Source organism: Kineococcus deserti (assembly GCF_050871945.1).
Classification (GTDB): Bacteria; Actinomycetota; Actinomycetes; order Actinomycetales; family Kineococcaceae; genus Kineococcus.
This window is the reverse complement of sequence record NZ_JBJLSI010000008.1, coordinates 109,938-165,899: the sequence shown is the minus strand read 5'-3', so window position 1 is coordinate 165,899 and position 55,962 is coordinate 109,938. Positions and strand designations below refer to the sequence as shown.

The following is a 55,962-nucleotide window of genomic DNA, read 5'->3' as shown; positions in this document are numbered from 1 at the left end:
GGGTGCGGCCGACGGCGGAGGTCCCGTGCCGGTAGCGGAACTGGTAGAAGTACTCGCGGTCGGGGCGCAGCCCGTGGACCTCCACGTGGACCGAGTGCGCCAGTTCGGGCGCCGCGAGTTCCCGGCCGCAGGCGACCTCGTGCCGCATGGACTCGTCGGTGCAGACGCGCCAGTCGACCCTGACCGCGGCCGACCCCATCCCGCCGTCGGCGGCGAACGGTTCGGGAGCCAGCCGTGTCCAGAGCACGAACCCGTCGGGGGCCGGGTCGCCGGAGGCGATGCCGAGGGTGAACGGGTCGTCCTCGCGCCGCACCGAGCTCGACGCCGCGGCGGGTGTCACGCCCAGGCTGGTGGCGGCGGCGAGGCCGGCCACGGCCCCGGTCGCGGCGAGGAACGTGCGTCGGTCGGTCGGGGTCACCCGGATGGTCATGGACCGGAGTTGTACCGGCGCTGTGCGCCACCTGAGTGACCCCGGGGGAAACTCCCGACGAACGCCCGCCGTGGGTCGGGCGGTGGGTCGGGCGGTGGCTCAGGCGGTGAGGAACTGGGCGTAGAACTCGCGCGGGTCCTTCGCCAGCGACGCCTTGACCATGGCGCTCCACTCGTCGACGACGACCTCGAGGTCGCCGGCGTCGACGCCGTCGAGGACCCGTGCCGCCACGACCGCCGGATCCGTCTTCGGCATGTCGACGCCGGCGGCCATGTCCGTGTCGGCCAGGCCGAGGTGGACCGACGTCACCTGCGTGCCCTGGCCGACGAGTTCCAGGCGCAGCGCGTTGCTCATGTTCCAGTTCGCGGCCTTAGACACGGCGTAGGAACCGGTGCCGGGGAAGGCGAACCACGACAGCGCCGAGGAGACGTTGACGACCGCGCCGCCGCCGTTGCGGGCCAGGACGGGGGCGAACGCCCGGACCGTCGACAGGGTCCCCCAGAAGTTCACGTCCAAGTCGGCCCGGATGCCGTCGAGGTCGCCGAGGAGCGGGGTTCCGGTGGAGATCCCGGCGTTGTTGATCAGCAGGTCGACGTCGCCGGCCAGTTCGGCGGCCGCGGCGACGGCGGCCGGGTCGGTGATGTCGAGGGTGATCTTCTCGACCCCCTCGAGGTCGACGGTGTCGGGCCGGCGGGCGGCGGCGTAGACCGTCGCGCCCCGCTCGACGAGCAGGGCGGCGAAGGCGCGGCCGATGCCGCGGTTGGCTCCGGTGACGAGTGCAGTGGTCATGCGGCGTACGCTAGAACCTGACGTCGACGTCAGAGGCAAGTCCAGTCGTCCGGGAGGGTGGATGCGCATCGGTGAGGTCGCGAAGCGGGCGGGCGTCAGCGTCCGCGCGCTGCGCTACTACGAGGAGCAGGGCCTGCTGACGTCCGAACGCAGCCACAGCGGGCAGCGGCAGTACCCCGACTCCGCCGTCGACCGGGTGAGGTTCATCCAGAACCTCTACGCGGCCGGGCTGGGCAGCAAGGCGGTCCTGCGGATCCTGCCGTGCATGGAGCACGGCGTCCTGACCGACGAGATGCACGCCCGGCTGCTGGCCGAGCGCGAGCGCGTCCAGGCGCAGCTCGAGGAGCTGACGGCCACGCGCGACAAGCTCGACGCGGTCATCCGGCACGGCGAGACCTACCGGGCCGACCCGGCCAGTTGTGCGAGGGCGTCGTGAGCGACGTGAGCGACGTGAGCGACGTGAGCGACGTGAGCGACGAGGAGTTCGCGCGGTTGCGCACCCTGGCCGAGCGCAAGGGCTGGACGCTGGAGGCGCCGACGGCACGGCACCCCGGCTACCTGCTGACCAGCGGGAAACCCGGCGGGAAGGACGCGCGCATCGCGTTCGGCGCGAACGGCCCCGTGCTCACCCTCGCCGAGGTCCAGCAGTGGCTGGAGGACCTGCCCGAGGGGTGAGTCCCCCGCGCCGTGCTGGCACGGGTCAGCGCCGGTGGGCGGTGGCGGTGCGGGTGACGTGCGCCGAGGTGCCCTCGTCGTCGACGACGACCTCGAGGTCGCTGACCTGGTCCAGCACGAGCCCGCGGGCGGCGGCCTCGGTGCGCAGCTGCACCTCGAGCCCCGCCGCGGCGTCCAGCTGCTGGGCCCGCCACTGCCGGCCCCGGAGGACCCTGGTGCCGACGAGGTCGAGAGGAGTCTGCTCGCTCACGGGCGAACCCTTCCTGTGTGTCGCCGTCCGACTGACGTGGTCGGACGGCCTCATCGCCGGGCGGCTGCAGCGTGACAGGACCATCGTGCCGGGGGTTCGCCCGGCGCGCGACCTGAGCCCGGCGGCCGTCCCTGCGGGGCCCGGGCTCGTATCCTGCGGCGGTGAGTGACCCAGAGCGCGCCGAGTCCCAGGCGGCGGCTCTGCCCCGCGTCGTGCACGACCACCCCGCCGCGGTGCTGCTCGTCGACACCGAGGCCGACCTCGTCGTCCACGTCAACGACCTCGCCCGCCAGCTGGCCCCCGGGGTGCAGCTGCCGGTCGGGGTCGAGGAGTGGTCCCGCGCGGCGGGGCTGGAGGTCGCCTCCGGCGTCGACCTGGGCCGCAGCGACACCCCGCTGTCCCGGCTGGCCGCCGGGCACCCCGGCTCCGGCCGGCAGGTCAGCGCGGCCCTGCGCTCCCAGGCCACGCAGGCGCGGGAGGCGTTGTGGGCGATCGGGCTGCCCCTGCAGGGGGCGCCGGCGCCACTGCGGGCCCACGCGCTGCTCGTGCTGATGCCGCTGCGCTTCCCCGACGCGGTCGCCGACGTGCGCGCGGTCGCCGCGGCCGGCCGGGCCCACCGGTCGGTGCTGGCCAGCGGGCTGTCCATCGCGATCAGCGACCCGACGGCGCCGGACGACCCGCTGGTCTGGGTCTCCCCGGGGTTCGAGCAGCTCACCGGGTACACCTCCGCCGAGATCGTGGGGCGCAACTGCCGGTTCCTGCAGGGGCCCGACACCGAGTCCACGGTCGTGGACCGACTGCGCGAGGGGCTCGCGGCGGACCGGACGGTCAGCGCGACCCTGCTGAACTACCGCCACGACGGCTCGGCGTTCTACAACCACCTCGTCGTCTCACCGGTCTTCGACGCCGCCGGCGCCCTGACCCACCGCGTCGGCATCCAGACCGACGTCACCGGTCAGTTCCTGGCCAGCCGGGAACGGGACGCCGCCCAGGCCGAGGTCGACCGGGCTCAGCGGGCCCAGGCCGACGCCGAGTCCGCGGACCGCTACGGGCAGCTGCTGCTCGTCATGAGCGAGGCGCTGGCCGCGACCGTGAGCGTCGAGGACGTCGCCACGACCGTCGTGCAGGTGCTGGCCCCGGAACTGGGAGCCGCCGGTGGAGGCCTGCTGCTGGCCGACCCCGCGCACACCCACCTGGAGCTGGTGACGACGCCGGCCGCGCCCGCGGACACGGCCTGGCCGCGCATCCCCTGGACCGCGGACGTGCCCGTGGCGGCGGCGGTCCGCACCCGGCAGGCCGTCTTCCACGCCGATGCCGCGTCGGTGCTCGCCGCGCACCCGTCCCTGCCCGAGCGCGCCGCCGTGCCGGCGGCGGGCGCCAGCGCCTGCCTCCCGCTCGTCACCGGCGGCAGCACGGGCCAGGTCGTGGGCGCGGTCTTCCTGCACTGGGACGAACCCCGGCAGCTGTCGCTGCAGCAGCGGTCGGCGCTGGAGGCGCTGACCCGGTACACGGCCCAGGCCGTCCAGCGGGCGACCCTGATCTCCGAGCGGCGCAGCGCGGCCCTGGTGCTGCAGCAGTCGCTGCTGACTCAGCTGCCCGAGCCCGACCACCTGGAACTGCGGGCCCGCTACGTCCCGGCGGCCACGGAGGAGTACGTCGGCGGGGACTGGTACGACGCGGTCGTCCTGCCCGACGGGGCGACCGCCGTGGTCATCGGCGACGTCACCGGGCACGACATGGCGGCGGCCGGGCACATGGGCCAGCTGCGCGGACTGCTGCGGGCGTTCGCCTTCGACCGGCAGGAGCCGCCCAGCGAGATCGTCGACCGGCTGGACCGGGCGCTGGCCGGGCTGCGCATCGACGGTCTGGCCACCCTGGTGCTGGCACGCATCGAGCAGGACCCGCAGGACGCGGCCGCGGGGCTGCGGCGGCTGCGCTGGACGAACGCCGGGCACCCACCGCCGGTGCTGCTGCTGGCCGACGGCACCACCCGGGTGCTGCAGAGCCGTCCGGAACTGCTGGCGGGTCTGCTGCCCGGGACGACGCGCACCGACCACACCGCGGTCCTGCCGCCGGCCAGCACGTTGCTGCTGTTCACCGACGGGTTGATCGAGCACCGCGGCCGCAGCATCAGCGAGGGCGTGGAGGACCTGCGCCGGGTCCTGTCCGCGCACGCCGGGGAAACCCTCGAGGCGCTCCTGGACCACCTCGTGGCCGAGCTGGTCGGCCCCGCTCCCGAGGACGACTGCGCCATCCTGGCGGTCCGCGCCCATCCCGAGGACCGGCCACGTCCCGCCGAGGCAGGACCGTCCCACCTCCCCTGACCGTCAGCCCGGCGAGGGCCGGCGCAGGAACTCCTCGTTGGCGGTGATGTTCCGCCGCACCATCGCCTCCCACGCGGCCGGGCTGCGCCGCAGCACCGCCCGCGCCCCCCGGGCCACCGCAGCGACCACGGGTACCGCGTGCTCGAGCGGTGTCGGTGCGATCCCGAGGGCGTCGGCCAGTTCCGGTCCCTGCATCCTGCGTCCCACCGCGCGCGCCAGCTGCAGCCCGACGCCGTGGGGGATCCCCGTGAGGTCGGCCAGGCCGCCGGCCAGGGCCTGCAGGCCGGCGCGCGTCAGGTCCCGGGAGTCCTCGCTCGGTGGCCCGGTCAGCGCGTCGATCCGGCGGTGCAGTTCCGCGGCGCCGGACCGGTCGACGACCCCGGCGATCAGCTCCGGTTCCACCCCGAGCAGCGCCCCGAGCAGGCGCCAGTGCTCCAGGAACTGCGCGTACTCGGCGTCGGTGACCTCGTGGCCCAGGCGGTGCGCCGACCGCGGCGCGACGAAGGTGAAGTCGAGCCAGGTGCGCACGGAGTCGAACTGGCTGATCGGCAGGGTTCCGTCCGCGGGACGCGCGGCCACGCGACGGACGACCGCGTGCCCCACCCGCACCCAGGCGGTCGAGCGCCACCCCTGCGCGCCCCGGCGCAACCCGCCCGGCAACGACGCCGCGGACAGCCACCGCGCCGTGGAGTCCAGCCGGACGTGCGCGCCGTGCACCAGCCGCCCGGTGCCCGTGAGCACCGCGGCCGGCCCCGGCGGCCGGTAGGAACTGAGCAGCGCTCCCGCACCGACGTCGAACACGTGCACGGCCAGCGGGGTCGTGAACGTCGCCCGCGCCCCGGTCCGCAGGAGTTCCTCGTCCGCCGCGTCGGCCAGCTCCTCCAGCTCGGCGACGAACGCCGCGACGGCCGGGTGCCCGGCCACCGCGCTGCCGTTCCGCAGGGCGTCCTCGAGCTGCTCGCGGACACCGGGATCCGCTGCGAGCGCCTCGGCCACGGCGTCGGCCGGTGGGTCACCGCGGTGCTGCGCGGCACGCAGCGTCGAGTCGTCGGGAACCGGTCGGGAGGTCATTCGCGTCCCCGCAACCTCTCCATGTCCCGGCGGTCCCGCTTCGTCGGGCGGCCGGTCCCGCGGTCGCGGGTGCCGAACGCGCCGAAGAACTCGTCCCGGGGCGGCGGAGGTGGCGAGTTGTCGATGTACGCGGCCTGCGCGATCGGCGCGCCGACGCGCTTCTCGAGCAGCTGCACGACCTCGAACACCTTCTCGTACCCCTCGGCGCGCACCCGCACCTCGTCCCCGACGTGCACGCTCGTGGAGGGTTTCGCCCGCTCACCGTTGAGGCGCACGTGTCCCGCCTTCACCGCGGCGGTCGCGACGGAGCGGCTCTTGTAGAGCCGCACCGCCCACGTCCACTGGTCGATCCGCGTCACGAGCCCGACAGCACCCCGTCGACGAGTTCCTGCGCCTCGGCCTGCACGTGCCGCAGGTGGTCGCCACCGCGGAACGACTCGGCGTAGATCTTGTAGACGTCCTCGGTGCCCGAGGGCCGGGCCGCGAACCACGCGGACTCGGTGACGACCTTCAGGCCGCCGATCTTCGCGCCGTTGCCGGGTGCCTCGGTGAGCTTGGCGACGATCCTCTCGCCCGCCAGCTCGGTCGCGGTGACCTGGTCGGCCGACAACTTCGACAGCGTGGCCTTCTGCTCGCGGGTCGCCGCGGCGTCGCTGCGGTTGTACTGCGGCCGGCCGAACTTCGCGATGAGCTCGCCGTAGTGCTCGCTCGGCGTCTTCCCGGTCACGGCAGTGATCTCCGAGGCCAGCAGCGCCAGCAGGATGCCGTCCTTGTCGGTGCTCCAGACCGTGCCGTCCTTGCGCAGGAACGAGGCGCCGGCGCTCTCCTCGCCACCGAAACCGACCGAGGAATCCAGCAGCCCGGGCACGAACCACTTGAACCCGACGGGCACCTCCAGCAGCGTGCGGCCCAGCGATTCGGCGACCCGGTCGATCATCGAGCTGGACACCAGCGTCTTGCCGATCGCCGCACCCTGCGGCCAGCCCTGCCGGGACCCGAACAGGTACTGGATCGCGACGGCGAGGTAGTGGTTGGGGTTCATCAGCCCCGCGTCGGGCGTGACGATGCCGTGCCGGTCGGAGTCGGCGTCGTTGCCGGTGGCGATCTGGAACTCCGAACGCCGGTCGATGAGGGAGTGCATGGCCGACGGGGAGGAGCAGTCCATCCGGATCTTGCCGTCCCAGTCCAGCGTCATGAACCGCCAGGTCGGGTCCACCAGCGGGTTGACGACGGTCAGGTCCAGGCGGTGCCGGTCGGCGACGGCCTGCCAGAACTCCACGCTCGCTCCACCGAGGGGGTCGGCGCCGATGCGGATGCCGGCCTCGCGGATCGCGTCGAGGTCCAGGACGTTGGGCAGGTCGTCGACGTAGGTGCCGAGGAAGTCGTAGCCCTGGGCGGCCGCGCGGGCCTTGGCGAACGGGACCCGCCGCACGCCGGACAGGCCCGCCTCGAGGTAGGCGTTGGCCTTGTCCGCGATCCAGCTCGTGGCGTCGGTGTCGGCCGGGCCGCCGTTGGGCGGGTTGTACTTGAAACCGCCGTCGCGCGGCGGGTTGTGCGAGGGGGTGACGACGATGCCGTCGGCCAGGCCCGAGCCGGTGGTGCGGATCGAGCGGCCCTCGCGGTTGGCGGCCAGGATCGCGTGCGAGACCGCCGGGGTGGGGGTCCAGGAGTCGCGGTCGTCGACCAGCACGGTGACGTCGTTGGCGCCCAGCACCTCCAGCGCCGACACCCACGCCGGTTCGGACAGGGCGTGGGTGTCGCGGCCGAGGAACAGCGGGCCGTCGTAGCCCTGCTCGCGGCGGTAGTCCACGATCGCCTGCGTCGTGGCGAGGATGTGGTGCTCGTTGAAGGCCGCGTCGAGGCTGGACCCGCGGTGCCCGGAGGTGCCGAAGGAGACGCGCTGCCCGACGTCGGAGGGGTCCGGCTGGGTCGCGTAGTAGGCGGTGACGACGTGGGGGACGTCGATGAGGTCCGCGGGTTCGGCGTGCTGTCCTGCGCGCGGGTTCGTCATGGTCCTCATCACTCCTGCTGGTCAGGCGGCGGCTCGGTCGTGCCCGATGATGCTGCACCCCCCGGGCGGGCGCCGCCACCGCCCACCCCCCGCGCGTCCGCCACCCGCCCCTCTCCCCCCGGCGATCAAGGATTCGACTCCGACGATCAAGGACTCGGGGCCGAGGTCCCGCCTTCGAGTCCTTGATCGTCGGGGTCGAATCCTTGATCGCGGGGAGGGGAGGGAAGGCGGGTCAGCGGGTGGCGTGGGCGCGCCAGTGGCCCAGGAGGGCGGCGACGACCGTGATGACGGCGGCCAGGGCGAGCCCGGCGCCGATGTGCCAGCGCAGCAGCGCCGCACCCGCCGCGGCTCCGGCCAGGATCAGGACGACCGCGCCGAGCCGGCGACGCCAGCCCTCACCCTTGCCGCCGGCCAGTCGGGAGTCGGCGGCCAGGCCGGTCAGCGTGGACGTCACGACGACCGTGGTGACGTCCTTGACCGCCAGCCGGCGCGCCGCCGCGGCCTGACCGCCCATGGCCACGCCCAGCGCGGTCGTCACGACGACGGCGGAGGCGGGCGGGGTCGTGCCCACCTCGACGGGCACCCCGGACAGCAGCGAGGTGACGACGGCCAGCGCGCCGAGCACGACACCCACGAGGACGAGGACGACCGTCGAGGCGGTCGTCCAGCCCGCCGCCGCGCGGCGCAGGACCCGCCCGACCACGGCCGCGCCCACGAGGAAGCCGACCAGCGCGAGCACCGGCCCGAGGATCGGCAGGTCCTCCGCGCCGGTCAGCGCCATCCCGAGGATGACGACGTTGCCGGTCATGTTCGCGGTGAAGACGCGGTCCAGGCCCAGGTAGCCGACGGCGTCGACGATGCCCGTCGAGAAGGTCAGCACGAGCATCAGCGCGAGGTGCCAGGCCTTCGGGTCGCGGGTCTTCGCGGGTGCGTTCGCGACGTCGTTCGCAGGGGGCATCGGGGACCTCCGTGTTCGGGGGGCGGAACTCCCGCGCGCCGAAACACGGGGGAAACACAGGAAGAGTACGGTGCACGAATTGTATACGTTCGGCTGCTGAGAACGATCTGCGAAAGGTCCGCGATGACCGCCCGACCAGCACTGCTCACGACCGTCGGCGCCACCCTGCTCGTGCTGTCCGCCTGCGTGCCCGTCCAGCCCGTCGGCCAGGCCCCCGACCGCGAGGACGTCACCGGCGTCGCCCTCGGCGGACGGACCGCGCGCGAGGGCGGCGACCTCGTCATGGCGTTGTCGGCCGAACCCGACCGGCTCGACCCGACGACCTCCTCCTCGCTGTACACGCGGTACGTCATGAACGCGATCTGCGAGAAGCTCTACGACATCGACGCCGAGGGGAACCTCGTCCCGCAGCTCGCCGCCGAGCTGCCGACGACGTCCCCCGACGGCCTGACCGTCACGATCCCCGTGCGTTCCGGGATCCGGTTCGCCGACGGCACCCCGCTCGACGCGGCGGCCGTCGTCACGACGCTCCAGCGCAACCTGACCCTCGAGACGAGCAGCCGCAAGAGCGAACTCGGCCCGATCGCCGAGGTCGAGGCGAGCGACGAGTCCACCGTCGTCGTCCACTACCAGCGGCCGTTCGCCCCGCTCGCCGCGTCGCTGGCCGACCGGGCCGGGATGATCATGTCGCCCACGGCGCTGGCCGAACTCGGGACCGACTTCGGCGACCACCCCACCTGCGTCGGGGCGTTCAGGTTCGTCGACCGGGTGCCGCAGACGTCGATCACCGTCGAACGCGACCCGAACTACTACGCGGCCGACGAGGTCCACCTCGACACCATCACCTACCGCATCATGACCGACGCGAACATCCGCGCCGCGAACCTGCGTTCCGGCGACGTCCAGGTCGCCGACACCCTGTCCCCGCAGGACGTCGACGCCCTGGCCCAGGAGGACGGGATCGGCCTGCTGCAGACCGGGTCCTTCGGCTACCAGGGCGTCACGTTCAACCTGGGCAACACCGAGGGCGTGGGCAACCCGCCCGGCGTCATCGACACCCCGCTGGCCACCGATCCGCGCATCCGCGAGGCGTTCTCGCTCGCGGTGGACCGGCAGGCGCTGGTGAACTCCGTGTTCAACGACTGGTACGAACCGGCCTGCTCGTTCATCTCCCCGGCCAGCACCTACGCGACGCAGGCCAGCGACGCCTGCCCGCCGCACGACCCCGAGCGGGCGAAGCAGCTGCTGGCCGAGGCCGGGGTGGAACTGCCCTACCGCATCAGGGTCTCGGCCTCGAACACCGCCGACACCCTGCGGTTCTCCCAGGCCCTGCAGGCCAGCGTCCTCGAAGCCGGGTTCGCGCTGGAGATCGAGCCCGTGGAGTACTCCACGCTGCTCGACCAGCAGTCCGGCGGTGGTTTCGAGGCCGTCCAGCTCGGCTGGTCCGGCCGCGTCGACCCGCACGGGAACGCGGCCGGCTTCCTGACCACCGCGGCCGGCAACAACTACTCGGGCTACTCGAACCCCGAGGTCGACGCGCTGCTGCAGCGGGCCGCCCAGACGACCGACCCCGCCGCGCGCGCGGACCTCTACGGACAGGTCGTCACGATCGTGCAGCGGGACAACCCGATCGTCTACCTGTACCGGGTGCGCAGCATCACCGGGTACGTCTCCTCGGGCGAGAAGTCCGTCGCGGGGATCGAGACCTACGCCGACGGTGTCGTCCGCCTCGGGCGGGCCACCTTCCTCGAGGAGGACTGAGATGGGACGTTTCCTGCTGTCGCGGTTGTGGCAGAGCGTCGTGACGCTCGTGCTGGCCTCGATGGTCGTGTTCGCCGGGGTGCGGGCACTGCCCGGCGACCCGGCGCTGGCCGTCGCCGGTGAGGAGGCCAGCCCGGAGACGCTGGCCGCGGTCCGCGCCGACCTCGGCCTGGACCAGCCGATCTGGGTGCAGTACTGGAAGTTCGTGACGAACGCGGTGACCGGTGACCTCGGCACCTCCGTCCGCACCGGAACCCCGGTCACCGAACTCATCGGCGCGACCCTGCCGGTCACGGTCTGGCTGTCGGTCTACGCGATGCTGTTCGCGGTCGTGTTCGGTCTGGCCATGGGCGTGGTCGGCGCCGTCCGCCGCGGCACCTGGGCCGAGGCGGGCGTCAACGGGTTGTCGCTGCTGGGTCTGTCGGTGCCGAGCTTCTGGCTCGGGCTGATCGCCATCCTCTACCTGGCCGTGGGCCTGGGCTGGTTCCCCGCCTCCGGGTACGTCCCGCCGGGTGAGGACCCGCTGCGGGCGCTGCACCACCTGACGCTGCCGGCCGTCATCCTCGGCGCCGGGATCGCCGCGGTGGTGATGCGGCAGACGCGCGCGTCGATGCTGCAGAACCTGTCCGCCGACTACGTCCGGACCGCCCGGGCCAAGGGCGCCTCGCGGTCGGCCGTCGTCCTGCGGTTCGCGCTGCGCAACTCCCTCGTCGTGGTCGTGACGCTGGTCGGCCTGCAACTGGGCGGGCTGATCTCCGGCGCCGTCGTCACCGAGCGGATCTTCGGCCTGCCCGGGTTCGGCAAGCTCACGCTGGACTCGGTGTTCAGCCGCGACTACCCGGTCATCGAAGGTGTCGTGCTCGTCGTCACGCTGGCCTACGTCGTCATCAACCTGGCCGTCGACCTCCTGTACACCGTCCTCGACCCCCGCATCCGCGTCACCGGAGGAACCCGATGACCCAGCTCACCGAAACTCCCGGACGGCTCGAGGTCGACCTCGGTTCCAGCCGGGGCCTGGTCCTGAAGCGGCTCGTGCGCGACCGGTCCGGCCTGGTCGGCCTGGTGCTGGTGGCGGTCGTGGTGCTGGCCGCGGTGCTGGCCCCGGTCCTCGCGCCGTACCCGCCGACGCAGGTCCACTTCGAGACCCCGTTCCAGGTCCCGCGCACGGTCGGGTTCTGGCTCGGCACCGACGACCTGGGCCGCGACGTGCTGTCCCGCATCCTGTTCGGCCTGCGCGCCTCGCTGCAGGTGGGCGTCCTCGCGGTCGTGCTCTCGATCGTCGTGGGAACCCCGCTGGGACTGGCGGCCGGGTACTGGCGCGGCCTGGACGCCGTCGTGTCCCGCGTCACCGACGTCGTGCTGGCCTTCCCGTTCCTCGTCCTGGCCGTCGGTCTGGCCGCGATCCGCGGTGCGAGCCTGGGCAACGCCGCGATCGCCCTGGGCATCGCGCACGTGCCGCAGGTCATCCGCGTCGTGCGGGCCGAGACCATGCGGCTGCGGGGGACGGAGTACGTGCTGGCGGCCAAGACCATGGACGCCTCCGGGGCCAGGATCCTGGCCACCCACGTGCTGCCCAACGCGGTCCCCTCGATCGTCGTGCAGGCCACGGTGATCATGCCGGCCGTCATCATCGGCGAGGCGCTGCTGTCGTTCCTCGGCCTGGGGATCCAGCCGCCGACGCCGAGCCTGGGCATCATGCTGTCCGACGCCCAGCAGTACATCTTCCGCGCGCCGACGGCGGCGCTGTTCCCGGGTCTGGCGATCGTGCTGGTCTGCCTGGCCTTCAACCTGTTCGGTGACGCGCTGCGCGACGCCGTGGACCACGGAGGAAACCGATGAGCAGCAGTTTCGTGACGCCCCCCGGGCAGACCACCCGTCCCACGCTGCGCGGGACCTTCGGCATGACGGCCTCGACGCACTGGCTGGCCTCGGCCACCGGGCAGTCGGTGCTGGAACGCGGCGGGAACGCCTTCGACGCGGCGGTCGCGGCGGCGTTCGTCCTGCACGTCGTCGAACCGCACCTCAACGGCCCCGGCGGGGACATGACGGGCGTGTTCGCCACGGCCACCGACCCCTCCACCCCGGTCGTCCTCAACGGCCAGGGCCCGGCGCCCGCGGCCGCGACCATCGAGCACTACCGGGCCGAGGGCTTGGACATGGTGCCCGGCGCCGGTGGCCTGGCCGCGGCCGTTCCGGGTGCGGTCGACGCCTGGATGGTCCTGCTGCGCGACCACGGCACCTGGGAGCCGGCCGACGTGCTGGCCCCGGCCATCGGCTACGCCCGGGACGGTCACCCCGTCGTCGGCCGGGTCGGCACGACGATCGCCTCGGTCGCGGACCTGTTCCGCGAGCACTGGACGACCTCGGCCGACCTGTGGATGCCGGACGGGAGGATCCCCCGGGACGGCGACGTCATCACCAACCCGGCGTGGGCGCGGACGCTGGAACGCCTCCTCGCGGCCGGCCGCGACGCCGGTTCCCGCGTCGAGCGGATCGAGGCGTTCCGCCGCGAGTGGCGCGAGGGGTTCGTGGCCCGCGAGGCCGTGGAGTTCCTGCGCACCCCGCACCGGCACTCCTCCGGCACCGACCACGCCGGCGTCCTCGAGGTCTCCGACTTCGCCGGGTTCTCCGCCGGTCCCGAGGAGGCCACGACGATCGGGTTCCGCGGGACGACGGTCGCCAAGACCGGCCCGTTCGGGCAGGGACCGGTGCTGCTGCAGGCGCTGCGGATCCTCGACGGTTTCGACGACGCCGACCTGGACCCCTCGACCGTCCGGGGCGCCCACCACGTCCTGGAGGCGCTGAAGCTGGCGATGGCCGACCGCGACGCCTGGTACGGCTCGGCCGCGGACCCGGAGGTGCTGCGCGAACTGCTGTCGGAGGAGTACGCGGCCGCACGTCGCGCGCTCATCACCGACCGCGCCTCGCACGAGTTCCGGCCCGGCACCGTCGGCGGCCGCGAACCGTTCGTGCCGCCGCTGCGCACCGAGGCGCCGTCCGCGGTCGGCGTCGGGGAACCCACCGTGGGCGAGCCGACCGTCGAGGCGACCGGCACCACCCGCGGCGACACCTGCCACGTCGACGTCGTCGACCGCTGGGGGAACGTCGTCTCCGCGACCCCGTCGGGCGGCTGGCTGCAGTCGTCCCCGACCATCCCGGAACTGGGGTTCTGCCTGGGGTCGCGGTTGCAGATGACGTGGCTGGACGAGGACTCCCCCTCCGCGTTGCGCCCCGGTCAGCGCCCGCGCACGACGCTGACCCCCACGCTGCTGCTGCGCGACGGGGTGCCCGTCGAGGCGCTGGGCACCCCGGGCGGCGACCAGCAGGACCAGTGGCAGCTGCTGTACCTGCTGCGCACGCTCGTCGGCGGGTACGCGCCGCAGCAGGCGATCGACGCGCCCGCCCTGCACACGACGTCGATGCCCGGTTCGTTCTGGCCGCGCACCTGGACCCCCGGCGGCGCCGTCGTCGAGGACCGGATCGGCGAGGACGTCATCGCGGGGCTGGAGGAACGCGGTCACGTCGTGAAACGGGCGGGCGACTGGGCGCTGGGCCGGTTGTCCTGCGCCGGCCGCGACCCGCGGACCGGTGTCCTGCACGCCGCCGCGAACTCCCGCGGCAACCAGGGTTACGCGGTGGGGCGGTGAACGTGTCCGGAGAACTGCTGCGGGTCGAGGGCCTGGAGGTGTCCTACGGTCCGAACGCGGTGCTGCACGGTGTCGACCTGACCGTCCGGCGCGGTCACCGCGTCGCCGTCGTGGGAGCCTCGGGTTCGGGCAAGTCGACGACGGCCGCGGCCGTCATGGGACTGCTGCAGGGCGCCGGACGGGTCACCGGTGGGCGGGTCGTCGTGGCCGGCGACGACATCACCGCCGCGCTGGTCGGGCGGGACGAGAACCGGCTGCGGCGGTTGCGCGGCCGGCAGATCGGCCTCGTGCCGCAGGACCCGATGTCGAACCTGAACCCCTCGGCGCGCGTCGGCAGGCAGGTCGCCGAGACCCTGCGCATGCACGGCCTGGCCCGCGGCGCCGCGGCCCGCCAGCGCGCGGTGGAACTGCTGGAGGAGGCCGGCATCCCCGACGCCGGCCGCCGCGCCCGGCAGTACCCGCACGAGTTCTCCGGCGGCATGCGGCAGCGGGTGCTCATCGCGATGGCGCTGGCCGCCGAACCCGAGCTGCTCATCGCCGACGAACCCACCTCCGCCCTCGACGTCACGGTGCAGCGGCAGATCCTGGACCACCTCGACCGGCTGACCGCCGCGCGCGGGGCGTCGCTGCTGCTGGTGACGCACGACCTGGCGCTGGCCGCCGACCGCTGCGACGACGTGCTGGTGATGTCCGAGGGCCGGGTCGTCGAGACCGGTCCGGCGGCGCGGGTGCTGCGCGAGCCCACCGCGGAGTACTCCCGGGCGCTGGTGGCCGCCGCGCCCGCGACGGCCGGGCGGACGGCGCCGCGGGAACTCCCCTCCCGTGAGTCGGAGGACGTGCTGGTCGTCCGTGACCTGGTCAAGGAGTACAGGATCCGGGGCCAGTCCGAGAAGCTGCGCGCGGTGGACGGGGTGTCCTTCACGGTGCCCGCCGGAACCACCACGGCGGTGGTCGGGGAGTCCGGGTCGGGCAAGACGACGACCGCGCGGCTCGTGCTGGGCCTGGAGACACCCACCAGCGGGGAGATCTCGCTGGCCGGCGGCCGGCGCGACGTGCAGCCGGTGTTCCAGGACCCCTTCGGTTCCCTGGACCCGACCAAGACGCTGGAACGGCTCATCGACGAACCCCTGCGCATCGCCCGGGTCGGCGACGCCCGCAGCCGCAGGGCCCGGGTCGGTGAACTGCTCGACCAGGTGTCGCTGAGCCGCGGACTGGCGCAGCGCCGGCCGGCGGAACTGTCCGGCGGCCAGCGGCAGCGGGTGGCGATCGCCCGGGCGCTGGCGCTGAACCCGAAGGTCGTCGTCCTCGACGAGGCCACCTCCGCCCTCGACGTCCTCGTGCAGCGGCAGGTCCTCGGCCTGCTCGAGCGGCTGCAGGAGGACCTCGGCCTGACCTACCTGTTCATCACGCACGACCTGGCCGTGGCCCGGCACCTGGCGCACCAGGTCCTCGTGATGCGCGCCGGGCGGGTCGTGGAACAGGGCATGATCGGGGACGTGTTCGACAACCCCCGCGACCAGTACACCGCCCAGCTGCTGTCGGCCATCCCCGGCCGCGCGGCAGCCTGAGGTGGGCGCCTCCGCGGAGCGCGTCACCGAGCACCTGCGGCAGGACGTCCTCGGCGGGTTCTTCCCGCCGGGGACGCGGCTGACCGAGGCCAGCCTCGTCGAGCGCTACGGCACCTCGCGCGTGCCCGTGCGCGAGGCGTTGCGCGCGCTGGCCGGGGAGGGTTTCGTCGACCTGCGGCCCAACGCCGGTGCGCGGGTGGCGGAGGTGCCCGTCGACGACCTCGCCGACCTGTACGCGGTCCGCTGCGTCGTGGAGGAGATCACCGCCTCCCGCTGCGCCCGCCGGGTCGCCGACGGTGCGGACGGGCTGGTCGGGGAACTCACGCAGATCGTGGACGCCGGGTTCGCCGCGCTGGAGGCCGGCGACCCGGTGCTCGGCGCGGAACTCAACACCCGCTTCCACTCCGGGATCGCCCGGTTGTCGGGTGCGCAGAGCATGGCGATGGTGCTGCGCCGGGTCAGCGAGCGGATCCAGTGGGCCTACGCCACCACCGTCCCCCAGCAGGGGCAGCGGGCCTGGACCGAGCACCGGCGGATCGTCGCGGCCATCGCCACCGGGGACGAGGCGAAGGCGGGGCGGGAGATGCTCAAGCACGTCCAGACGTCGGGGCGCAGCTTCCGGACGCGCTGACCCCGAGGCCGGTGACGACGTGCAGCACCCCTGCACACGCGGGCGGCCGGGAAGACTCAGCCGGGCGGAGCCGCTGCCCCGGCCGCCACCCGGAACACGGGCCAGCCGATCTCGGTGCGCCACGCGGCAGCATCCGGGGTGTCGCGGGGCCCGACCAGGTAGTTCTCGTGCACCGGGCCGGCCACGGCCAGGGCGTGGTCCACGACCCAGCTGCCCAGCTCGCCGTAGGTGACGTCGATGTCGTGGTGCTCGCCGACGTGCGTCGTCACCGCCAGTTCGACGGCGGGCAGTTCCACCACGTGCACCCGCCCCCGCCGGCCTCCGGGTCCCAGCGCCCCCTCGGACGCCGGCCGGTGCACCAGCACCCGGCCGACGCCGTCCTCGAAGAGCGCGTTGTCGTACAGCCCGCCGGGGGCGCCGTCGCCGCCGGGCAGCGCCGCGTCGAGTTCGGCCATCGCGCCGGCGTACCAGGGCAGGACGTCCTCGAGCGCCACCTCGTCGGCGACCGCCGCCACCCGACGGGCCGGCACCTGGCGCAGTTCGACGTCCAGCCCGGCCGGCTCGGGGTGCAGCAGCCGGCGCAGGGAGGCGACCGCGGCGCGGGTCCGTTCCAGTTCCTGCTCCAGGCGCTGCAGGTGCTCGGCGACCAGGGCGGCCCGGTCGACCGGCTCGGTGGCGCGCACGATCCGCCGCACGTCGGCCAGCGGCACGTCGAGTTCGCGCAACCGGTGGATCACCTGCGCGGTCGGGATCTGCCCGGGGTCGTAGTAGCGGTAGCCGCTCGCGGCATCCACCCGCGCGGGTTCCAGCAGGCCGGCCTCGTGGTAGCGGCGCAGCGTGCGCACGCTGAGGTGCGACAGCCGGGAGAAGTCACCGATCGAGAGCACGGGAGCAGTGTGGACCCTCTCCCCGGGAGAGGGTCCGGGGTTTGCGTCGCCCGCCGGGGGAGGGACCAGCGTGCGGGGCATGAACACCTCCACCACCCTGCCGACCACCATCGGTGCCTTCCTGGCCGCCCACGGCGCCCGGGAGGCGGAGGCCGCCGTGCGCACCTTCGCGCCCGGCGCCGTGGTCGTCGACGAGGGGAACACCTACCGCGGCCCGGAGCAGCTCCTGGACTTCCTGCGCCACGCCGGAACGTAGTTCACCTACACCTCCACGCTCGTGGGGACCGAACGCCTCGACGAGCAGCACTGGGTGACGACCCACCTGCTGGAGGGCGACTTCCCCGGCGGGAGGGCCGAACTGCGCTACCGCTTCACGCTGCAGGACGACCTCATCACCGAGCTGGTCATCGCCCCCTGACGACCGGGAGAGGGGACAACCATGCCCAGCGACACCACCGTCGTGCTCGTCCACGGCGCCTTCGCCGACTCCTCCAGCTGGAACGGCGTCATCACGCAGTTGAGGGAGGACTACCGGATCGTCGCGGCGGCCAACCCGCTGCGCGGCCTGCACAGCGACGCCGACCACCTGCGCGCCCTGCTCGACAGCCTGGACGGACCCGTCGTCCTGGCCGGCCACTCCTACGGCGGCAGCGTGCTGAGCCAGGCCGCCGAGGCTCACCCCGCGGTGCGGGCGCTGGTCTTCGTCGCCGCCTTCAGCCCGCAGCCGGGGGAGAGCACCGCGGAACTGGCGGCGAAGTTCCCCGGCGGGCAACTGGGACCGGCCCTGCACGCGGTGCCGTTCACCGCACCCGACGGCACGACGGGCCGGGACCTGTACGTCCGGCAGGACCGGTTCCACGACGTGTTCGCCGCCGACGTCCCCGCGCGGGAGGCCGAGTCGATGGCGATCACGCAGCGGCCCGTCACGGCCGGCGCCCTGGAGGAGCCCGCGTCGCGGGCGGCCTGGACGACCATCCCGTCCTGGAGCCTGGTCACCACCGCGGACCTCACGATCCCCGCCGAGGCGATGCGCTCCATGGCCCAGCGCGCGAACTCCCGCACCGTCGAGATCGACGCCTCCCACGCGGTCACCGTGTCCCAGCCCCGGGCCGTTGCGCGCCTGATCGACGAGGCGGCGCGGGCCACGACCGGCCGCAGCGGCTGACCGGCGCGAGGCGGGCTACTCGCCCAGACTCTCCGCCCACCACGCCGACAACGGCCACGGCCCGGGTCTCGTCGCGCTCCCGCGACGCCGCCCGGGCCGAGGGGGGCGGAGCAGCCGGCGGAGCAGCAGCACGGTGAGCGGGGTCGCCGGTGGCCGCTGCGCCGCGCACACCCAGCACCCGGGCGGGCACGTCGCCGCGGTACCTCCGGAGAACCGTTGCCGGACCTCTCGCACGGGAACCTCCTCGTCGCTCGACACCAGTGAAAAGCGATGACCGGTGTCACTGTCGAACCCTGGCACGACACCTGTCAAGCCACTACGGTGGTGTCAGACCATCCGGCGACGAGGAGGACGCGTGACCGACGAGGACGTTCCCCCCGCGGCGCAGCTGATCCGCGACTTCGTCAACACCCGTGAACCGCAGACCGGACGCGAGGAGCTGCGCGGACCGCGGGACCTGGGGACCTGGCTCGGTGCCCGCGGGCTGACCGGAGCCGGGATCGGGGACGACGACCTCGCGGTGGCCCTGCGGTTGCGGGAGGGCCTGCGTGCGGTCCTGCTCACGCACGCCGGGCACGATGCCGACCCCTCGGCGATCGCCGCGCTCGACGCCGCGCTGAGCCGGGTGCCGGTCCGCCTGCACCTGGGCCCCGACGGAGCGCGGCTGCTCCCCGCCGGCGGCAGCGCGCAGGCGCTCGCCCCGCTCGTCGAGGCCGTGCGCGCCTGCGGGCAGGACCAGTCGTGGCGGCGGCTGAAGGCGTGCAGCCGCGACACCTGCCACTGGGCCTACTACGACTCCTCGCGCAACCAGAGCCGGCGCTGGTGCTCGATGGCGGGCTGCGGGAACTACGTCAAGATGCGTCGGCGCAACGGCAGCCGGGACTGACGCGAACCTGTTTCGCCCACCGCAGGGCCGGGGTAGGAACACGGCATGGCCAGTGACCAGCACACTCCCACCGACCCCACGACCCAGTACCCCGACAGCACGCCGGGACAGACGCTGCCGCACCCGGGCGCCACGTCCGACATGACGCCGGCTCCCGACCACGGCGAGGACAGCTACGTCGGCGCGGGACGGTTGCAGGGGCGCCGGGCGGTCATCACCGGGGGTGACTCCGGCATCGGTCGCGCCGTGGCGATCGCCTACGCGCGCGAGGGTGCGGACGTGCTGATCGTGCACCTGCCCGAGGAGCAGGCCGACGCCGACGCCACCGTCGCGCTCGTCGAGGCCGCGGGGCGCAAGGGGATCAGCCTGGCCGGGGACCTGCGCGAGGAGGAGTTCTGCCGCTCCGTCGTGGACACCGCCGTGGCCGAGCTCGGCGGCCTGGACGTCCTGGTGAACAACGCCGCCTACCAGATGTCGGTCGAGGGCATCGAGGACCTCTCGACCGAGCAGCTCCTGCGGACCTTCACGACGAACGTCTTCGCGACCTTCTGGCTCAGCAAGGCCGCCGTTCCGCACCTGGCCCCGGGGTCGTCCATCGTCAACACCGTCTCGGTGCAGGCCGACTCCCCGTCGCCGGCGCTGCTGGACTACGCCATGACCAAGGCCGCCCTGGTCAACTTCACCCAGAACCTCGCGCAGGAACTGGGCGCGAAGGGGATCCGGGTCAACGCCGTCGCCCCCGGGCCCGTCTGGACCCCGCTCATCCCGGCGACCATGCCCGCCGAGCAGGTCGAGGACTTCGGAACGCAGACCCCGCTGGGTCGCGCCGGGCAGCCGGCGGAACTCGCGCCGGCCTACGTGTTCCTGGCCTCGCAGGAGTCCAGCTACAGCACCGGCATCGTCATCCGCGTCGCCGGGGGGAAGTGACCCTCCCGCCCGTCAGGACTGCTCGGCGCCGCACCACCACGTGGTGCGGCCGCCGACCGTCCCGCGCACCATCTCCGCTCCGCAGCGCGGGCAGTGCCCGCCCGCCGTGCGGTGCGGGATCACCTCGCCGGTGTGCACGCCGCCGTGACGCACGGCGTGCCGGATCGCGGCGCGCAGTTCCCGTCGCAGGTCGTCCAGCCCCTCGCGCGTGAGAGAACCCGCGGGTGTGCGCGGGTCGAGGCGTGCCCGCCAGAGCACCTCGTCGGCCAGCAGGTTCCCGACCCCGGCCAGCACCGACTGGTCGAGCAGCCTGGCCTTCACCGGTGCGGTTCCGCGGCCGACGCGGGAACGGAACTCCTCGCGGCCGATCTGCTCGGCGTCCGGTCCGAGGGACTCGACGTCGGGATCCAGCCGCACCCGGCCCAGCCGCCGCTTGTCCAGCAACCGCAGTCGCCCGCCGTCGGTGAACGTCAGGCTGAACCGGTACCAGACGTCCTGCTCGGGCGTGGTGCTCGGGCGCGGGCCGGCGTAGTCGCCGCCGACGAGCAGTTCGCCGTCGGGGTTCGTCACGAAGATCCGTCCGCTCATCCCGAGGTGGATCCCCAGCGCGGGACCGTTCCCGGAGGTGTCGCACCACATCGACTTCCCCCGCCGGTGCGCCGCGGTCAGCGTGCGCCCGACCAGCGCGCGCCGCAGGTCGCCGGGAGCGTGCGGACGGCACTCGTAGGTGTCGCTGTCGTCGACGTCGGCGATCTCCCGGTGCAGCGCACCGGCCTCGACGACCTGGCGGGCGGATTCGACCTCGGGCAGTTCCGGCACGCCGGAAACCTAGCCCGTCGTAGTGTGCTGCGCGTGCGCAAGCTCCGCCGTGCCGGTCTCGCGACGACGGCCCTCCTCCTGGCCGCGTGCTCGTCGGCCCCCGGACCCGCTGCTCCGCAGCCGGTCACCGTGGCGATCGCCGGCGACGTGCACTTCGCCGGGTCCAGCGCCGCCGCGCTCGAGCCGGGCGGCCTGGACGCGGTCGCGCCGCTGCTGCGCGAGGCGGACCTGACCGTCGTCAACGTCGAGACGGCCATCACCGACGGCGGTGAGCCGGCGGGCAAGCAGTACACGTTCCGTGCGCCGGCGGCCGGGCTCGGGGCGCTGCGGGACGCCGGGGTCGACGTCGCCGCGATGGCCAACAACCACAGCCTCGACTACGGCCGCACCGGACTGGAGGACACCCTGCAGGCGGGACGCGACGAGGGGCTGCCGGTCATCGGCCTCGGGCAGGACGTCGACGCCGCGTTCGCCCCCCACCGCACGACGGTGCGGGGCACCACGATCGCGGTGTTCGACGCGACCCAGGTGATCGACGGTTCCCTCGCGACGGCCTGGACCGCGACGGCCGACCGGCCGGGCCTGGCGTCGGTGCAGACCGCGTCCGGCCGGCAGCGGCTGGCCGCCGCGGTGCAGGCCGAACGCGAGCGCAGCGATTCGGTCGTCGTCGTCCTGCACTGGGGAAGGGAACTGCAGGACTGCCCCACGCAGGACCAGGAGGACCTGGCCGCCGAACTCGTCGCGGCGGGCGCCGACGCCGTCGTGGGCTCGCACGCGCACCTGCAACTCGGCCAGGGGTACCTGCGGTCCGGTGACCGCACGGGTTTCGTGGACTACGGGCTCGGCAACTTCGTGTTCTACGCGAAGAAGGCCGTGACCGTCGAGACCGGGGTCCTCGAACTCACGCTGCCCGCCGCCGGCGGGGTGCCGCGGGCGCGGTGGCGGCCGGCGACGATCGAGTCCGGGGTCCCGGTGCCGCTGGAGGGTTCTGCGGCCGACGAGGCGGTGCGGCACAAGGAGTCCCTGCGTGCCTGCACCGACCTCGCGGCGGCGCCCTGAGGTGCGCTCACCGGGTGGGGACGCCGAACAGGCGCGCGGTGGGGCCGTCCCCGGCGAGGAGTTCGGCGGGAGTTCCCGCCTCGGCGACCTCGCCGTCGACCAGGCACCACACCTCGTCCGCGCGTTCCAGCGTGCGGCGGCGGTGGGTGACGACGAACGCCGTTCCGGTGTGCTGGTCCAGGACCGCGTCCACGACGTCGGCGGCCCGTCCGTCCAGGTGCGCCTCGGCCTCGTCGAGGACCAGCACGACGGGGTCGCCGAGCACCGCGCGGGCCAGGGCGACCCGGCCCCGCTGACCCGCGGACAGGCGGCGCCCGGCCGGGCCGACGTCGGCGTCCCAGCCGCCGAGGCCGGAGACCACCTCGGCCAGGTCGCACAGCTCGGTGACGCGGCGCAGCTCGGCGTCGCTGCACCGCGGCCGGCGGTAGGTCACGTTGCGTCGCAGGCTGCCCCGCAGCAGCGGCAGGTCCGGGCCGGTGATCCCCACGCAGCGGTGGACCGAGCTCGGGGTCACCGTCCGCAGGTCGGTCCCGTCGAGTTCGACGGTGCCGGTGTCGGGGTCCACCAGCCGCGCGAGCAGCGAGGCGAGCGTCGACTTCCCCGCCCCGTTCGGGCCGACGAGCGCGATCGTGCGCCCGGCCTCGACGTCGCGCGTGATCCCCGCGGCGCCACCGAGGACGCCGGCGATCCGGACGCCGCGCAACCGCACGGCCCCCGCCGTGGCGCGCAGTGGCCCGTCGCCGGGGGGCAGGGCAGGCACCGCGAGGGTGCGGCGGGCGGCGGCGCGGGCGACCTTCGCCGCCGCGGCGTACTCCGCGACCCGGCCGAGGTCGCGCAGGTGCCCGGCCAGCAGCCCCGCCACGCTCACCGCGGCCACCACCGTGCCCGTCTCCGTCGCACCGGCTCGCACACCGGCCGCCCCGGCGACGAGGGCGGCCACCGTCGCCAGCCCGGCGCCGGACTCGGCGACCGCCCGGGCGACCCCCGTGGCCCCGGCCCGGGCCACGGCGGCATCGACCACGTCGGACCCCTTGCGCTGCAGTCGGTCCCGTTCGCGACGGGACTGGGCGAACGCCTGCACGGTCGCCAGCTGGTCGAGGCGTTCGGTGACCTCCCCGGTGAACCGGGCCCGGCGTCGGCGGGCGTGCGCGGTGGCCCGCACCAGCCACGGGGAGACCACCGCCGTCGCCAGCGCGGTGCCGGCCAGGACCGCGCCGACGGCCAGGCCGGTGCCGGCGTCGAGGACGACCAGGCCGCCCACCACGAGGACCACGACGACCCCGGCCACCAGGAGCCGGGCCAGCCCGAGGCTGACCCAGGTGCGCAGCGCGGACAGGTCGCCGACGAACCGGGACAGCAGGCCGCCGCGTCCCAGCCCGCCGACGGTGCGGGCCGGGACGTCGGTCAGGTGCTGGAACAGGGTGTCGCGCACCTGCTCGGCGTAGTGCTGCCCGAGGTCCTCGGCGACGACCCGTTCGGCGCCTCGCAGCGCCGCCACGAGCAGCGCGGCCACGACGAGCCCGGCCACGGTGCGCACGCCCGCCCCCGGGGCGGGGTCCGGGGCGACGAGGACGTCGAAACCCCGCTGGACGAGCAGCACCGTCTGCACCGTCAGCGCGGCCTGCGCCAGGCCGATGCCCAGCAGCACCGCGAACCGGCCGCGTCGCCCGCGACCGAGGGGGGTGGGCAGGTTCGGCACGACGGCCTCAGACCAGCGCGGGAGCCGGCGCCGGGACCGCCGGTGTGAGCAGGTCCGCGAGCAGGGCGGTGACCTCCAGCGGGTCGGTCAGCCTCGGCAGGCCCCACACCGCACGGCCGGTGTTCTCGGCGGCCTCACGGCTGGCCAGGGGGGAGGCGGACAGCAGACCCGTCAACGCGATGACGTCGATCTCGTTGCGCCGCAACCAGTTCAGCCCGGCGACGGCGGCCAGGGCGTCCGGCGCGGCGAACAGCACCCCGTCCACCCGGCCACGGAACTCCGGTTCGGCGAGCAACTGCGCGCTCTCGGTCTGGAACAGCCCGTCGGCGACCTCGACGACGACGACGTCCACCCCGGCGGCCGACAGCACGTCGGTGAGTTCGGTGAAGACCTCCCGGACGGTCTCGCGGCCGGCGCGGAACGTGCTCGGCAACCCGGCCGAGGTGAAGTCCAGGACGGGAGCGGCGCCGGAGTCCTGCAGCAGCCACAGGTCCCCGCCGGCTCCGGTGCCCGTGACCTTCGCCGCGCCCACCCGCAACCCGGCGGCGACCAGCCCGCGGACCAGCCCGGCCGCGGCCGTGGTCTTCCCGGAGTTCATCGCCGCACCCACGACGGCCAGCACCACCGGCTCCGTGCGCGGGCCCCGCGGCGCCTGGAGCAGTCCGTCGCGGTAGCGGCCCAGGTTCAGGACTCCTCCGTCGGCGCCGGCGAGCAGGCCGAGCGGTTCGAGCCCGGTCGCCGGGGTCATCGCGCTGTGCGCCGTGTCCACCCGCGCCGCCAGCCCGCCGGCGGCGACGAGGTGGCAGGGGCCGAGGTCGCCGGGCACGGTGGCCTCGAACTGGTCGGGGGCGTAGCGGTGGCCGTAGGCGACGACGACCTCGTCACCGGGGAACAGGGCCTGCCGGCGCCCGGTGGTCGACTCCAGCCGCTTGTGGTTGCCGACGTGGCTCACGCGGGCCAGGACGAGGTCACCGGCCGCGGGGGTGGCGGTGCTCAGCCCGACGGCGTCGGCGAGGTCGGCGTAGCGGGTCGAGAACGCGCGCTTGGCGGTGGCGAGACGGCGCTGCAGGGTCGTGCCGGCGTTCGTGTCCACGGTGGTTCCTCCAGGTGTGGTGGCGTCCCCGCGTCGGGGTGGTCACCACGCTGGAGGTCGTCCGTGAGAACTCCGTGAGACGGGGATGACAGCTCCGTCATCGAGTGGACACGAGGTGCCGCAACGTCTTCGGTGCGACACCCCGGGTTCGTCAGGAGTTCAGGAACGGGTAGTCGGTGTATCCCGCCGCGCCGTCGGCGTACACGGTCGCCTGGTCCAGCGCGTTCTCCGGGTGACCCCCGCGCCAGCGCTCGAGCAGGTCGGGGTTGGCCATGACGGCCCGGCCCACGGCGACGGCGTCGGCCGTGCCGTCGGCGACGACCTCCAGGGCCTCCTCACGCGAGGTGACGACCCCGAAACCGCTGTTGACCATCCACGGGCCCTCGAACCGCTTGCGCAGCCCCTGGACCAGGTCGCCGCGGGGTTCGGCGTGCAGGACGCTGACGTACGCCAGCCCCAGCGGCCGCAACTGCTCCATCAGGTACCCGTAGGTGGCCTCGACGTCGGCGCGGTCGGTCTCCAAGGCGTCCTGGATGTTGTGCTCGGGGGAGATGCGCAGGCCCACGCGGCCCGCGCCGATCTCGGCGGCCACGGCCGTGGTCACCTCGACCACCAGCCGGGCGCGGTTCTCCGGCGACCCGCCGTAGGCGTCGGTGCGGCGGTTCGAGCCCGGCGCGAGGAACTCGTGCAGCAGGTAGCCGTTGGCGCCGTGGACCTCGACACCGTCCAGGCCCGCGTCGACGGCGCGGCGGGCGGCGGCGACGAACTCGGCCACCACGTCGGCGACCTCGTCGGTGGTCAGGGCGTGCGGGACGGGGAAGGGCTTCTTGCCGGTGGGGACGTGGGTCTCGCCCGCGATGGCGATGGCGCTGGGCCCGACGATGCGCTCGGTGCCCGTGGTGTCGGGGTGGGTGACCCGGCCACCGTGCATGAGCTGCAGCACCAGGCGGCCACCGCGCGCGTGCACGGCCTCGGCGACGGCGCGCCAGCCCGCCTCCTGCGCGTCGTCCACGATGCCCGGCTGGCCGACGAAGGCCTGCGACTCGTGGCTGACGTAGGTGCCCTCGGTGACGATCAGGCCGGTGCTCGCGCGCTGCGCGTAGTGCTCGGCCACGAGCGGGCCGGGAACGCCGGAGGAGCCCGAACGCATCCGGGTCAGCGGGGCCATGACGAGGCGGTTGGACAGGTGCAGGTCGCCCAGGGCGACGGGGGAGAACAGATCCACGACAGGTGTCAACCGGCGGACCGCGGTCCGGATTCCGGCCGGACGGGGTCGGGTGGGGCGCGAGGCCGCGCGGGGGGCGGGGGGCGCGCGGGGGGGGGGGGGCGCGGGCGCCCCCCCCCCCCCCCCCCCCCCCCCCCCCCCCCCCCCCCCCCCCCCCCCCCCCCCCCCCCCCACCGCGAACGTAGAGTTCCCTCCCGTGTCCGGTGTCCTCGTCGCAGTCGTCTGCGGGCTGTGCCTGCTCATGGGGATCTGGGCCGTGGCCGTCGTCGCCCGCGACCGCCGCATCGGCCGGCCGCACCTGGTGGGGCTCGGGATCGTCGAACTCGCCGTGCTGGCCCTCGTCGTCGACGGGATCGTGGAACTGGCCACCGGCACCCGCCCCGCCGAGCTGGCCACGTCGATCGCCTACCTCGTCGTCGCCCCGTTCATCCTGCCCGCGGGCACGTTCTGGGCGCTGGCCGACCGGTCCCGGCCGAGCACGCTCGTCCTCGTCGTGGCCTGCTTCGCGGTGATCGTCATCGCCTACCGGGCCTTCCTCCTCTTCGCCGTGACCTCGGGGACGACCGCATGAGCCAGACCGATCAGGCCCGGGGCACGACCGGGCTGGGCCGCGTCCTGGTGGCCCTCTACGGCGTCTTCGCCATCGCCGCCGTCTCGCGCGCCTCGGTGCAGATCGCGACGCGCTTCCACGAGGCGCCGCTGGCGTACGTGCTGTCGGCCCTCGCCGGCCTCGTCTACGTCGTGGCCACCGTCGGACTGGGCCGGACGGGGAGGCGGTGGCGCACGGTCGCCTGGGTCGCCTGCAGCGTCGAGCTCCTCGGCGTCCTGACCGTCGGCACCCTCAGCCTGGCCGACGCCCGGGCCTTCCCGGACTCGACCGTGTGGTCGGCCTACGGGCGCGGCTACGGGTTCGTGCCGCTGGTGCTGCCGGTGCTGGGGCTGGTCTACCTGCGCAGCGAACGGCGCCGCGGCCGCGCCTGAGGGTTCCGCATCCAGTTTCACGAGCGAACGATCTGTGCGCGATGCTGCGCGTGAGATGCACACCGACACCACCCCCGGAACCTCCCGCCGCAACGCCGTCGTCCTGCTCGTCGGGCTCCTGCTCGTCGCCTGCGCGATGCGGGGCCCCGTCACCGGCGTCGGACCGCTGCTGCCGGCGGTCTCGACCGACCTGCGGCTGTCCTCGGCCGCCGCGGGCGCCCTCACGTCGCTGCCGCTCGTGGCCTTCGCGGCGAGCTCCCTGGTCGTCCCCAAGGTGGCGGCCCGGCTCGGGCAGCGCCTGACCCTCGTCCTGGCCATGGCCGGCCTCGTCGCCGGGTCGGTCCTGCGGTGGGTCCCGGGCGTGGTCCCGCTGTTCGCCGGGACCGCCGTGCTCGGGGTGGCGATCGCCGTCGCCAACGTCCTCATGCCCTCGCTGATCCGCGCCGAGTTCCCCGGGCGCATCGCGCTGCTGACGAGCAGCTACGTGGTCCTCATGCAGGTGGTCGGCAGCGCCGCCTCCGGTGTCGTCGTGCCGCTGTCGGAGGCCGTCGCCGGCGGCTGGCGGACCGCCCTCGTCGTCTGGGGCGCGCCGGCGCTGGCCGCGGCGGTGCTGTGGCTGCCGCTGGCCCGCGGCCACCGGACGCGTGCGGCCGCCGCCTCGCACGCCCCGACCCCGTGGCGCTCGCCGCTGGCCTGGGCCGTCACGGCGTTCATGGCGACGCAGTCGCTGACGTTCTACGTGCTGCTGTCCTGGCTGGCCACGCTCGCCCGCGACCGCTCCGGGTACGACCCGACGCAGGCCGGTGTGCTGCTGTCGGTCATGCAGGTCGCCGGTGTCGTCGGCAGCCTGCTCGTGCCGGTCGTGGCCGGCCGCTCGGTGGCGCGGACGCGCTGGGCGGCCGTGGGGTCGACCGGCCTGACGATCGCGGGTCTGCTCGGGCTGCTGCTCGTCCCGTCCGCCGCGGTGCCGGCCATCGTCGTGGTCGGGCTCGGTGGTGGGGGATCGGTCGTGCTGGCCCTGGCGGCGGTCTCGGCGCGGGCGGCCGACGGGCCCTCGGCGTCGGCGCTGTCGGGCATGGCCCAGGCCGTCGGCTACCTCGCCGCGGCCGTCGGGCCGGTCGTCGTCGGCGGCCTGCACTCGGTGACGGGCGGCTGGAGCGTGCCGCTGGCCGTCCTGCTCGCCGTGGCCGTCGCCCAGCTCTTCACCGCCCACGCCGCCAACCGCGACGCCACGATCCCTGCCGGCTCCCCGGCGTGAGCGGGCTCTGAGTCCGCGTCGACCGGGCACGCCCGCTCTCGCGCTGCCCCGCCGGGGTCAGGCGCCGGCGAGCTCGAACCAGACGGTCTTGCCGAGCGGACCGACCGCGAGGTCGGTGCCCCAGCGGCTGGACAGCATCTCGACCATCGCCATGCCGCGACCGCTCTCGGCCTCGGCGCGCTGGGCACCGATGAGCGGCATCCCGCCGCCGTCGTCGGAGACCTCCACCCGCAGGGACGCCCCGTTCACCCGCCGCACCGCGAGCTGGACCATGCCCTCGCCGTGCACGACGGCGTTCGTGACGACCTCGCTGGCCAGCAGGAGGGCGGCCTCGACGGTGTCCTCGTCCACCTCCTGGGACGCCACCCACGGAGCGCACCACTCGGTGATGAGCCAGCGGGCGATGCCGACCGATCGGGGGTTGGGCGGGAGGACCACCTGGAACAACGGTCCGTGACCTCCCGACGTCTCCTCGCCGCGGCCTCTCCACGACGTCCCAGCAGCACGCCCCGACAACTGCAGTCACCGGGACGTGACGCACAGTCAATCACTCGCTCCGCTGCTTGTCCGCACGCAACGGCAACCTGTATGGCGACCGGTACGTGGAGGTGGCGCTCCGACGCCTCAGACGGGCAGGTCCACACCCGCCACCTCGAGGGCCGTCAGGACCGCCAGCGCGGCGCACACGACCCCGCCGATCCGGCTCACCGTGGCCACGCTGAGCCGCTTCAGCAGGGTGGCGCCGACGGCCGCCGCGAGCCCGGACACCACCAGCAGCGCGGCCCAGGCCCCCACGAAGACCGAGACCGGATCGTTGTAACGCGCGGCCAGTCCGGCGGTGAACAGCTGGGACAGGTCCCCCCACTCGGCCAGGAAGATGACACCGAAGCAGGTCAGCGCACCGCGCCAGCCCGAGCCGCCGCCCGTGACCTTCTGCTCGTACTCCTCCAGCGCCTCCTCCTCGGCCTCGCGGGCCTTGGCGGCGCCGCGGAAGAGGGTGAACGCACCGACGGCGAACAGCGCCGCGGCCACCGCGGCGACGGGGCGGTCCGGCAGCTGGGCCAGCAGCCGGCCGGCGACGACGGCGATGAGGCACTGGACGGCGAAGGCCAGCCCCACCCCGACCCAGGCCGTCAGCGGGCGGAACCGGGTCGCGAGCACCAGGGTGGCCACGAAGGTCTTGTCGGGCAGCTCCAGCAGCAGGATGGGCAGGAAGCTGGCAGCCAGGACGGCGAGGTCCACGGGTTCCTCTCGGACGTCCGGTCGGTCGGGGCACATGACAGCACGCCCGGGGCGGGGCACGAAAACTCCAGGAACCGGTTTCGGTGCGCCGAAACCTGGCCGGGCACGACCCGGTGGCCCAGACTGTCGCCCGTGCCGGAACTCCCCGAGGTCGAAGGGCTCGCCGCCTTCCTGCGCGAGCGGATGGTGGGCCGTGTCGTCGCCCGGGTGGAGGTGGGCGCCGTCAACGTGCTCAAGACGTACGACCCGCCGCCGGCCGCCCTGCAGGGGCTGCTCGTCGCGGGCGTGGAGCGGCACGGCAAGTGGCTCGACATCGACGTCGACGGTCTGCACCTGGCCGTCCACCTGTCACGCGCGGGCTGGCTGCGCTGGTCCGACGCGCTGCCGAAGGCGCCGCTGAGGCCCGGCGGGAAGAACCCCGTGGCCCTGCGGGTGCGGCTGGCCCCGGAGGACGACGAGGACCCCGAACGCCCGCCGGGTTTCGACCTGACCGAGGCCGGCACCCAGAAGCGGCTGGCCGTCCACGTCGTCAAGGACGTGCAGCAGGTGCCCGGCATCGCCACGCTCGGCCCGGACCCGCTGGACGGGTCCTTCGACCTGGAGGCGTTCCGCGCGCTGCTGCGCGACTCGCGCCAGCAGGTCAAGGGGTTGCTGCGCGAGCAGTCGGTGCTGGCCGGCGTCGGCAACGCCTACTCCGACGAGGCCCTGCACGCGGCGAGGCTGTCGCCCTACGCCCAGGCGGGCAAGCTGGCCGACGCCGACGTCGAACGGCTCTACGAGGCGCTGCGCACGACGTTGCAGGACGCCGTCGTGGCCGCCTCGGGTAAACCGGCGAAGGAGCTCAAGGACGCCAAGCGGGCCGGGATGCGGGTGCACGGCCGCACCGGCGAGGCGTGTCCCGTCTGCGGGGACGTCGTGCGCGAGGTCTCCTTCGCCGACCGGTCCATGCAGTACTGCGCCACCTGCCAGACCGGCGGCAGGCCGCTCGCGGACCGGCGGTTGTCCCGTCTGCTGAAGTGACCCCGGGAGCCGGCGGACGGTTCCCTCGACAGGCCGGTACCACCAGGAGTTCACTGCGCTCGTGACCGAGAGCAGCGTCGAACTCCGTCCGTCCCGTCGTCTCGTGCTGACCGCCGGTGCCGCCCTCGCCGGCGCCGCAGCCGTTCCCCTGGCCGCCGGCGCGGCGGCGGCCGCCCCGGACCACGGCTGGCCCACGCCGTTCGTCGTGGGTCACCGTGGGGCGTCGGCCTACCGCCCCGAGCACACGGTCGCCTCCTGGGAACTCGCCGCCCGGATGGGGGCCGAGGTCGTCGAACCCGACCTGGTGCCGACGAAGGACGGGGTCCTCGTCTGCCGGCACGAACCGGAGATCTCCGGGACCACCGACGTCGCCGACCACCCCGAGTTCGCCGACCGGCGGGCGACGAAGGTCGTCGACGGCGTCGAGTACACGGGCTGGTTCACCGAGGACTTCACCTGCGCCGAACTGCGCACGTTGCGCGCCGTCGAGCGGCTTCCCGAACTGCGGCAGCACAACACGGTCTACGACGGGCTGTGGACGGTCCCGACCTTCCGCGAGGCGCTGCAGACCCGGGCGCGGCTGTCCGACGAACTGGGACGCACCGTGGGGATCATCCCGGAGATCAAGCACTCGACCTACTTCTCCGGGCTCGGGTTCGACGTCGAGGCCTCCGTCGTCGCGGAGCTCGAGGAGTTCGGGCTGAACTCGGCCGACGCTCCCGTCGTCGTGCAGTCCTTCGAGCTGACCAACCTGGTGGAGCTGCGCACGACGTACGGCCTGCGCACGCCGACGGTCTTCCTGGTCTCGGCCGAGGGCGCCCCCGCCGACCTCGTCGCGGCCGGTGACCCGCGGCAGTACGCCGACCTGCTCGTCCCGAGCGCGCTGCGCGACCTGGCCCGGCACGTCGACCAGATCGGCCCCTCGCTGGCGCAGGTGACCAGCGGCCTGGTCGAGGACGCGCACGCCGCGGGGCTGCAGGTGGTCCCCTACACGCTGCGGCCGGAGAACTCCTTCCTGCCCCCGCAGTTCCAGGACGGTGAGGACCCCGCCGCCTGGGGGCGCGTCCTGGACTACGCCCAGGAGCTGTTCGAGACCGGGATCGACGGGCTGTTCACCGACGCCCCCGACGTGGCTGTCGTGGCGCGGGAGCACTTCCTGGGCCGGTAGTCCTCCTGCGGGTGGACGGGACGGTTCCACCCGCGGGCCGATGCCCCGGCGGGGTTCCCGGCCGATGCTCGTGGTGTCGGTTCGGGAAGCTCGTCGGGAGGCGCGGAGATGGACGTCGTCGTGGGGATCGTGGTCGCTGCGGTGGGTCTGGTGGGGGTGGTGGTCCTGGCGGCCATGGCGGCCGCGGGCGGGGCGGCGCGCGGCGGCCGCAGCGGGGACCAGCTCCTCGTGGCGCCGCGCGGGGCGCGGTACGGGGACGCCACGCGCGTGGTGCTGTCGGCGGCCCGCGCCCAGCAGGAGCAGGAAGCCCGCGTGGTGCACCTGCACGAGCGCCGTCGCCGCGGCCCCGACGCCAGCGGTCACGCCGCCTGAGCTGTGGCCGGCGCCCGCCGGGACGCCCGCGTCCACGGTGGGGACCTCCCTGCGCGGAGGAGGGAGAGGCCGCGGTCCGCCGTTCTCCGGCTGCCTCTGGTGGCGTCCGCCGCGCGCGGGCATCCTGCGGAGGTGCGGACGGGGCGAGGACGTCTCGCCCACCGCCGACCCGAGGAGCCCACCGTGGACCCACAGCCCACCGGCCGCGTCGAACGGCGCGGAACGCGGTGCGACATCGTCCTGACGCGGAACCTGCACGTGCCCGTCGGGGAGGTGTGGTCCACCCTCACCGAGTCCGAGCGGACGGCGGCGTGGATCGGCCCCTGGACGGGGGACCCGGCCTCGGGGCGGGTGGCGCTGACCATGACGGCCGAGGAGGCCGGCCCGCCCGCGGACGTCGAGGTCCTGGAGTGCGCGCCGCCGACCCGGCTGCGGCTGGCGACCGCGGCCGGCGACTCCACCTGGGTCGTGGAGTTCACGCTGGCCGAGCAGGACGGGGCCACCGTCGTGACGTTCGTGCACGGCGACGTCGACCCCGCCGCCGTGGAGAGCGTCGGCCCGGGGTGGGAGTTCTACCTCGACCGGCTGGCCGCCGTGGTGGCCGGTGGCGACCCCGCGGCCGTCGACTTCGACCGCGACTACCACCCGGCGATGGCCGGGTACTACCGGCAGGAGTGACGACGCGCCGCCCGACCGGACCTCAGCCCGGGGGGTTCGTGGGCGAGGCCGCGGTCCCCGGTTCCAGCAGCGGTGCGATCCGGTCCCAGCGCGCGATCTGACACCCGTCGTCGCGCCGGAACGTCGTGTCGACGGCGACGCCGCCCCACGTCCCCTGCACCGTGGCCACCTGCGGTCCGCCGTAGATCATCGTGCACATGGCGTCCGGCGGGACGGGGGCCCACGGGTCGCCGGCCGCGGCGATGGCGTCGCACGCGCTGCGCGCGTCGGGGTGGTCGCCGCCGAGGACGCCGTCGGCCGAGCAGGACAGCTGCCAGCTCCGGCGCCCGCCGTGGCCGTCGTCCAGGACGACGGTGAGCAGGCTGTCCGCCGGGACGGCCTCGACGGACCCCGACGGGCTCGAACTGCTGGTCATCCCCGCTCCTCCTGCCTGCTGGTCACCGCACCCCGCGAGCCCCGCCAGCCCCGCCAGCCCCGCCACCGCCAGTGCGCTGGCACGGACACGGGCGTTGCGGTGGATGGCACTTCGCACGGTCACGGAAGTGTGACGCCGTGCGGCGCGGAGCGGTTCCACCAGCCGACACACGTCGGGTCGCAGGCCGTCACCCACCGACGCCCCCCCGCAGACGACGCGGTGATCACAACGTTGTTGTCCCGCAGTCGCTCCGGCAGAATCGGTCGGCCCCGCGAACCGCCCTGGAGGAACCGTGTCCGACCCCGCCGACGACCCCGCCGACGTTCCCTCCGACGTGCTGGCCGCCGAACAGCGCCACCTGGACCACGCCCGCGCCGAGCTCGCCCGCATGCGCCAGCACACGCTGTCCCTCGTGCCCGACGGCGGCGACGCGATCGCCGACGAGGCGCTCGCGTGGGCGCTGCACCGCCGCGCGGCCAGTCTCGTCGACGACCCCGCGAGCACGCTGTTCTTCGGGCGCACCGACCACGACGACGGCGAGAGCCTGCACATCGGCCGCCGCCACGTCACCGACGGCCGCGGCGACCCCGTCGTCGTCGACTGGCGGGCCGAGGTCTCCCGCGGTTTCTACCGCGCCACCCGCCAGGACCGGGCCGGGGTGCGGTTGCGGCGCCGGTTCGGCGTCGAGGAGGGGCGGCTGACGGCCTACGAGGACGAGCACCTCCTCGACGAGGACGAGGTCGACACCTCCAGCGCCATCCTGGCCCGCGAGATCGAACGGCCGCGGTCGGGGCCCATGCGCGACATCGTCTCCACCATCCAGCCCGAGCAGGACGCCCTCGTCCGCGCCGACGCCCAGACGACCGTGTGCGTCCAGGGTGCGCCGGGCACGGGCAAGACCGCCGTCGGGCTGCACCGTGCGGCGTGGTTGCTGTACGCGCACCGGGAACGGCTGACCCGGCAGGGAGTTCTCGTCCTGGGTCCCAACCGGGCGTTCCTGCAGCACATCTCGGCCGTCCTGCCCTCCCTGGGCGAGGTCGAGGTCGAACAGCGCACGGTCGCCGAACTCGTCACGGCCGCGGCCGAGGGCCGCAAGGAGGTGCTCGTCCGCGGCGAGGAACCCGCCGCGGTCGCGACCCTCAAGGGTGACGCGCGGATGGCCGAGGTCGTGCGCCGGGCCGTCTGGTCGGCCGTGGGTGACCCGGCGCAGGTGCTCGAGTCCGGCGCGGTCGTGGTGACCCGGGGGTCGCGGCGCTGGCGGGTTCCGGGGTACCTCGTCGCCGAACTCCTCGACGAGCTCACCCGGCGCGGCATCCGCTACGAGGCGGCGCGATCGCTGCTGCCGCAACGCCTCGCGCACGCCGTCCTGCAGCTGTTCGAGGCGGCCGGGGATTCTCCCGACGACGTCGTGCAGGACTCCGTGGCCCGCAGCCCCGAGGTGCGGCGCGCGGTGAAGGCGCTCATGCCCGCCCAGGACGCCGGCAAGGTGCTGTTCCGGTTGCTGTCCGACCGGGAGTTCCTCCTCGCCAGTTCGCAGGACGTGCTGACCGAGGCCGAACGCGACCTGCTGCTGTGGCCGAAACCCCCGCGGACCGCCGGATCGGCGCGGTGGACCGCGGCCGACGTCGTGCTGCTGGACGAGGTCCGCGACCAGTTGCAGCGCACCGCGTCCCGCGCGCACGTCGTGCTCGACGAGGCGCAGGACCTGTCCGCCATGCAGTTGCGCGCCGTCGGCCGTCGCTGCACCACGGGTGCGGCGACGGTGCTGGGCGACATCGCCCAGGGCACGACCCCGTGGTCGGCGCGCAGTTGGGACGACGTCCTGGGCCACCTCGGCAAACCCGGCGGGACCCTGGAGGTGCTGGACCGGGGTTTCCGCGTCCCGTCCGCCGTCATCGACTACGCCGCGCGGCTGCTGCCGCGCATCGCCCCGGACCTGTCGGTGCCCACGTCGGTGCGCGAGGACCCGGGACTCCTGGAGGTCCTCGAGGTTCCCGACCCCGTGCGGCGCGCGGCCGCGGTCACCGCCGAGCTCCTGGGACTGGAGGGTTCGATCGGGGTGGTCGTCGCCGCGGGTTCCGCCGACGCCGCGGCCGCCGCCCTCACGGCCGCCGGAGTGGGTTTCTCCCGCCTGGACGAGGCCGACGAACTCCCGCAACGGGTCTCACTGGTCCCCGCCGGTCTGGTGAAGGGCCTGGAGTTCGACCGGGTCGTCGTCGTGGAACCCGCCGACATCGTCGCGGGAGAGCCCGACGAGCGCACCGGGCTGCGCCGGTTGTACGTCAGCCTCACCCGCGCCGTCAGCGCGATGGTGGTCCTCCACGCCCGGGAGCTGCCCGACCTGCTGGCCGGCTGAACCGGGCTGCGGGCCGGTGCGTCAGCGCAGCTCGTCGACGAGGGCGGCCAGTTCGGCGACCTCCGAGCTGCGCAGGTCGGTCAGGGGCTGATGCCGAGCTCCCCGGCCGATGCGGGCGCGAACGTCAGGCCGCGTCCGGCCTGCACCAGCCACAACACGGTCAGGACCTGGTCGACGGTGTGGACCACGTCGTCGCGGGCGACCGGGACCGAGGAGATGACGAGGTCGTGGAAGTACCGGGCGCGGAGGGGGTGGTGCATGACCACCGGTTCCCCGGCCAGGTCCCGGGCGCCGACGGGACGCCGCAGCGGCGCCAGGCGGTGTCCGGCGGGGACGGCCACGAGCAGGGCCGCGCGGTGCATGAAGCGCGAGGCGGAGGTCTCGGCGTCGAACGGCGGCCGGGCCGGCCCGAGGTCGACCTCCTCGTGGCGCAGGGCCTCCACCCGCGACGAGGTCACCAGCTCGCGCAGGTCCAGCCGCACGTCCGGCAGTCCGCGGGTGACCGTGTTCAGCAGGGAGCCCAGGGTGCCGTACCCGGAGGCGGCCGTGAAGCCGCTGCGACCAGCCCGCGGTCCCCGCAGGACACGCGCCGGGCCGTCACCGACGCCGGTTCGGCCAGGGCCAGCATCCGGCGGGCGTCCTGCAGGAACGCCGTCCCGGCGGCGGTGAGGACCACGCGCCGGTTGTCGCGTTCGAGCAGTCGCGCACCCACGGCTCGTTCCAGCTCCTGCACCTGCCGGCTGAGCGGGGGTGCGTCATGCGCAACCGCTCGGCGGCGCGTCCGACGTGCAGCTCCTCGGCCACCGCCAGGAAACCGCGTAGCCGCTCCAGCGTCATCGCCATGCCGGACGGCATCGATCCATGCCCCGAGAACAGTGGACAGGAGTGGAGACACTGTCTACGCTCGCGACACCCGGCCAGCCAGGCGGTTCGGAGCTGCCGGCGCCGCCAGTCTCGATGAGGAGAACTGCATGTCCACGACCCGCCTCCCGCGTCGATCGTTGGTCGCTGCCGCCGGCCTCGCCCTCGGGGTCTCGCTCACCGCCTGCGGCGGCAACGTCGGTGACAGCGCCTCCTCCGAGGAGGCCTTCCCCAGCGGTCCGGTCACCCTGCTGATCGGTCAGGACCCCGGCGGCAGCACCGACCTCATCGGCCGGGCGCTGGCCGAGCAGGCCGCTGACGAACTCGGCGTCGCGATCACCGTGGAGAACCGGCCCGGCGCCAACGGCGCCCTGGCCGCCCGCGAACTGGCCGGCGCCGCGCCGGACGGGCAGACGCTGATGGTCTTCAACGGCTCCCTGGCGTACATCACCCCGCTGGCCGTCGCGGAGGACGAGGCGGTGGACATCGAGGACTACGAGGTCGTCACCGGCGTGTCCCAGGACGACTACGTCCTGGTCACCAGTCCCGACTCGGGTCTGGCGACGTTGGCCGACCTGTCGGCGGCGGGGCGCCCGCTCACCTACGGCACCACCGGTGTCGGAACCGGCAGTCAGCTGAGCCAGGCGCTGCTGTTCCAGAAGGCCGGGGTCCAGGCCACCGCCGTGCCCTTCGACGGCGGTGCTCCCACGGTGACCGCCGTCCTGGGTGGGCAGGTCGACGTCGGATCGGTGCAGCTGGGGGAGGCCAAGGCGCAGATCGACGCCGGTGAACTGGTTCCGCTGGTCGTCTTCGCCGACGAGCGCAACCCGAACATGCCCGACGTCCCGACCGCCGTGGAATCCGGGATCGAGGCCTCGGTGCAGCAGTCGCGTGCGGTGGTGGCTCCGCAGGGAACGCCCCAGGAGACGATCGACACGCTGCGCGCCGCCTTCCAGACCGCGTTCGACAGCCAGGAGTACCAGGACTTCAACACGAGCAACCTGCTGGTTCCCAACGAAGTCCCCGGTGATGAGCTGCTGGCGCAGTGGACCGAGGCCCGCGACGAGTACTCCGACTTCGTGCAGGAGAGTGGAGTGGACCTCGGCGGTCAGGGGTGAGGCAGGTGTCGACGCCAGCCGGTGGCTCCGCCCACGACCCGTCCCGGCACGAACCGCCGGACGCGACGATCCCCGTGCCGGACCGCGGTGGCCACCCGGAGGCGGTGGAACCCGAGCTCGACCTGCAGCACGAACTGCAACGGCTGGCCGAGGAGGAGAAGCTGCCCGCGGCCGGACCGTGGAGCAACCTCGCCGCGGCGCTGGTGGTCTGCGGTGTCGGGATCGCGGCCGTTTCCGGGGCCCTCGCCCTCGGGGTCGGAACCGCCCGTCAACCGGGTCCCGGGACCTTCCCGCTGCTGATCGGTGGTTTGCTCGTGGTCCTGGGGGCCGTGCTGGCGGTGCTGTCCCGGCGCACCGCTGACACCGAGGAGTTCTCCCGGGCCAGCCTGCTGGTGCTGGCCGGCCTCGTCACCATGGTGGTGTTCGTCGCGGTGATCGAACGCGTCGGGTTCGAGGTTCCCGCGGCTCTGCTGACCTTCGTCTGGCTGCGCTTCATCGGTCGGGAGAGCTGGCGCCTGTCCGTGGTGGTCAGCCTCCTCGTCGTGGCCGCCTTCTACGCCGTCTTCGTCGGTGCCCTCGCGGTGCCGATCCCCCACCTGTTCTAGGAGCGCCACATGGACTGGACGAGCCCGGTGCTCGAGGGGTTCGCCGTCGTCGCCGAACCGACGAACCTCCTGTACTGCTTCCTGGGCGTCCTCATCGGGATGCTCATCGGGGTGCTGCCGGGGCTGGGGCCGGCGGCGACCATCGCCATCCTGCTGCCGCTGACCTTCGGCATCGAACCGGTCACCGCCATCATCCTCCTGGCGGGCATCTTCTACGGGGCGCAGTACGGCGGGACGATCACGTCCGTGCTGCTGCGTCTGCCGGGTGAGGCGTCCAGCGTCGTCACCGTGTTCGACGGCTACGCGCTGGCCCGCAAGGGACGGGCCGGCACCGCCCTGGGCATCGCCGCGATGGGGTCGTTCATCGGCGGCACCGTCTCGATCGTCGCGTTGTCGTTCCTGGCTCCCGTGGTCGCCGGTTTCGCCCTGGACTTCGGCCCCCCGGAGTACACCGCGCTGGCGCTGCTGGGCATCCTGCTGGTCGCCACCGTCAGCGGTGGTGGGCGGCTGAAGGCCGTGGTCGCCGCGTGCCTCGGCCTGCTGCTGGCGACGGTCGGCCGCGACGCCTTCACCGGCGCCGAGCGGTTCACCCTGGGAAACCTGTCGCTGGGTGACGGCATCGACTTCGTGCCGATCGCGATGGGCCTGTTCGGACTGGGGGAGATCCTGCACTCCCTGGAGGAACGGCACCGCGCCGTCCAGGCGCCGGTGGCGGTTTCGAACGTCTGGCCGTCGGGGCCGGACATGAAGCAGTCCGCCGGCGCCATCGGCCGCGGCTCGGTCGTGGGTTTCGTGCTGGGCATCCTGCCCGGAGGCGGCGCCACGCTGGCCTCGCTGGCCGCCTACGCCCTGGAGAAGAAGCGGGCCCGGCACCCCGAACGCTTCGGGCAGGGCGCCGTCGAGGGCGTGGCTGCTCCCGAGAGTGCGAACAACGCGGCCGCGACGTCCTCGTTCATCCCGCTGCTGACCCTCGGCATCCCCGCGAACGCCACCATGGCGGTCATCTTCGGCGCCCTGCTCATCCAGGGCATCACCCCCGGCCCGCAGCTGGTCAGCGAGAACCCCGACCTGTTCTGGGGCGTGGTGAACTCGATGTACGTCGGAAACGTCCTGCTGCTCGTCATGAGCATCCCGCTGGTCGGTGTGTTCGTGCGGATCCTGCGGGTCCGGCCCTCCATCCTGGCGCCGATCACCGTGCTGATCACGCTGATCGGTGTCTACACCGTCAACAACAGCGTCTTCGACATCGGCCTGGTGATCGTCTTCGGCGCGCTGGGCTACCTCATGAAGAAGTTCGGCTTCGACCCGGGCCCGCTGGTGCTGGCCTTCGTGCTGGGCGCCCTGCTGGAGAACTCGTTGCGGCGTTCGCTGCTGGTCTTCGACGGTGACCCGACCGGATTCCTCACCCGGCCGATCTCCGGGGTGCTGCTGGCGGTGTTCGTCCTGGTGCTGCTCCTGCCGATCGTCCAGAAGCAGCTCGCCCGTCGCGCGGCCGCGCGCCACCACCACGACGACCGCCACCGGATGGAGGAGCACGCGTGACCGTCCTGGTCGGGTACCTGCCCACCCCCGAAGGGGAAGCTGCGTTCGAGGCCGGTCTGGCCGAAGCCCGCCGGCGCGGAGAGGACCTGCTGCTGCTGAACTCTCCGCGCTCGGGTGCGTTCGTCAGCCCCGACGTCGCCTCCGCCGACGTCGTGGGTGCGCTCACAGCACGCTCGGAGGAGGCCGGCATCCAGCTCCAGGTGCGCCAGGGCGGGCACGAGGGGGACACCGCGGAGGAGGTCCTGCGGGTCGCCGACGAGATCGACGCCTCGGTCGTGGTCATCGGCCTCCGCCGCCGGACGCCGGTGGGCAAGTTGATCATGGGCAGCAACGCCCAGCGCATCCTGCTCGAGGCCGAACGCCCGGTCCTGGCGGTCAAACCCGTCCGCCGCGGTGCGTGAGGCGGAGGCCGGGGTGCGCCGGGTGCTCGTCACCACACCCTGGCTGGTGCCCGGACATCCCGCGCACGAACTGCTCACCGGGGCCGGCGTCGCGGTCGTGCACGGCGACGCCCGGCAGCGTGCGCAGTCGGGTCGTTCCCTGGCCGCGGTCGTGGCCGAGGCCGACCCGGACGTGGTCGTGGCCGGCACCGACGCGTTCACCGCCGACGTGCTGGCCTCGGCGCCGCGCCTGCGCGCGGTGTGCCGCACCGGCGTCGGTCACGACAACGTGGACGTCGAGGCGGCCAGTGCCCGGGGGATCCTCGTGTGCACCACGCCGGGGGCCAGCGCCCGGTCGGTCGCCGAGCACACCCTGGGACTGGTCCTGGCCTGCGTGCGGTCGCTGCCGCAGAACGCCGCAGCCGTGCGCGCCGGGGACTGGCCGCAACCGGCGGGTCGGGAACTGCACGGATCGGTCCTGGGCCTGGTCGGTCTGGGCGGCATCGGCCGCATCGTGGCCCTGCTCGGCCAGGCGTTCGGCATGCGGGTGGTCGCCCACGACCCCCACCTGGACGAGGACTGGGCCGTCGAGCACGGTGTCACCGCGGTGGCGCTGGAGGAACTGCTCGCGGTCAGCGACGTGGTCAGCCTCCACGTCGGCCTCACCCCCGCCACCCGCCACCTCCTCGACGCGCGGGCGCTGGCACGGATGAGGCCGACCGCCTACCTCGTGAACACCGCCCGCGGCGGCGTCGTCGACGAGGACGCGCTGGTGGCGGCCCTGCGCGCCGGACGGCTGGCCGGGGCGGCGCTGGACACGGTGGCCGAGGAACCGCTGCCTGCGCGCAGTCCGCTGCGCGGGGTCGGCAACCTCGTCGTCACCGCACACGTCGGGGCCTCGACCGTGCAGGCCCGGGAGAGGTGCGCGCTCGCGGCGGTGCGCGCGGCCCTGGAGGTGCTCGCCGGATCCGTCCCGGAGACCGCGGTGAACGCCGAGCCGGCGGTACCTGCCCGGTCCTGAGGCCGTCGCCGGCCCGGGTCAGTGGCTGAACAGCGCGCTGACCGACTCGCCCTCGTGGATGTGCCGGATCGCGGTCGCCAGCGCCGGGGCCACCGAGATGACCGACAGGCCCGGGCGCGGACCGCCGCGCAGCGGAACCGTGTCGGTGCACACGACCTCGGTGATGTCCGGGTGCGCCAGCAGCCGGTCGAGGGCGTCGCCGGCGAAGATCCCGTGGGTGCACACGACGCGGATGCTGCGCGCCTGCAGTTCCTTGAGGCGTTCGGTGAGTTCGAAGACGGTGCTGCCCTTGGCGATCTCGTCGTCGAGCACGATGACGTCCTTGCCGGTGACGTCGCCGATGACGTTGGCGATGACGACGCGGTCGTCGGGGTAGCGCTGCTTGGCCCCGGCCGCGACGCCGCAGCCGAGCATGCGGGCGAACGCCGCGGCGGGTTTGGCGTTGCCGAGGTCGGGGGAGACCACGACGGCGTTCGACAGGTCCTCGCCCGCGAAGTGGGTGGCCAGTTCCTTCAGCGCGTGCAGGTGGTCGACGGGGATCCGGAAGAACCCGTGCACCTGCGGGGAGTGCAGCGTCATCGCCAGGACGTGGTCGGCGCCGGCGGTCTCGAGCAGGTCGGCCACGAGCCGGCCGCCGATGGAGATGCGCCCGGCGTCCTTCTTGTCCGAGCGGGCGTAGGCGTAGTGCGGCAGGACGGCCGTGACACGGCCGGCCGAGGCGTGCCGGGCGGCGTCGACCATCAGCAGCAGTTCCACCAGCGCCTCCTGCACCGGCGGGACGAGCGGCTGGACGATGAAGACGTCGCGCTGGCGGCAGTTCGCGAGCAGCTGCACCTCGAGGCAGTCGTTGGAGAACCGGCTCACCCGGGTCGGGGACAGCTCGGTCCCCATCTCCGCGGCCACGGCGGCCGCGAGCTCGGGGTGGGCCGAACCGGTGAACAGGGCGATGTCACGCAGGCTGTCTCGCACGAGGTCCGAGGCTAACGGCCGGCAGGACCTGCGCCGTGCGCGGTCGTAGGCTCGGACCATGAGCGACTCGCGTGCCTTCGACGTCGACGGCGTCCCCACCATCGCCGTCCCCGACCTCGCGCCGGACGCCGTCGTCGTCGACGTCCGCGAGGACGACGAGTGGGCCGCCGGGCACGCCCCGGACGCCGTGCACGTCCCGATGGGCCAGATCCCGCAGCGCCTGCAGGAGCTGCCCGAGGGCCGGCTGTACGTCGTCTGCCGTTCCGGCGGCCGGTCCCGCCGCACGGTGGAGTGGCTGCAGGGCCACGGGGTCGACGCGGTCAACGTCGAGGGCGGGATGGCCGCGTGGTCCGAGGCCGGCCGGCCGATGGTCGCCGACGCGGGGCAGACCCCCTTCGTCCGCTGACCCCACCGTGATCAAGCACTTGTGGACAGAAGTGCTTGATCACAGAAGTGCTTGATCACCGTGGGGGTCAGGACACCATGCGGGCCCGCTCGCGGTAACCGTCCACGCTCACCATCGGCGGGCGCTCGTCCAGGTCCAGGACGTGGGTGACGGGGCCGTAGTGGCCGTACTCGTCGCGGGCGAACTGGGTGATCGGGGGAGCCTGGCCCAACGGGCTCCCCGCCGCGCGCTGGTGCACGACGTGGGTGATCTGCGCGGCCATCCGGCCGAGGGCGGCGGTGTCCTGGTGGCTGTGCTGGCGGCGGCCGAGGTCGACCTGGGCGATCGCGGACAGCCCGCTGTGCTGCAGCGTGTCGATGAGCAGGGCGATCTCGACGCCGTACCCGCCGCAGAACGGGACGGCCTCCAGCAGGCGGCGCCGGCCGGCGTACTCACCGGCGAGCGGCTGGACCACCCCGGCCAGCTCGGGGAAGAAGCGGCTGATCAGCGGGCGGGCGACGAGCTCGGTGACCCGTCCCCCGGACGTCGAGCCCGCGCCCTTCAGCGGCCGGTCGTAGCAGCCCTTGACCAGTTCGACGCCGGGGTCGGTGAGCAGCGGGCCGAGCAGCCCGGTCACCAGCTGCGGCTGGGGGTCGACGAGGTCGCTGTCGACGAAGACGACGACGTCGCCGGAGGTCACCGCCAGCGACTTCCACAGGACCTCGCCCTTGCCCGGGCGCGAGCCCAGCTCGGGCAGCACGTCGTCGCGGTGGTGGACGACGGCGCCGGCCTGGGCCGCGACCCGGGCGGTGCCGTCGGTGGAGCCGGAGTCCACGACGACGACCTCGTCGACCAGACCGGTGTCGTCGGCCAGCCGGCGCACCATCCGCACGACCTGCCCGACCGTGGCCTCCTCGTCCAGCGCGGGCAGCACGACGCTGACCCGGGTGCCCGCCTTGCGGGCCCGCAGGCGGTCGATCGGCCAGTCCCGGGCGCGGGACGTCGACCTGTCGAACCAGGTCTGCACGGGCAGCTGCACGGGCACCTCCAGGCGCTCACGAACGGTGGTCCACCGTCGCACGGCGCCGCCGGAGGCGGTACCCGGCGGACCGAGAGTTCACGCCGGCGTCACACGGAGCGCGATCCGTCCCGGTGACGTTTCGGGCACGTTGCGCCCGCGTGTCGCGCAGGTTCCGCCCGGTGCAAGCGCACAGTGGTGAGCGGGCTACCTGGTGTGAGGGTGGTCGCAGGTTTGACCTCTTGAACGCAGGGGTATCTGCGCTTGCGTCAGCAGGACTGGAGAGGGGATCGGATGCCCACGGGAGCACGACCCGTGCCGGCGACGCACTGGGCGACGTTCGCCCACGACGCTGCGTCCGTCCCGCGCGCACGGCACGTGGTGCGCACGGTGCTCGACGGCGCCGGCCTGGACGAGATGGCGACGGCGGAGATCGAGATCGTGGTCTCCGAGATCGTCGGCAACGCCGTCCGCCACGCCCGTCCGCTGACCGACGGCGCGATCCACGTCCAGTGCGACGTGATCGCCGAGGAGCAGCCCCACGTCGAGATCGCCGTGACCGACGGCGGCTCGCCCGGGCGGGTGGTGAGCGCCCGGACGGCGGGTGAGTCGGACACCAGCGGCCGTGGCCTGTTCATCGTCGAGGGTCTGGCCGACGAGTGGGGAGTCGTCGAGGACCTCGACAACCTCAGCCGCACGGTCTGGGCCTCCTTCGGTGGCCCGACGCGGCACCACCCGCACTGACCCGTCCGGGTCAAGATCGACCACTGGGCGCGCCCGATCGGCTACGGTTCGAACACGATCCTGCACGCAGCGGGACGACGATCCGCGACCGGAAGGGGCTCCGTGGACTCGCCCGCGGCGGCCTTCCCGCTCGAGCACCTGCAGCGCACCGCGGCCGACCTGGCCGCGGCCCTCGACGTGCGCGACGCCGTCACCGCCGTCGTGCGCACCGGCCGGGACGTGCTGCACACCAACACCTGCGGCATCGCGCTGCTCGACGAGACCGGCACCGTCCTCGTCCCGCAGGAACCGCACGAGGACCTCGCCGGGCTCGGTCTGGGCCGCGCCGTGCCGCTGACGTCGGGCACCCCGAGCGCCGAGGCCGCCCGCACCCGCCGGCCCGTCCTGCTGCCCGACCGCGCCGCGCTCGCCGAGCGCTTCGGCCGTGGCCCGGGTCTCGGGCTCAACGACAGCGTCCTGGCCCTGGGCGAGCACTCCTGGGCGATGTACCCGCTGCTGGCCCGGGACCGGCTCGTCGGCGTGCTGCGCTTCGGGTTCCTGCGCGAGGGTTCGCTCGACGCCGACGAGCAGGTCTTCGCCGCGACCCTGGCCGACCAGTGCGCCCTGGCCGTCGAGCGTGCGCGGTTGCTGCACGACGCGCGCCGTTCCGAACGCCGTTACCGGACCCTCGCGAGCGCCGGCTCGCTGGACCTGTTCACCGCCCGTCCCGGCGAGGGCATCGTCACCGACCTGCCCGGCTGGGCGGCGCTCACCGGCCGTGACGTCGAGGCCCTGCGCGGGCACGGGTGGCGCGCGGACGTCCACCCGGACGACCTGCCGGTCGTGCTGGCCACCTCCGCCGAGAGCGTGAGCTCGGGGGTCGCCGCCCGGTTCCGGTTCCGGCTGCGCACGCCCGGCGGGTGGCGGACGATCGCGGCCGTCTCGGTGCCCGTGCCGGCCGATCCCACCGACCCGGACTCCGAGGTCCTGGAGTGGGTGGGGTCCTTCGACGACATCACCGACCGCGCCCGCGCGGCCGCCCGCGCGCGGTCCCTGCAGGCGCTCACCGCGGCCCTGGCCACGGCCACCACCTACCCGCAGGTCCTCGACGCGGTGCTGCACGCCAGCCTGGACGGGCCCGGCGCGGTGCGCGGCACCCTGGCCGTCGTCGAGGGGCCGGGGGAGCTGCGGGTGCACCGCATGCTCGGCGACCGCACGCGCCGCTCCACCGACCTGCCCGACGTCACCCTCGACGACCTCACCGCCCTGGCCGGGGAGCGGGGCGCCTTCCCCGCCGGCCGCGCCGGCGTGGCGGCCCTGCCCGAGCGGATCCGGCCGTACTTCGAGGCCGCCGCCGCGGCGGGCGAGGAGGCCTGGGCGGTGCTGCCGCTGGCCTCGCGCACCCGCCGGCTGGGAACCCTGACGCTCGGCTTCGCCGAGGCCGAGGCCCACGAGGAGGAGGAGCGGGAGTTCCTGCTCTCCTTCGCCCGACAGGTGGCCGCGGCCCTGGAGCGGATGCAGCTGCTGCAGCAGCAGCGCGACACCGCCGACGTGCTGGCCGAGGCGCTGCGGCCGGGGCCGTTGCCGCCGGTGCAGTGGCTGGCGACGCACCGGGTGGCCACCACCAGCGCGGGTGTCGAGGTGGGTGGGGACTGGGCCGAGCTCATCCCGCTGCCGGGGCCGGGCGGGGTCGTGAGCCGCGTCGCCGTCGTCCTGGGGGACGTCATGGGCCGTGGCGCGCGGGCGGCCACGGTGATGGGCGAGGTGCGCACCCAGGTCCGCACCCTGGCGCTCATCGATCCCCACCCGACGGCCGTGCTGCGTGGTCTGGACGCCTGCGCGCGAGCCGGCGGGGCGGACGACCTGGTGACGATCTTCTACGGCGTCCTGGACCGCGACGGGCGGCTGCTGGCCGCGAGCGCCGGGCACCTGCCACCGCTGACGTGCAGCGGGGGACCGCACTACCTCGACGTGCCGCCGGGGGTCCCGGTGGGTGTGGACGGGGACTGCCGCACCGACGTCCTGGACGTGCGGCTGGCACCGGGCAGCGGGCTCGTGGTGTTCTCCGACGGGCTGGTCGAGACGCGCAGCCGCTCGCTGACCCAGGGCCTGGAGGAGGTGCTCGAGCACTTCGGCACCGTCGCCGGCGGTGGGCCGGCCGAGATCGTCGGGACCCTGGTGGAGCGGATGGTCGGCGAGGGCACGGGCACCGCCGTCGACGACGACGTCACGGTGCTCGCGCTGCAGCTGGGATAGGTTCGCGGCCGTGCCAGCCCTGCACCCGTCCCCGACCGTCGCCGTCGTCATCCCGGCCAAGGACGAGCAGGAGCGCATCGCCGCGACCGTCCGCGCGGTGGCCGGGCTGCCCGTGGTCGACGTCGTCGTGGTCGTCGACGACGGCTCCTCGGACCTGACCTCCAAGGCCGCCCGCGACGCCGGTGCCGTCGTCGTGGCCCACGCCCGCAACCGGGGCAAGGCGGCCGCGATGCAGACGGGGGCCCGGGCGGTCGCCGACTGGGAGCGGGCCCGCCCGCGTCCCGGCGTGCGTCCGCGGCCGCTGCTGTTCGTCGACGCCGACCTGGCCGACAGCGCGGTCGCGACGGCTCCGTTGGCCGGTCCCGTCCTGGCCGGTGAGGCGGACATGACGATAGCGGTGCTGCCCCGGCAGGCGACCGCCGGTGGCGGGCACGGGTTCGTCGTGGGGTTGTCGCGCCGGGGGACGGTCGCCGCGACGGGCTGGTCCCCCGAGCAGCCGCTGTCGGGGATGCGGTGCCTGAGCCGCGCCGCCTTCGAGGCCGCGCTGCCGCTGGCGCGCGGCTGGGGTGTGGAGACGGCGCTGACGATCGACCTGCTGCGCGCCGGGTTCCGGGTGGTGGAGGTCCCGTGCGACCTGCACCACCGGGTCACCGGCCGCGACCTGCGTGCGCAGGTGCACCGGGCCAAGCAGTTCCGCGACGTGGCCCGCGCCCTGGGCCGCCGTCGCGTCGCCGACGCGCTGGGCCGCCTCACGCGTGGCTGAGGAGCTCCACGCCCCCCGCCGGGCGGCCACGTCGGCGGGGGTGCTGCTGACCGTCTGCCTGCTGTGCTGGGCGGCGGTGGCCCTGGCCGGTCCGTCGGCCGCCGTGCCGGACCTGGGCGACGGGTTCGGGTCGGTCGACCTGGGGCTGGCCCCCTCGTCGGCGACGGTGACGGTCCTGCTGGCGGTCTCGGTGCTGTCCGGTGGCGCCGGGCTCGTCGTCGGCACGCGCGCGCTGGCCCGCGGGTGGCGGCCGCGGCGGTTGCTGCTGCTGGCCGCGGCCGGGGCGGTCGTGCTGACGCTGCTGCCCCCGGTGGGGTCGGCCGACCACCTCAGCTACGCCGCCTACGGCCGCATCGCCGCGCTGGGCGGTGACCCCTACAGCCAGCCGCCGGACGCCTTCGCCGGCGGGTCCGACCCGGTGACCTCCGCCGTCCGCGACCCGTGGCGCTCGACGACGTCGGTCTACGGCCCGGTCGGCGGGCTGGCCATGGCGCTGGCCTCGCTGAGCGGCGGGGACGTCGTGCGCACCACGGTGTCCGGCTGGCAGGTGCTGCTGCTGCTGGTTTGGGCCGGGACGGCGCTGCTGGCCCGGCGGCTGGTGCGCGAGCCGGACCGCCGCGCCCGGTTCGACGTGCTGTGGACGGCCAACCCGCTGCTGCTGACGGTCGGGCTGGGCGGCGCGCACGCCGACGTCCTGGCCGGTGCGGCCGCGGTGGGGACCCTGCTGCTGGCGCGGCGCCACCCGCTGCTGGCCGGCGTGGCGCTCGCGGTGGCCGCCGGGACGAAGCTGCCGTACGGCGCGGTGGCGGTGGGCGTCGTGGTGGCCGCGGGAACGACGGGCCGCCTCAACCTCGGGTGGTTGCTGCGCGGGGTGGTCGGCAGCCTGCTGGTGCTCGTGCCGGCGCACCTGTGGGCCGGGGTGCACGTCTACGACCAGACCCGCACGGCCAGCCGGTACGTGTCGCTGGCCACGATCTGGCGTCCGCTGGTCGACGCCGGGATGCCCCGGGGGGTGCTGCTGCCCGGGATGGTGCTGGTGGTGCTGCTGGTCGCCGTCCTGTGGTGGCCGGTGCTGGTCCGGCGCGGTCCGCTGGCTCCGGCGTCGTTCGTCCCGCAGGCGGCGGGGGTCAGCACGGTGCTGGCGGCGGGGTACCTGCTGGGCGCGGCCTACGAGCTGCCCTGGTACGACCTGCTGCTGTGGGGACCGCTGGCGCTCGCCGCCCCGGCGCGGCCGCTGGGTGCCGTGTTCACCGCGGTGCTCTCGGGGCGGCTGACGTTGCTGGCGCTGGCGTACGTGCCCGGGCTGGTCGACGGGATGAGCGAGGCCGTCGAGGCCGTGACCCTGGGGTACCGCCGTGAGGTGGGGCCGTGGATCGCGTGGGCCGCCCTGCTGGTGGTCCTTGCCAGCAGCACCATTTCGCGACTAAGAGTAGAAAAACGGTGACGGTGTGGCAGAGTGGTTGCAGGTTCACGCAGCGGACGCCCGCGTGTGGACCAGCCGCTCCCACCCGGGAGCCGGGTGCCCGCGAGACCGGTCGTCGGGCGTCTGCAACGGTTCATCCGGTCGGGTGGTGTTTCCCGTGCTCGGTCAAGACCGGCCGGCCACTCCCCGAACCTCATCAAGACCGCGGGTTCCGGACCCGCACCGCGAAGCAGTCGAGCACACGGCGCGAACGGGCGTAGGGGGAGCGATGGAGCACAACAACGTGGCGGTCGTGGACGGCCACCGGGTCGAGGTCCCGACGGACTGGTGGGGCGACGTCCTGCGCACCGTCGCCGACGGGAACCGCCGCATGATCGTCGAGGACGCCGCCGGCAACCGCTTCGTGGTCGTGTCCGAAGCCCGCTACCGGGCCCTGGAGGACGCCGAGCGTGCGCAGACCCCGGGGCGCCCCGGTGTGAGCCTCACCGCCCGCGAGCAGGAGATCCTGCAGATGATCGCCGACGGCTGCCCCGGCTCGGTCGTCGCCGAACGCCTGGGACTGGCGCCCAACACCGTCGCCCAGCACCTGGCGTCGGTCCGCCGCAAGTACGGGGTCCGGTCCTCCGCGGCCGCCGCGGCCGTCGCCCGCCAGGACGGCCTCATCTCCTGAGCCTCATCTCCTGAGCCTCACGCGGTCCTGCCGGATCCCCGCAGGACCCGCGGGGCCGCGGAGGTGTCACGGGCTGGGCATCGTGAAGCCCACGATCTGCTCGGTGCCCCCGTCCTCGCCGAGCAGGGCGTGCCCGACGCTCGAGAGCCAGTGCACCGAGCCGTCGTCGTGCACGACCCGGAAGCGCAGGCTCAAGGAGGACTGCTTCTCGAAGGACTCCCGGGTCAGCGCCTCGACCCGGTCCCTGTCGGCCGGGTGGACGCGGTGCAACGACTCGCCCCACGGCAGCCGGTGCTGACGCGCCGGCAACCCCAGCAGCCCGCTCACGCGCTCGTCGAGGTCGACGACACGGGGCTCCAGGTGCATCGCGAAGGCGCCCGACGGCGTCTGCGGCAGCCCCCGGGTCGCCACCCAGGTCCGCATGGCCTGCGGATCGATCGTCGCCGCCGTCAGGTCCACCCGGGCCCGCAGCTCGGCCGGCAGTTCCTCCAGGACCTCCCGCCCCAGCGGGCTCGTCAGGAGCAGACGGACCAGCACCTGGAACGGGATCGCGTCCCCCTGCACCAGCAACCCGGTGCGCCGGCCGTGGTCGTCGTCGAGGGCGAGGCTGTCGACCAGCGCGGTGGTCCGCGGGTCCGGCCCCGGCGGGAGGTCCTCCCCCCACAACGCGTCGAGATCGGTGCGCACCTGCTCGGCGCGGCGGCGGACGTGGTGTTCACGGGAGAGCCGGTCGTCGTCCACCTGCTCCCTCTCGATCGTGCGGGCCTGGGTACAGGATGCCCTGCCCGAGCTCGTCCGCACCACGCCGCGGCCCACGAGTCCACTCGTCGGGCGCACGCACCTCCCCCCGGTGGGAGCATGGAGGAGCCATGACGCTCACCGAACTCGCGCTCCCCGACCTCCTCCCCGCCCCGGGGACCGCCGCCGCCGCCGACCCCGACGCGGTCTACGAGGCGTTCTCGACGTGGGTCACCTCCCGCGGGATCTCGCTGTACCCCGCGCAGTCCGAAGCCCTCATCGAGGTGGTCTCCGGCTCCAACGTCGTGCTCGCCACCCCCACCGGCTCCGGCAAGTCGCTGGTCGCGGCCGGTGCGCACGCCGCGGCGCTCGCGGCCGGCGTCCGGTCCTTCTACACGGCCCCGCTCAAGGCGCTGGTGAGCGAGAAGTTCTTCGCCCTCGTCGAGACGTTCGGCGCGCAGCGGGTCGGGATGATGACCGGCGACGCGTCGGTGAACCCGGGTGCGCCGATCATCTGCTGCACCGCCGAGGTGCTCGCGAACCTCGCGCTGCGCTCGGGGGCGTTCGCCGACGTCGGCCAGGTCGTGATGGACGAGTTCCACTTCTACGCCGACCCCGACCGCGGCTGGGCCTGGCAGGTCCCCATCGTCGAACTGCCGCAGGCGCAGTTCCTGCTGATGTCGGCGACGCTGGGTGACGTCAGCGCGCTGCGGGACGACCTGACCCGCCGGACCGGCCGCGGCACCGCGGTCGTCACCTCCGTCGAGCGGCCCGTGCCGCTGCACTACTCCTACGCGGCGACCCCGCTGCAGGAGACCGTCGAGGAACTGCTGCAGACCGACCGCGCCCCCGTCTACGTCGTCCACGCCACCCAGGCCGCCGCGGTCGAGCAGGCGCAGGCGCTGACCAGCGCCAAGATCGCCACCCGCGAGCAGCGCGACGCCATCGCCGAGGCCATCGGCCACTTCCGGTTCTCCGCCGGTTTCGGCAAGGTCCTGTCCCGGCTGCTGCGGATGGGCGTCGGCGTCCACCACGCCGGGATGCTGCCGAAGTACCGCCGGCTCGTGGAGACCCTGGCCCAGGCCGGGCTGCTGAAGGTCATCTGCGGCACCGACACCCTCGGGGTCGGGATCAACGTCCCCATCCGCACCGTGCTGTTCGCCGGGCTGACGAAGTTCGACGGCCGGCGCAACCGGCACTACCGGGCCCGGGAGTTCCACCAGATCGCCGGCCGCGCCGGACGGGCCGGTTTCGACACCGCCGGGACCGTCGTCGTGCAGGCCCCCGAGCACGAGGTCGAGAACGCCCGCCGGCTCGCCAAGGCCGGTGACGACCCCAAGAAGCAGAAGCGGGTGCAGCGGGTCAAGGCGCCGGAGGGTTTCGTCTCCTGGTCGCAGCAGACGATGGACAAGCTGATCGTCGCCGAACCCGAGCAGCTCACCTCGCACTTCCGGGTCACCACGTCGATGCTGCTCAACGTCCTGCAGCGGCCGGGAAACCCCGTCGAGGCGATGCGGCACCTGCTGCTGGACAACCACGAACCGCGCAAGAACCAGCTCAAGCACGTGCGCCGTGCCGTCGACCTGGCCCGCGCGCTGTTCGACGCCGGCATCGTCGAGAAGCTGCCCGAACCGCTGCCCGACGGCCGGCAGGTCCGCCTGGTCGCCGACCTGCAGCTGGACTTCGCGCTGAACCAGCCGCTGTCCCCGTTCGCGCTGGCCGTCGTCGACGAACTGCTCGACAAGGCCTCGCCCACCTACGCCCTCGACGTCGTCTCGGTCATCGAGTCGACGCTGGACGAGCCGATGAAGGTGCTGCTGGCGCAGAAGTCGAAGGCCAAGGGCGAAGCGGTGCAGCGCATGAAGTCCGAGGGCATCGAGTACGAGGAGCGCATGAACCTCCTCGAGGAGGTCGAGTGGCCGATGCCGCTGGCCGAGGAACTGCGGGGCGCCTACGAGACGTACCGCGCCGGCAACCCCTGGGTCGCCGACTACGAGGTGAAACCCAAGTCCGTCGTGCGCGACATGTACGAGCGGGCCATGACCTTCGGCGACTACGTGCAGCACTACCAGCTCGCCCGCTCCGAGGGCCTGGTCCTGCGGTACCTGTCCGACGCCTACAAGGCGCTGAAGCAGACCGTGCCCGACGACGCCCGCACCGAGGAACTCACCGACGTCGTGGAGTGGCTCGGCGAAGTGGTGCGGCAGACCGACTCCTCGCTGCTGGCCGAGTGGGAGGCGCTGCGCGACGGGGTGGAACCGGCCGACGTCGAGAACGTCGTGGCGCCGAAGGAGGAGGAGGCCCCGCCGGTCACCGCGAACGTCCGCGCGTTCCGCGTCCTGGTGCGCAACGCGATGTTCCGGTTCGTCGAACTCTGCGCGCTGGACCGGCCGGAAGCGCTGGCCGCGCTGGACGGCTCGCCCGACGAGGACACCTGGGCCGACCAGCTCGACGCCTACTACGACGAGCACGACACCATCGGCACCGGCCCGGACGCCCGCGGCCCGCACCTGCTGCAGGTCGACGACGGCTCGGGCCCGGACGCCAAGGGGTCGCCGCGCAACTGGTACGTGCGGCAGGTGCTGGAGGACCCGGCCGGGGACCGCGACTGGGGCGTCGTGGCCGAGGTCGACCTGGACGCCTCCGACGAAGCGGGCGCGGCCGTCCTGAAGGTCGCAGGTCTCCTCCGTCTCTGACCCCCGACCCTCCACGGCGATCAAGGATTCGACTGCGGTGATCAAGGAATCGTCCCTTGCCTGGGGCCTCGACCGGGCCGTCCGCCACCTCAACCACGGCTCGTTCGGCGCCGTCCCGCAGTTCGCCCTCGACCGGCAGGCCGAGTACCGCGCCCTCATGGAGGGCGCGCCGGTCCGCTGGTTCGTGGGGGTTCCGCAACGCATCGCCGACGCTCGCGCGCGGGTCGCGCCGTACCTCGGGGTTCCGGTCGACGACCTCGCGTTCGTGCCCAACGCCAGCGCGGGTGCCAGTGTCGTCTTCACCAGCCTGCCGGTCGAGCACGGCTGCGAGATCGTCGTCACCGACCACGGCTACGGCGCCGTGACGATGGGCGCGCAGCGGCTGGCCCGCCGCTGGGGCGGCACGGTCCGCACCGCTCACGTCCCGCTCGCGGCCGGCCCGCAGGAGGCGTGCGCGGCGATCACCGCGGAGTTCTCCGACCGGACGGCCCTGGTCGTCCTCGACCACGTCACCTCGCCGACGGCACGGTTCCTGCCCGTCGACCTGGTCAGCGCGGCCGCGCGGGAACGGGGCATCCCCGTCCTCGTCGACGGTGCGCACGTCCCGCTCGTGCTCGAAGAACCGCTGGCCGGGGTCGACTGCGACGTGTGGGTCGGCAACCTGCACAAGTTCGGCTGCGCCCCGCGGGGGACCGGGGTCCTCGTCGCCCGCGGGCCGGTCCGTTCCGAGCTCAACCCGCTGGTCGACTCCTGGGGAGCGGGCAAGCCGTTCCCGGCCGCCTTCGACGAACAGGGGACCCAGGACTTCACGAGCTGGCTCGCCGCGCCCGACGCCCTCGACGTGGTCGAGCGGGAGATCGGCTGGAAGGCGGTGCGGCACAACGCCGCCGACCTCGTCGAGCGGGGCGCGCAGGTCGTCGCCCGAGCGTTCACCGCCGCCACGGGGGAGGACCACCGGGTCGACGTCGGGATGCCCGCCGTCCCGTTCCGCCTCGTGCGGCTGCCGAGGGGACTGGTGCTGGGCGGACACGAGTTGCGGGACCGGGTGCTGGCCGAGTTCGACGTCGAGGCCGCGTTCACCGCGTTCGGGGACGACGCCTTCGTCCGGCTGGCCGCCCACGCCTACAACACCCTCGACGACTACGAGGACTTCGCCGCCCGGGTCGTGCCCGCACTGCTGGAGTGGTCCCACTAGGCTCGCGCTCGTGCAGACGAGGACGTTGGGCAGGACGGGTCGACCCGTCGGAGTGATCGGCATGGGCTGCTGGCAGATCGGCGGCAGCTGGGGAACGGTGGACGAGGACGCGGCCCTGGCCACGTTGCAGGCGGCCGCCGAGGCCGGGGTCACCTTCTTCGACACCGCGGACGTGTACGGCGACGGCCGCAGCGAACGGCTGCTGGGCCGGTTCCTGCCGGACGCGCCCGAGGGCGTCGTGGTGGCGACCAAGATGGGCCGCCGCGCCGACCCGCACGTGGCCGAGGCGTACACCCTCGACGCGTTCCGGGCCTGGAACGACCGCAGCCGGGAGAACCTCGGCGTGGACACCCTGGACCTGGTACAGCTGCACTGCCCGCCGCCGCAGGTCCTGCACACCGACGCCGTCTTCGACGCGCTCGACACCCTCGTCGACGAGGGCCGGACCAAGGCCTACGGCGTGTCCGTCGAGACCGTCGCCGAGGGCCTGGCCGCCGTGGCCCGCCCGAACGTGGCGAGCGTGCAGATCATCCTCAACCCGCTGCGGCTCAAGCCCGTCACCGAGTTCCTCCCGGCCGCCGCCGAGGCCGGGGTCGGCGTCGTCGTGCGGGTTCCGCTGGCCTCGGGCCTGCTGTCGGGCAAGATCGACGAGAACACGACGTTCCCCGCCGACGACCACCGCAACTTCAACCGCAACGGCGAGTCCTTCGACGTCGGCGAGACGTTCGCCGGGGTTCCGCTCGGCGCCGGTGTGCAGGCGGCCCGCCGCCTGGCCGACGTCGCCGGCGACGCACCGCTGGCCGCCTTCACCCTGCGCTGGATCGTCGAGCAGCCCGGGGTGAGCGTCGTGATCCCCGGCGCGCGCAACCCCGAGCAGGCGGCGGGGAACGCCGCGGCCGCCGACCTGCCGGCCCCCACGGCCGACCAGCTCGAGGCCGTCGAGGAGGTCTACCGCGACCTCGTGGCCGAGCACGTCCACGACCGCTGGTGACGTTCAGTCCGCCAGCCGGAACGCCAGTTCCGTCTCCCACCGGTCCATGTCCGGCTCCTCGCGGGGATCGGTGAGGTAGTTCTCCAGCCGGCACCCCCACACCTCCCCGTCCGGGCCGGGTGAGGCGTCGAAGGCGAGTCCCTCGCGTTCGGCCCAGCGCAGCAGGTCGCCGGTCGCCCCGACCAGGTCGTCGGGGTGACCGGTGTGGACGACGGTGGCGTACCGGCCGGCGGGCAGCGTGCCGGCGTACACCTCCCCGGCGGCCTCCACCGGTCCGTCGACGGGGATGCCCGCCTCGACGACCAGCTCACGCTCCATGTCGATGACGAGGTAGCGCAGGAACGGGGCGCCGGCCGGGGCGTGCCCGTTCTCCAGCACCCAGCCGACGACCTCGGGGATGCGGTCGGCGATGTCCGCCATCGTGGTCATCGTCACCGTCCGCCGGGTGCCCACGTAGGGGACGGCAGCGCGTCCGGTGACGACCGGGTCCTGGGTCAGTGTCGTGTGCACGACCGGCAGACCCCGGGCGTCCCGCGAACTCATCGGGACCGCGGCTGCCCGGTGGGGCTGCGGCGCCGCTGGACGGGCAGGTCGGCACCGCGCAGGCTCCGTCCCCGCCGCCGGTTGCGCACCAGCGAGCTGACCAGCGAGGCGCCGATGACGACGGCCCCGAACCAGGCCGCGAGCGCCGCCGGGATCGTCGTGACCAGCGAGGCCCACAGCAGGATCCCCAGGACGCCCAGCACGTAGGCGGCACCGGCGGGCAGGTGCTCGTAGCGTTTGAGCGCCTCGCCGGCGTCGAGCTTGCGGGTCAGCCGGACCAGGAACACCGCGCCGATGCTGACCCCGGCCAGGGCGATCGCGAGCCGCACCCACACCGGCAGGTCCGTGCCGGTGTCGGTGAAGGAGTAGGTGTCGTCGAGGACCTCCAGCAGCAGGAACACCGCCAGCGCGCGTTCGACGACGACGGCGAGGGCGTGGGTGGCCACGTGCCGGGCACCCAGCTTCACCAGCGCGTACCCACCGATCCCGACGAGCCCGGCGACCGCGACGGTGTCCCGGTCGGTGGGCGCCCCGACCCAGGCGGCCAGACCGGCCAGGACGGCCGCGACGGCGAACTGCACGACGCGCGGTCGGCGCAGCCGGAAGAACGGCCGTTCCAGCGGCGCGATCCACAACGGCCGGTCCTTGCGCTCGCAGTTGAACAGGAACTCGCTGAAGACCAGCCACAGGAACACCCCGC

58 protein-coding genes and 1 pseudogene (2 of these 59 running past the window's edge) are annotated in these 55,962 nt (G+C 74.1%); 37 read left to right on the top strand and 22 right to left on the bottom strand.

All coding sequences use genetic code 11. The features are described from left to right. Together ACRYR2_RS09310 and ACRYR2_RS09305 are read right to left on the bottom strand one after the other, a co-directional pair. Window positions 1-430 carry the beginning of an alkaline phosphatase D family protein gene (locus tag ACRYR2_RS09310; protein WP_432562571.1) on the bottom strand. It extends 1,142 nt beyond the left edge of the window, so 430 of the gene's 1,572 nt are visible here — the first part of the coding sequence; its start codon is at window positions 428-430; the stop codon falls past the left edge of the window. Between the two features lie 99 nt (window positions 431-529). Continuing rightward, complete coding sequence (locus ACRYR2_RS09305) at window positions 530-1,219, bottom strand: SDR family oxidoreductase (protein ID WP_432562570.1); 690 nt, start codon at window positions 1,217-1,219, stop codon at window positions 530-532. A 61-nt stretch (window positions 1,220-1,280) separates the two neighbouring features. Between ACRYR2_RS09305 and ACRYR2_RS09300 the strand changes: the two genes are divergently transcribed. After that, window positions 1,281-1,655 carry a MerR family transcriptional regulator gene (locus tag ACRYR2_RS09300; protein WP_432562569.1) on the top strand — a complete coding sequence of 125 codons (375 nt, stop codon included), beginning with the start codon at window positions 1,281-1,283 and terminating at the stop codon, window positions 1,653-1,655. A gap of 14 nt (window positions 1,656-1,669) precedes the next feature. Continuing rightward, entirely contained in the window at window positions 1,670-1,894 is a 225-nt protein-coding gene (locus tag ACRYR2_RS09295; RefSeq protein WP_432562568.1) for a hypothetical protein, read from the top strand. Between the two features lie 25 nt (window positions 1,895-1,919). On the opposite strand, the gene ACRYR2_RS09290 is transcribed toward ACRYR2_RS09295, so the two are convergent. Further along, a complete protein-coding gene (locus tag ACRYR2_RS09290) occupies window positions 1,920-2,144 on the bottom strand; it encodes a hypothetical protein (RefSeq protein ID WP_432562567.1) in 225 nt (74 codons plus the stop codon). Between the two features lie 161 nt (window positions 2,145-2,305). On the opposite strand from ACRYR2_RS09290, the gene ACRYR2_RS09285 reads away from it, so the two are divergent. Further along, window positions 2,306-4,468, top strand: a complete 2,163-nt coding sequence (locus tag ACRYR2_RS09285; protein ID WP_432562566.1) for a PP2C family protein-serine/threonine phosphatase — start codon at window positions 2,306-2,308, stop codon at window positions 4,466-4,468. A gap of 3 nt (window positions 4,469-4,471) precedes the next feature. Here ACRYR2_RS09285 and ACRYR2_RS09280 read toward each other — a convergent pair whose 3' ends face one another. The 4 genes from ACRYR2_RS09280 to ACRYR2_RS09265 form a co-directional block, all read right to left on the bottom strand. Then, window positions 4,472-5,539, bottom strand: a complete 1,068-nt coding sequence (locus ACRYR2_RS09280; protein WP_432562565.1) for an oxygenase MpaB family protein — start codon at window positions 5,537-5,539, stop codon at window positions 4,472-4,474. Beyond that, on the bottom strand, window positions 5,536-5,898 hold the full coding sequence (locus ACRYR2_RS09275; protein ID WP_432562564.1) for an RNA-binding S4 domain-containing protein: 363 nt from the start codon (window positions 5,896-5,898) through the stop codon (window positions 5,536-5,538). The genes ACRYR2_RS09280 and ACRYR2_RS09275 overlap by 4 nt, the downstream gene beginning before the upstream one ends. Next, a complete protein-coding gene (gene pgm / locus ACRYR2_RS09270) occupies window positions 5,895-7,550 on the bottom strand; it encodes a phosphoglucomutase (alpha-D-glucose-1,6-bisphosphate-dependent) (protein ID WP_432562563.1) in 1,656 nt (551 codons plus the stop codon). The genes ACRYR2_RS09275 and pgm overlap by 4 nt, the downstream gene beginning before the upstream one ends. Window positions 7,551-7,782: 232 nt before the next feature. Continuing rightward, window positions 7,783-8,508, bottom strand: coding sequence for a YoaK family protein (locus tag ACRYR2_RS09265; protein WP_432562562.1), 726 nt, complete (start codon window positions 8,506-8,508; stop codon window positions 7,783-7,785). Between the two features lie 123 nt (window positions 8,509-8,631). Between ACRYR2_RS09265 and ACRYR2_RS09260 the strand changes: the two genes are divergently transcribed. From ACRYR2_RS09260 to ACRYR2_RS09235, 6 genes are read left to right on the top strand one after another with little or no spacing between them, the layout of a single operon-like run. Continuing rightward, window positions 8,632-10,269, top strand: a complete 1,638-nt coding sequence (locus ACRYR2_RS09260) for an ABC transporter substrate-binding protein (protein ID WP_432562561.1) — start codon at window positions 8,632-8,634, stop codon at window positions 10,267-10,269. Window position 10,270: 1 nt separating this feature from the next. After that, complete coding sequence (locus tag ACRYR2_RS09255) at window positions 10,271-11,227, top strand: ABC transporter permease (protein WP_432562560.1); 957 nt, start codon at window positions 10,271-10,273, stop codon at window positions 11,225-11,227. After that, on the top strand, window positions 11,224-12,108 hold the full coding sequence (locus ACRYR2_RS09250) for an ABC transporter permease (protein ID WP_432562559.1): 885 nt from the start codon (window positions 11,224-11,226) through the stop codon (window positions 12,106-12,108). The genes ACRYR2_RS09255 and ACRYR2_RS09250 overlap by 4 nt, the downstream gene beginning before the upstream one ends. Then, window positions 12,105-13,916 (top strand): gamma-glutamyltransferase family protein, encoded by a 1,812-nt coding sequence (locus ACRYR2_RS09245; protein WP_432562558.1) that lies wholly within the window; start codon window positions 12,105-12,107, stop codon window positions 13,914-13,916. The genes ACRYR2_RS09250 and ACRYR2_RS09245 overlap by 4 nt, the downstream gene beginning before the upstream one ends. A 2-nt stretch (window positions 13,917-13,918) precedes the next feature. Continuing rightward, a complete protein-coding gene (locus ACRYR2_RS09240; RefSeq protein ID WP_432562584.1) occupies window positions 13,919-15,484 on the top strand; it encodes a dipeptide ABC transporter ATP-binding protein in 1,566 nt (521 codons plus the stop codon). Between the two features lies 1 nt (window position 15,485). Next, the gene (locus tag ACRYR2_RS09235) at window positions 15,486-16,115 is read left to right on the top strand and encodes a GntR family transcriptional regulator (RefSeq protein WP_432562557.1); all 630 of its coding nucleotides are present in this window, start codon (window positions 15,486-15,488) and stop codon (window positions 16,113-16,115) included. A gap of 56 nt (window positions 16,116-16,171) precedes the next feature. Here ACRYR2_RS09235 and ACRYR2_RS09230 read toward each other — a convergent pair whose 3' ends face one another. Next, the gene (locus ACRYR2_RS09230; RefSeq protein WP_432562556.1) at window positions 16,172-17,002 is read right to left on the bottom strand and encodes a MerR family transcriptional regulator; all 831 of its coding nucleotides are present in this window, start codon (window positions 17,000-17,002) and stop codon (window positions 16,172-16,174) included. A gap of 79 nt (window positions 17,003-17,081) precedes the next feature. Between ACRYR2_RS09230 and ACRYR2_RS09225 the strand changes: the two genes are divergently transcribed. The 5 genes from ACRYR2_RS09225 (at window position 17,082) to ACRYR2_RS09205 (ending at window position 19,980) form a co-directional block, all read left to right on the top strand. After that, complete coding sequence (locus tag ACRYR2_RS09225) at window positions 17,082-17,258, top strand: nuclear transport factor 2 family protein (RefSeq protein WP_432562555.1); 177 nt, start codon at window positions 17,082-17,084, stop codon at window positions 17,256-17,258. A 21-nt stretch (window positions 17,259-17,279) separates the two neighbouring features. Further along, the gene (locus ACRYR2_RS09220; protein ID WP_432562554.1) at window positions 17,280-17,420 is read left to right on the top strand and encodes a hypothetical protein; all 141 of its coding nucleotides are present in this window, start codon (window positions 17,280-17,282) and stop codon (window positions 17,418-17,420) included. A 21-nt stretch (window positions 17,421-17,441) separates the two neighbouring features. Beyond that, window positions 17,442-18,167: an alpha/beta fold hydrolase gene (locus ACRYR2_RS09215; protein WP_432562553.1), complete on the top strand. Its 726-nt coding sequence runs from the start codon at window positions 17,442-17,444 to the stop codon at window positions 18,165-18,167. 355 nt (window positions 18,168-18,522) lie between these two features. Next, a complete protein-coding gene (locus ACRYR2_RS09210; protein WP_432562552.1) occupies window positions 18,523-19,053 on the top strand; it encodes a CGNR zinc finger domain-containing protein in 531 nt (176 codons plus the stop codon). Between the two features lie 45 nt (window positions 19,054-19,098). Then, entirely contained in the window at window positions 19,099-19,980 is an 882-nt protein-coding gene (locus ACRYR2_RS09205) for an SDR family oxidoreductase (protein ID WP_432562551.1), read from the top strand. A gap of 12 nt (window positions 19,981-19,992) precedes the next feature. On the opposite strand, the gene ACRYR2_RS09200 is transcribed toward ACRYR2_RS09205, so the two are convergent. Continuing rightward, the gene (locus tag ACRYR2_RS09200; protein WP_432562550.1) at window positions 19,993-20,799 is read right to left on the bottom strand and encodes a DNA-formamidopyrimidine glycosylase family protein; all 807 of its coding nucleotides are present in this window, start codon (window positions 20,797-20,799) and stop codon (window positions 19,993-19,995) included. A 33-nt stretch (window positions 20,800-20,832) separates the two neighbouring features. Here ACRYR2_RS09200 and ACRYR2_RS09195 point away from each other — a divergent pair, with 33 nt between their 5' ends. After that, complete coding sequence (locus ACRYR2_RS09195) at window positions 20,833-21,858, top strand: CapA family protein (protein ID WP_432562549.1); 1,026 nt, start codon at window positions 20,833-20,835, stop codon at window positions 21,856-21,858. Window positions 21,859-21,865: 7 nt separating this feature from the next. On the opposite strand, the gene ACRYR2_RS09190 is transcribed toward ACRYR2_RS09195, so the two are convergent. The 3 genes from ACRYR2_RS09190 to ACRYR2_RS09180 all read right to left on the bottom strand — a co-directional run bounded on the left by ACRYR2_RS09190 (window position 21,866) and on the right by ACRYR2_RS09180 (window position 25,875). Further along, window positions 21,866-23,557: an ATP-binding cassette domain-containing protein gene (locus ACRYR2_RS09190; RefSeq protein ID WP_432562548.1), complete on the bottom strand. Its 1,692-nt coding sequence runs from the start codon at window positions 23,555-23,557 to the stop codon at window positions 21,866-21,868. A gap of 7 nt (window positions 23,558-23,564) precedes the next feature. Further along, window positions 23,565-24,650 (bottom strand): DUF1611 domain-containing protein, encoded by a 1,086-nt coding sequence (locus tag ACRYR2_RS09185; protein ID WP_432562547.1) that lies wholly within the window; start codon window positions 24,648-24,650, stop codon window positions 23,565-23,567. Window positions 24,651-24,801: 151 nt separating this feature from the next. Further along, entirely contained in the window at window positions 24,802-25,875 is a 1,074-nt protein-coding gene (locus tag ACRYR2_RS09180; RefSeq protein ID WP_432562546.1) for an alkene reductase, read from the bottom strand. A 196-nt stretch (window positions 25,876-26,071) separates the two neighbouring features. Here ACRYR2_RS09180 and ACRYR2_RS09175 point away from each other — a divergent pair, with 196 nt between their 5' ends. From ACRYR2_RS09175 to ACRYR2_RS09165, 3 genes and pseudogenes are all read left to right on the top strand, one after another. After that, a complete protein-coding gene (locus ACRYR2_RS09175; RefSeq protein WP_432562545.1) occupies window positions 26,072-26,446 on the top strand; it encodes a hypothetical protein in 375 nt (124 codons plus the stop codon). Beyond that, window positions 26,443-26,856: a hypothetical protein gene (locus ACRYR2_RS09170; RefSeq protein ID WP_432562544.1), complete on the top strand. Its 414-nt coding sequence runs from the start codon at window positions 26,443-26,445 to the stop codon at window positions 26,854-26,856. Before ACRYR2_RS09175 ends, ACRYR2_RS09170 begins: the two co-directional genes overlap by 4 nt. A gap of 16 nt (window positions 26,857-26,872) precedes the next feature. Next, a pseudogene (locus tag ACRYR2_RS09165) lies at window positions 26,873-28,114 on the top strand (MFS transporter); the annotation flags it as partial. 57 nt (window positions 28,115-28,171) lie between these two features. On the opposite strand, the gene ACRYR2_RS09160 reads toward ACRYR2_RS09165, so the two are convergent. Together ACRYR2_RS09160 and ACRYR2_RS09155 are read right to left on the bottom strand one after the other, a co-directional pair. Further along, on the bottom strand, window positions 28,172-28,552 hold the full coding sequence (locus ACRYR2_RS09160) for an ATP-binding protein (RefSeq protein WP_432562543.1): 381 nt from the start codon (window positions 28,550-28,552) through the stop codon (window positions 28,172-28,174). A 186-nt stretch (window positions 28,553-28,738) separates the two neighbouring features. After that, on the bottom strand, window positions 28,739-29,356 hold the full coding sequence (locus ACRYR2_RS09155; RefSeq protein ID WP_432562542.1) for a TMEM165/GDT1 family protein: 618 nt from the start codon (window positions 29,354-29,356) through the stop codon (window positions 28,739-28,741). Window positions 29,357-29,488: 132 nt separating this feature from the next. On the opposite strand from ACRYR2_RS09155, the gene ACRYR2_RS09150 reads away from it, so the two are divergent. The 4 genes from ACRYR2_RS09150 (at window position 29,489) to ACRYR2_RS09135 (ending at window position 32,594) form a co-directional block, all read left to right on the top strand. Next, complete coding sequence (locus ACRYR2_RS09150; RefSeq protein ID WP_432562541.1) at window positions 29,489-30,376, top strand: Fpg/Nei family DNA glycosylase; 888 nt, start codon at window positions 29,489-29,491, stop codon at window positions 30,374-30,376. Between the two features lie 61 nt (window positions 30,377-30,437). Beyond that, window positions 30,438-31,544 (top strand): glycerophosphodiester phosphodiesterase family protein, encoded by a 1,107-nt coding sequence (locus ACRYR2_RS09145; RefSeq protein ID WP_432562540.1) that lies wholly within the window; start codon window positions 30,438-30,440, stop codon window positions 31,542-31,544. Between the two features lie 108 nt (window positions 31,545-31,652). After that, complete coding sequence (locus ACRYR2_RS09140) at window positions 31,653-31,916, top strand: hypothetical protein (RefSeq protein ID WP_432562539.1); 264 nt, start codon at window positions 31,653-31,655, stop codon at window positions 31,914-31,916. Between the two features lie 183 nt (window positions 31,917-32,099). Then, window positions 32,100-32,594 (top strand): SRPBCC family protein, encoded by a 495-nt coding sequence (locus ACRYR2_RS09135; protein WP_432562538.1) that lies wholly within the window; start codon window positions 32,100-32,102, stop codon window positions 32,592-32,594. Window positions 32,595-32,616: 22 nt separating this feature from the next. Here the strand turns inward: ACRYR2_RS09135 and ACRYR2_RS09130 are convergent, their stop codons facing one another. Next, window positions 32,617-33,009 carry an SSI family serine proteinase inhibitor gene (locus ACRYR2_RS09130; RefSeq protein ID WP_432562537.1) on the bottom strand — a complete coding sequence of 131 codons (393 nt, stop codon included), beginning with the start codon at window positions 33,007-33,009 and terminating at the stop codon, window positions 32,617-32,619. Window positions 33,010-33,301: 292 nt separating this feature from the next. Between ACRYR2_RS09130 and ACRYR2_RS09125 the strand changes: the two genes are divergently transcribed. After that, on the top strand, window positions 33,302-35,365 hold the full coding sequence (locus ACRYR2_RS09125) for a HelD family protein (protein ID WP_432562536.1): 2,064 nt from the start codon (window positions 33,302-33,304) through the stop codon (window positions 35,363-35,365). Between the two features lie 80 nt (window positions 35,366-35,445). On the opposite strand, the gene ACRYR2_RS09120 is transcribed toward ACRYR2_RS09125, so the two are convergent. Then, window positions 35,446-35,877 (bottom strand): LysR substrate-binding domain-containing protein, encoded by a 432-nt coding sequence (locus ACRYR2_RS09120; protein ID WP_432562583.1) that lies wholly within the window; start codon window positions 35,875-35,877, stop codon window positions 35,446-35,448. Continuing rightward, window positions 35,874-36,077, bottom strand: coding sequence for a hypothetical protein (locus ACRYR2_RS09115; protein WP_432562535.1), 204 nt, complete (start codon window positions 36,075-36,077; stop codon window positions 35,874-35,876). The genes ACRYR2_RS09120 and ACRYR2_RS09115 overlap by 4 nt, the downstream gene beginning before the upstream one ends. A 259-nt stretch (window positions 36,078-36,336) precedes the next feature. Between ACRYR2_RS09115 and ACRYR2_RS09110 the strand changes: the two genes are divergently transcribed. From ACRYR2_RS09110 to ACRYR2_RS09090, 5 genes are read left to right on the top strand one after another with little or no spacing between them, the layout of a single operon-like run. Then, a complete protein-coding gene (locus ACRYR2_RS09110; RefSeq protein ID WP_432562534.1) occupies window positions 36,337-37,344 on the top strand; it encodes a Bug family tripartite tricarboxylate transporter substrate binding protein in 1,008 nt (335 codons plus the stop codon). A 5-nt stretch (window positions 37,345-37,349) separates the two neighbouring features. Beyond that, entirely contained in the window at window positions 37,350-37,949 is a 600-nt protein-coding gene (locus ACRYR2_RS09105) for a tripartite tricarboxylate transporter TctB family protein (RefSeq protein WP_432562533.1), read from the top strand. Window positions 37,950-37,958: 9 nt separating this feature from the next. Then, window positions 37,959-39,491 (top strand): tripartite tricarboxylate transporter permease, encoded by a 1,533-nt coding sequence (locus ACRYR2_RS09100; protein WP_432562532.1) that lies wholly within the window; start codon window positions 37,959-37,961, stop codon window positions 39,489-39,491. Then, on the top strand, window positions 39,488-39,892 hold the full coding sequence (locus tag ACRYR2_RS09095; protein ID WP_432562531.1) for a universal stress protein: 405 nt from the start codon (window positions 39,488-39,490) through the stop codon (window positions 39,890-39,892). The genes ACRYR2_RS09100 and ACRYR2_RS09095 overlap by 4 nt, the downstream gene beginning before the upstream one ends. Before the next feature lie 22 nt (window positions 39,893-39,914). Then, entirely contained in the window at window positions 39,915-40,892 is a 978-nt protein-coding gene (locus ACRYR2_RS09090; RefSeq protein ID WP_432562530.1) for a phosphoglycerate dehydrogenase, read from the top strand. Between the two features lie 18 nt (window positions 40,893-40,910). On the opposite strand, the gene ACRYR2_RS09085 is transcribed toward ACRYR2_RS09090, so the two are convergent. Continuing rightward, on the bottom strand, window positions 40,911-41,849 hold the full coding sequence (locus tag ACRYR2_RS09085; protein ID WP_432562582.1) for a ribose-phosphate diphosphokinase: 939 nt from the start codon (window positions 41,847-41,849) through the stop codon (window positions 40,911-40,913). Between the two features lie 70 nt (window positions 41,850-41,919). Between ACRYR2_RS09085 and ACRYR2_RS09080 the strand changes: the two genes are divergently transcribed. Beyond that, window positions 41,920-42,267, top strand: a complete 348-nt coding sequence (locus tag ACRYR2_RS09080; protein WP_432562529.1) for a rhodanese-like domain-containing protein — start codon at window positions 41,920-41,922, stop codon at window positions 42,265-42,267. A gap of 67 nt (window positions 42,268-42,334) precedes the next feature. On the opposite strand, the gene ACRYR2_RS09075 is transcribed toward ACRYR2_RS09080, so the two are convergent. Continuing rightward, window positions 42,335-43,285: a glucosyl-3-phosphoglycerate synthase gene (locus ACRYR2_RS09075; RefSeq protein ID WP_432562528.1), complete on the bottom strand. Its 951-nt coding sequence runs from the start codon at window positions 43,283-43,285 to the stop codon at window positions 42,335-42,337. 294 nt (window positions 43,286-43,579) lie between these two features. Here ACRYR2_RS09075 and ACRYR2_RS09070 point away from each other — a divergent pair, with 294 nt between their 5' ends. The 5 genes from ACRYR2_RS09070 (at window position 43,580) to ACRYR2_RS09050 (ending at window position 49,099) form a co-directional block, all read left to right on the top strand. Continuing rightward, on the top strand, window positions 43,580-44,008 hold the full coding sequence (locus tag ACRYR2_RS09070; protein ID WP_432562527.1) for an ATP-binding protein: 429 nt from the start codon (window positions 43,580-43,582) through the stop codon (window positions 44,006-44,008). A 102-nt stretch (window positions 44,009-44,110) separates the two neighbouring features. Beyond that, window positions 44,111-46,243: a SpoIIE family protein phosphatase gene (locus ACRYR2_RS09065; RefSeq protein WP_432562526.1), complete on the top strand. Its 2,133-nt coding sequence runs from the start codon at window positions 44,111-44,113 to the stop codon at window positions 46,241-46,243. A 10-nt stretch (window positions 46,244-46,253) separates the two neighbouring features. Continuing rightward, window positions 46,254-47,006: a glycosyltransferase family 2 protein gene (locus ACRYR2_RS09060; protein ID WP_432562525.1), complete on the top strand. Its 753-nt coding sequence runs from the start codon at window positions 46,254-46,256 to the stop codon at window positions 47,004-47,006. Continuing rightward, window positions 46,999-48,450 carry a hypothetical protein gene (locus ACRYR2_RS09055; RefSeq protein ID WP_432562524.1) on the top strand — a complete coding sequence of 484 codons (1,452 nt, stop codon included), beginning with the start codon at window positions 46,999-47,001 and terminating at the stop codon, window positions 48,448-48,450. Before ACRYR2_RS09060 ends, ACRYR2_RS09055 begins: the two co-directional genes overlap by 8 nt. A gap of 247 nt (window positions 48,451-48,697) precedes the next feature. Further along, window positions 48,698-49,099, top strand: a complete 402-nt coding sequence (locus ACRYR2_RS09050; RefSeq protein WP_432562523.1) for a response regulator transcription factor — start codon at window positions 48,698-48,700, stop codon at window positions 49,097-49,099. A gap of 66 nt (window positions 49,100-49,165) precedes the next feature. Here the strand turns inward: ACRYR2_RS09050 and ACRYR2_RS09045 are convergent, their stop codons facing one another. Continuing rightward, window positions 49,166-49,840 carry a PAS domain-containing protein gene (locus tag ACRYR2_RS09045; protein ID WP_432562522.1) on the bottom strand — a complete coding sequence of 225 codons (675 nt, stop codon included), beginning with the start codon at window positions 49,838-49,840 and terminating at the stop codon, window positions 49,166-49,168. Between the two features lie 128 nt (window positions 49,841-49,968). Here ACRYR2_RS09045 and ACRYR2_RS09040 point away from each other — a divergent pair, with 128 nt between their 5' ends. Genes ACRYR2_RS09040 through ACRYR2_RS09030 form a run of 3 tightly spaced genes read left to right on the top strand, consistent with a single transcriptional unit; the run spans window position 49,969 to window position 54,719 of the window. Continuing rightward, window positions 49,969-52,533 carry a DEAD/DEAH box helicase gene (locus ACRYR2_RS09040; protein WP_432562521.1) on the top strand — a complete coding sequence of 855 codons (2,565 nt, stop codon included), beginning with the start codon at window positions 49,969-49,971 and terminating at the stop codon, window positions 52,531-52,533. 37 nt (window positions 52,534-52,570) lie between these two features. Beyond that, complete coding sequence (locus tag ACRYR2_RS09035; RefSeq protein ID WP_432562520.1) at window positions 52,571-53,728, top strand: aminotransferase class V-fold PLP-dependent enzyme; 1,158 nt, start codon at window positions 52,571-52,573, stop codon at window positions 53,726-53,728. 10 nt (window positions 53,729-53,738) lie between these two features. After that, the gene (locus ACRYR2_RS09030) at window positions 53,739-54,719 is read left to right on the top strand and encodes an aldo/keto reductase (protein WP_432562519.1); all 981 of its coding nucleotides are present in this window, start codon (window positions 53,739-53,741) and stop codon (window positions 54,717-54,719) included. A gap of 3 nt (window positions 54,720-54,722) precedes the next feature. On the opposite strand, the gene ACRYR2_RS09025 is transcribed toward ACRYR2_RS09030, so the two are convergent. Next, on the bottom strand, window positions 54,723-55,262 hold the full coding sequence (locus ACRYR2_RS09025; RefSeq protein ID WP_432562518.1) for a GyrI-like domain-containing protein: 540 nt from the start codon (window positions 55,260-55,262) through the stop codon (window positions 54,723-54,725). Further along, window positions 55,259-55,962: the 3' portion of a DUF475 domain-containing protein gene (locus tag ACRYR2_RS09020; protein WP_432562517.1), read on the bottom strand. The gene runs 406 nt beyond the window's last position; the window shows 704 of its 1,110 coding nt (coding positions 407-1,110); the start codon falls outside the window, past its right edge; the stop codon is at window positions 55,259-55,261. The genes ACRYR2_RS09025 and ACRYR2_RS09020 overlap by 4 nt, the downstream gene beginning before the upstream one ends.

Bases quoted from the DNA above. Each gene is read 5' to 3' on its own strand.
- ACRYR2_RS09255 (WP_432562560.1), top strand. From the start codon at position 10,271: ATGGGACGTTTCCTGCTGTCGCGGTTGTGGCAGAGCGTCGTGACGCTC.
- ACRYR2_RS09265 (WP_432562562.1), bottom strand. From the start codon at position 8,508: ATGCCCCCTGCGAACGACGTCGCGAACGCACCCGCGAAGACCCGCGAC.
- pgm (WP_432562563.1), bottom strand. From the start codon at position 7,550: ATGACGAACCCGCGCGCAGGACAGCACGCCGAACCCGCGGACCTCATC.
- ACRYR2_RS09080 (WP_432562529.1), top strand. From the start codon at position 41,920: ATGAGCGACTCGCGTGCCTTCGACGTCGACGGCGTCCCCACCATCGCC.
- ACRYR2_RS09025 (WP_432562518.1), bottom strand. From the start codon at position 55,262: ATGAGTTCGCGGGACGCCCGGGGTCTGCCGGTCGTGCACACGACACTG.
- ACRYR2_RS09260 (WP_432562561.1), top strand. From the start codon at position 8,632: ATGACCGCCCGACCAGCACTGCTCACGACCGTCGGCGCCACCCTGCTC.
- ACRYR2_RS09100 (WP_432562532.1), top strand. From the start codon at position 37,959: ATGGACTGGACGAGCCCGGTGCTCGAGGGGTTCGCCGTCGTCGCCGAA.
- ACRYR2_RS09300 (WP_432562569.1), top strand. From the start codon at position 1,281: ATGCGCATCGGTGAGGTCGCGAAGCGGGCGGGCGTCAGCGTCCGCGCG.
- ACRYR2_RS09130 (WP_432562537.1), bottom strand. From the start codon at position 33,009: ATGACCAGCAGTTCGAGCCCGTCGGGGTCCGTCGAGGCCGTCCCGGCG.
- ACRYR2_RS09245 (WP_432562558.1), top strand. From the start codon at position 12,105: ATGAGCAGCAGTTTCGTGACGCCCCCCGGGCAGACCACCCGTCCCACG.
- ACRYR2_RS09050 (WP_432562523.1), top strand. From the start codon at position 48,698: ATGGAGCACAACAACGTGGCGGTCGTGGACGGCCACCGGGTCGAGGTC.
- ACRYR2_RS09280 (WP_432562565.1), bottom strand. From the start codon at position 5,539: ATGACCTCCCGACCGGTTCCCGACGACTCGACGCTGCGTGCCGCGCAG.
- ACRYR2_RS09205 (WP_432562551.1), top strand. From the start codon at position 19,099: ATGGCCAGTGACCAGCACACTCCCACCGACCCCACGACCCAGTACCCC.
- ACRYR2_RS09170 (WP_432562544.1), top strand. From the start codon at position 26,443: ATGAGCCAGACCGATCAGGCCCGGGGCACGACCGGGCTGGGCCGCGTC.
- ACRYR2_RS09250 (WP_432562559.1), top strand. From the start codon at position 11,224: ATGACCCAGCTCACCGAAACTCCCGGACGGCTCGAGGTCGACCTCGGT.
- ACRYR2_RS09140 (WP_432562539.1), top strand. From the start codon at position 31,653: ATGGACGTCGTCGTGGGGATCGTGGTCGCTGCGGTGGGTCTGGTGGGG.
- ACRYR2_RS09215 (WP_432562553.1), top strand. From the start codon at position 17,442: ATGCCCAGCGACACCACCGTCGTGCTCGTCCACGGCGCCTTCGCCGAC.
- ACRYR2_RS09305 (WP_432562570.1), bottom strand. From the start codon at position 1,219: ATGACCACTGCACTCGTCACCGGAGCCAACCGCGGCATCGGCCGCGCC.
- ACRYR2_RS09040 (WP_432562521.1), top strand. From the start codon at position 49,969: ATGACGCTCACCGAACTCGCGCTCCCCGACCTCCTCCCCGCCCCGGGG.
- ACRYR2_RS09110 (WP_432562534.1), top strand. From the start codon at position 36,337: ATGTCCACGACCCGCCTCCCGCGTCGATCGTTGGTCGCTGCCGCCGGC.
- ACRYR2_RS09225 (WP_432562555.1), top strand. From the start codon at position 17,082: ATGAACACCTCCACCACCCTGCCGACCACCATCGGTGCCTTCCTGGCC.